The following is a 57,671-nucleotide window of genomic DNA, read 5'->3' on the forward strand; positions in this document are numbered from 1 at the left end:
GCTGATCGGCGGCTCCAACAATTCGATCTCGCTCCAGCCACTCAGCGTGCAAGGCCAGGTCGGACTCAACGTCGCCGCCGGCCTCGAGAGCCTGGAACTCCGTCCGGGCCGTTGAGCCTTCGGACAGCGAAGGCGTTGGCTCACCTCTCCCCGTCGGGGGAGAGGTGGAACATGGCGACGACCTGATCTCGTCAGACGTTAAGACCTAATCCAGCCGACGACGCACCGCAGCGAAGTTTGACGCTTGCCAAACTCCTGGGACGGGCAGAGCATCCGCGCTTGCCGACCCAATCATGGGCCGAGCTCCACACCAAGGAGGCGGCGAATGGGACAAGACGTCAGAAGTCCCCGAGGTCCACGGTGCATCGCGCTGGTGGGCCCTTTCCAAAGCGGTAAAACCACCCTTCTCGAAGCAATACTGGCGCGAACTGGCGCCATCCCACGCGCCGGCAGCGTCGATGCCGGAACTTCCGTCGGAGACGCCACGCCAGAGGCCCGCCATCACAAGATGACCGTCGGGCTCACTGCCGCCACCACGAGTTTCATGGGCGACAGCTACACCTTCCTCGATTGTCCCGGTTCCGTTGAGTTTGCCCACGACATGCGCGCCGCGCTGCCCGCGGTGGACGCCGCGATCGTGGTCTGCGAGGCCGACGAGAAGAAGCTGCCGCAGCTTCAGATCATCCTGCGCGAGCTGGAAGAGCTGAAGATCCCGCGTTTCCTGTTCCTCAACAAGATCGATCGCGCCAGCCAGCGCATCCGCGAGACGCTCGCAATGCTCCAGCCCGCCTCGCGCGTGCCGCTGGTGTTGCGCCAGATCCCGATCTGGAAGGACGAGCTGATCGAGGGCTTCGTCGATCTCGCGCTGGAGCGCGCCTTCGTCTATCGCGAGCACAAGGCCTCCGAAGTGGTCGCGCTCGAAGGCGGCAATCTCGATCGCGAGAAGGAAGCCCGCTTCTCGATGCTGGAGAAGCTCGCCGACCACGACGATGCGCTGATGGAACAACTGCTCGAAGACATCCAGCCGCCGCGTGATGCCGTGTTCGACGATCTCGCGCGCGAATTGCGCGAGGGACTGATCTGTCCCGTGCTGCTGGGCGCCGCCGCGCGCGAGAATGGCGTGCTGCGTCTGATGAAGGCGCTGCGTCACGAGGCGCCGGGCATTGCGGAGACCGCAAAACGTCTCGGCGCGCCCGAGACCAAGGATGCGCTTGGCTACGTCTTCAAGACGCTGCATTCGCAGCACGGCGGCAAGCTGTCGCTGACGCGGTTGCTCGCCGGCCATCTCGACGACGGTGCGACGCTGCAATCGGCGTCCGGAGGCTCGGGGCGCATCTCCGGCATCCTCGCCGTCAACGGCGCCTACGACACCAAGCGTGCCATGGCCGAGGCCGGCGACACGGTGGCGCTCGCCAAGCTCGATCCGTTCAAGACCGGTGACACGGTCTCGAGCGGCAAGACCCCGCCGTCGGGGTTGCTCGCCACGGAACCGACGCCGCCGGTGCTCGCGATCTCGGTCGCCGCCACCGATCGCAAGGACGACGTGAAGCTCGGCCAGGCGATGGCGCGGCTGCACGAGGAGGATCCCTCCCTGGTCGTCGTGCAGAACGCCCAGACCCACGACACCGTGTTATGGGGACAGGGCGAGATGCATCTGCGGGTCGCCGGCGAGCGGCTGCGCGACCGCTTCGGCGTCAAGGTCACCTCGCATCCGCCCGGCATCGGCTACCAGGAGACCATCCGCAAGCCGATCACCCAGCGCGGGCGGCACAAGAAGCAGTCCGGCGGTCACGGCCAGTTCGGTGACGTCGTGCTCGACATCAAGCCGCTGCCGCGCGGCGACGGCTTCAAATTCACCGAGAAGGTGGTGGGTGGCGCGGTGCCGCGGAACTACATCGGCGCGGTGGAAGAGGGCGTCGTCGACGGATTGACGCGCGGTCCGCTCGGCTTTCCCGTCACCGATCTGCAGGTGACGCTGACCGACGGCTCCTATCACAGCGTCGATTCCTCCGACCTCGCCTTCCGCACGGCGGCGCGGATCGGACTCAACGAAGGCCTGCCGCACTGCCAGCCGGTGCTGCTGGAGCCGATCCACGTGGTCGAGATCGTCTGCCCAACCGATGCCACCGCCAAGATCAACGCGATCCTGTCGGCGCGGCGCGGCCAGATCCTCGGCTTCGACACGCGTGACGGCTGGAGCGGCTGGGACTGCGTCCGCGCCATGATGCCGGAAGCCGAGATCGGCGAATTGATCGTCGAGCTGCGTTCGGCCACGGCCGGCGCCGGCAGCTTCACCCGCCAGTTCGACCACATGGCCGAAGTCACGGGTCGCGCCGCCGACCAGATCATCGCCGCGCATCAGCACGCGGCGTGAGTCAGCGTCTAGCGCAGTAAGAGACGCACAACTCTCTCACGCCCTCTCCCCGCTCTTCACGGGGGGAGGGTTGTGAGGGCTGTCTCGTCACACGTCATTGCGAGCGCAGTGAAGCAATCCAGAGTCTTTCCGCGGAGGGATTCTGGATTGCTTCGCTGCGCTCGCAGTGACGAAGAAGGCACTTGCGCTTGCCCGCAGATGATGTATTATACATCATTGTACATGTTAAAAATATCACTTATAATCTCTCATACGTGAGGCCGGTGTGATCACGTCGTTCCAGATGCGGGCAGCGCGCGCGCTGCTTGGCATTGACCAGAGAACCCTGGCCGAGCTGGCCGGCGTGTCGCTGCCCACCATCCAGCGGATGGAGGCCAGCACCGGCAACGTGCGTGGCGTGGTCGAGACCTTGATCAAGGTGGTCGAGGCGTTCGAGCGGGCCGGCGTCGAGCTGATCGGCGAACAGGTGCGCAGCGACAGCGGCGGACGTGGCGTTCGCCTGAAGGAGCCGGGGCCGCCGCGCCGCGTCGGAGCATGATCGGTTGATCGTGCTCGGGATCATGAGGGGCTAGCGCATCGTCGCGCACGCAGGTCGCGCGCGCCGGACGGTGCTTCGGAGCATCGTGGGGCAGCGGAGCATCCTGGGGATGAGCATCACAAGCGATCAGGCAGGCGGGCTGCAGCCGTTTCGCCGGCCGACCTTTACCGAACTGTATTTGCCAAAGCTCGTCACCGTCTGGCGCGAAGGCTACGGCCTTGCGGATTTCCGTGCCGACATCTTTGCGGGCCTCACCGTTGCGATCGTCGCGTTGCCGCTGTCGATGGCGATCGCGATCGCATCGGGCGTGACGCCGGACCGCGGCCTCTACACGGCGGTCATCGGCGGCTTCATCGCCTCGCTGCTCGGCGGCAGCCGGTTCCAGATCGGCGGTCCCGCGGGCGCGTTCATCGTATTGGTCGCGCTGACCGCGGAGCGGCATGGCGTCGACGGCGTCATCCTCGCCACCCTGATGGCGGGCCTGTTCCTGATCGCCGCGGGCCTGTTGCGGGTCGGCACCTACATCAAGTTCATTCCCTATCCGGTGACGGTCGGCTTCACCGCCGGCATCGCCGTGATCATCTTCGCGAGCCAGCTTCGCGATCTCGGCGGCATCACGCTTGCCGGGAAAGAACCGAGCGAATTCGTTCCGAAGCTGATGGCGCTGGCAGAAGGCCTGCACACCGTCAATCCGTCGGCGATTGCCGTCGCGGTCGTCAGCATTGCTATCATCGCCGGCTTGCGTCGCTGGCGGCCGTCCTGGCCGGGCATCCTGATCGCGGTCGTCTTCGCGGCGATCGCGACCTCCTTGCTGTCGTTGCCGGTCGAGACCATCGGGTCGCGCTTCGGCGGCATTCCGCGTGAACTGCCGTCGCCGGCCTTGCCCGCGTTCTCAATTGCGAAGGCAACCGCCGTGCTGCCGGATGCGATCGCGTTCGCGCTGCTGGCCGCGATCGAATCGCTGCTGTCGGCGGTGGTGGCCGACGGCATGACCGGGCGCCGTCACCGCTCCAATTGCGAACTGGTGGCACAAGGCGCCGCCAACATCGGCTCGGCGCTGTTCGGCGGCATCTGCGTCACCGGCCTGATCGCGCGCACCGCGACCAACATCCGCGCCGGCGCGCGCGGGCCGCTCGCGGGCATGCTGCACTCCGTGTTCCTGCTGGCGTTCATGCTGATCGCGGCGCCGCTCGCAAGCTACATTCCGCTCGCCGCGCTCGCCTCGGTGCTGGTCGTGGTGGCCTGGACCATGGCGGAGAAGCACGAATTCGCGACGCTGCTGCGCTCGTCATGGGGCGATGCCGTCGTGCTGCTGGCGACCTTCCTGCTCACGATCTTCCGCGATCTGACCGAGGGCATCCTGGTCGGTTTCGCGCTCGGCGCGGTGCTGTTCATCCATCGCATGGCGGAGATGACCGGCATCGAGGAGCGTTCGCCGCTGGTCGCCGCCGACCGTCCCGACGACGGCAACGGCGAGCGTGTGCCTTACGATCCCGCCCTCGCGATCGACCGCGACGTGCTGGTGTATCGCATCACCGGCGCGTTCTTCTTCGGCGCCGCCTCCGCCATCGGAGGCGTGCTCGACGAGGTCGCCGACAAGCGCAAGGCCTTCGTGGTCGATTTCGCCGCGGTGCCGTTCCTGGATTCGACGGCGGCCAACGTGCTCGGCCGCGTCGCCGCCAAGGCGCACCGCCAGGGCATCCGCCTGTTCATCACCGGCGCCTCGCCCGCGGTCCGGCGCGCGCTGCTCACCCATGGCGTGACGCCGCCGCGGGCGCGCTATCGCCAGAGTCTCGAGCGCGCGATCGCCGACATCAAGGGCCGAGCGGCCGCCGAGGCTGCGGCGGAATAGCGACGTCCGCACGCTTGACAGGCCCCACGGGACGCGAAATGGATCGCCTCGGAAACGACCCGAGGGAAAGATGACCGCGCCCAAAACTCCCGCAGCCTGTCTGATCGGATGGCCGGCCGCGCATTCGCGCTCGCCGCTGATCCATCATTACTGGCTGCGCACGCTCGGAATTGCCGGCGGCTACCTCATCGAGGCGGTTCCGCCCGAGGACCTGCGTGATTTCGTGCTGCGGCTGTCGCTGCGCGGCTTCGTCGGCGCCAACGTCACCATCCCGCACAAGGAAGAGGTGCTGGCGCTGTCCACCCCCGATGCGCGCGCCAAGGCCGTCGGTGCCGCCAACACGCTGTGGTTCGAGAACGGCGAGCTGCGCTCGACCAACACCGACGTCGAAGGCTTCATCGGCAATCTCGACGCCAGCGCGCCCGGCTGGGACAAGGCGGAGGAGGCGCTGGTGCTCGGGGCCGGCGGCTCCTCGCGCGCGGTCGTGTTCGGCCTGATCGAGCGTGGGATCAAGCGCATCCATCTCGCCAATCGCACCATCGCGCGGGCCGAGACGCTCGCAAGACAGTTCGGGCCGAACGTGCATCCTGTTACGTGGGACGGGATCAACGACGTGCTGCCGCGTGCAAAACTTCTCGTGAACACGACCTCGCTCGGCATGCACGGCCAGCCGCCTCTCGATGTCGAATTGGCAGGCTTGCCGCAAGCGGCCGTGGTCGCCGACCTCGTCTACGTCCCGCTGGTCACCCCGCTGCTCGCCGCAGCGAAGGCGCGCGGCCTCAACACCGCCGACGGGCTCGGCATGCTGCTGCATCAGGCGGTGCGCGGCTTCGAGCTGTGGTTCGGCCAGCGGCCGCAGGTCACGGCCGAGCTGCGGGCGCTGGTCGAGGCCGATCTCACAAAGACTTGAGAGAATAGGTGTGCCGTCTCCGGAGTTCTATCCCCCGTGGGGACAATCGGAGACCGTCATGTCTGTTCAACGTGCAACTTTCACACGTCCACTCATCGCCGTCGCGATGGTGGTCGCTTCCACCCTCTATGCCTATGCCCAAAAGGCGCCGGTGCCGACGCGCGTGCGCGGCACGATCGAGAGCGTCAATGGCGATACGATGCAGGTCAAGTCGCGCAGCGGCGAGGACGTCAAGCTGCGCATCGCCCCTGACCTGAACGTGTCGGGTATTACCAAAATTTCACTCGCCGACATCAAGGTCGGCTCCTTCGTCGGCGCCACCACCGTGCCGGGTCCGGACGGCGGCCAGAACGCGGTCGAGGTGCACGTGTTTCCGGAGAGCATGCGCGGCACCGGCGAGGGCTCGCGGCCCTATGACCTCAAGCCGAACTCCAGCATGACCAATGCCACGGTGTCGGAGAGCGTGGTCGGCAATGACGGCCATACGCTGCTGGTGAAGTACAAGGACGGCGAGAAGAAGGTGTTCGTCGCCGACAACACGCCGGTGGTGACCTTCGTGCCCGGCGACAAGTCCGACCTGAAGGCCGGCGCCAAGGTGATCGCCTTCATGAAGCAATTGCCGGACGGCTCGTTCGAGACCAACCGCGTCAGCGTCGGCCGCGACGGCCTGACGCCGCCGATGTGAGGGAGGACCGGATCATGCCGAATTCGACGATGAAATCCGGCCTGCTCGCGGCGGTCCTCGCCCTCGTATCGTTCGCCGCCTCGGCGCAGCAGGCGCCGACGGTCCGCATCCGCGGCGCCATCGAGAGCGTCGACGGCAACATGCTCGGCATCAAGACGCGCGAAGGCAGCGACGTGAAGGTGCGCATGACCGACAACGTCGCCGTGTTCGCCGTGGTGAAGACCGAGCTGTCCGAGATCAAGGAAGGCTCCTATATCGGTGTCACCGCCATGCCCGAGCCCGACGGCACCCAGAAGGCGATCGCCGTGCACATCTTCCCGGAGAACCAGCGCGGCGCCGCCGAAGGATTCCGTCCCTGGGATGCCCGCGCCAACTCGACCATGACCAATGCCACCGTGGCACAGACGGTGAGGGGCACCGACGGCCAGGACATCACGGTGAAATACAAGGACGGCGAGAAGAAAGTCGTGGTGCCGCCGGACACGCCCATCGTCACCTTCGTCGCCACCGACAAGTCGGACGTGAAGCCCGGCGCCAAGCTGATCATCTTCGGCGCGGCGAAGAAGGAGGACGGCTCGCTGGAGGCGAACCGGGTCAATGTCGGGCGGGATGGGGTCACGCCGCCGATGTGAGTGCGTGTGAGATATAAGACGCAGACTTGTAGGGTGGGTTAGGCGAAGCCGTAACCCACCATGCTTCTGCAAATGCGGACCGAAGTTGGTGGGTTACGCTCATCGGACTTGCGCTTTGCGCATCCGCCGAGCTAACCCACCTACGGCATCGCCGATACATTCTCGGTGTCGTCCCGGCGAAGGCCGGGACCCATACCGCGTGATCTGTCGATAGGCACAGGTATCAGTACCGTGCGAAGACCAGATAACTTCCGGTCTTCGTCAAACTTACCTTTGGGGTTATGGGTCCCGGCCTTCGCTGGGACGACACCGGTTATTGTTGTTGCACCCCGGCAGGCGCCTCACACCGCAATGACGTGATCGTCGATCTCGTCGATCCGGTTGACGCCGCACAGGCCCATGGTGGTGAGCAGCTCCTTCTGGATGATGTCGATCGCCTTGGCGACGCCGGCCTGGCCGCCGGCACCCAGGCCATAGGCGTAGGCACGGCCGAGCATGCAGGATTTTGCGCCGAGCGCGAGCGCGCGCATCACGTCCTGGCCGGAGCGGATGCCGCCGTCGAACATGATCTCCATCCTGTCGCCGACCGCGTCCGCGATCTCGGGCAGCACCTCGATCGAGGAGGGTGCGCCGTCGAGCTGACGGCCGCCATGGTTGGAGACGACGAGGGCCTGCGCGCCGGTCTTGGCGGCTTCCTCGGCGTCCTCGACGTCCAGGATGCCCTTGATGATGAGCTTGCCCGGCCAGATGCTGCGGACCCACTCGACGTCCTTCCAGTTCAGGGAGGTGTCGAACTGCGAGGCGGTCCATTCGGCGAGGCGGTTGAGGTCCTCGGTGTTCTTCACGTGGCCGGCGATGTTGCCGAAGGTGCGGCGCTTGCCCTGCAGCACGCCGGAGACCCAGGCCGGCTTGCTGGCGAAATCCAAAAGCTTCGACAGCGACCATTCCGGCGGCACGGTCATGCCGTTCTTGATGTCGGCATGGCGCTGGCCGATCACCTGCAGGTCGACGGTGAGCACCAGCGCGCTGCACTTGGCCGCGATCGCGCGCTGGATCAGATCCTTGATGAAGCCGCGGTCCTTCATGACGTAGAGCTGGAACCAGAACGGCTTCTCGACATTGGCGGCGATGTCCTCGATCGAGCAGATCGACATCGTCGATTGCGTGAACGGGATACCGGCGGCCTGCGCGGCGCGGCAGGCGTAGATCTCGCCGTCGCCGTGCTGCATGCCGAGCAGGCCGACGGGGGCCAGTATCAGCGGCATGGTCGAGGGCTCGCCGAGGATCGTGGTCGAGGTGTCGCGCTTGGAGACGTCGACCAGGATGCGCTGGCGGAACTTGATCGCCTGCATGTCCTCGCGGTTGGCGCGCAGCGTTTCCTCGGCATAGGAGCCGCGGTCGCAATAGTCGAAGAACGCCTTCGGCACACGGCGCTTATGCAGCGCGCGAAGATCGTCGATACAGGTGATGTGCTTCATGAACGTTTCCCCGGCCCGTCTTGTATCGGAGTCTTGCATCGGAAGATCGAGGGGTCATCTAGCATGGTTGGATGCACAGCCAAATCGTTTGAGAGGAGGGTGCCATGACGAGGCCGCACAAGGGGCCTTCGCCGGAAGAGATCAAGGAGAAGCGGGATCTCGAGGAGGCGCTGGAAGAAGGCCTGGAGGAGACCTTTCCGGGCTCCGATCCCGTCAACGTCACCCAGCCACCGCCGAGCCGCGAGGACGGCCATGTCAAGCGCAGCAAATAAGGGCCGGTTTCGCACCGGTCTGGTCTTCGCGCGGGAACTATAGTATTAACAAGACGTTGTCGGGGGCGCGGCGGCCCCGGTTCCGTAATGATTCATCATATTTTTTGAAGCCAAGTTAGCCGCGATGGCTTTATAAGACCTCAGCAAATCAGGGATGCGGGGCCCGTTCGGGCATCCCGTGGTTGTAGAGGGGGTCCCTGGTTGTTGCGTTGGGGGACGATATGAGCCGCAAATATTTCGGGACGGACGGGATTCGGGGCCGCGCCAACGGACTGATCACGCCGGAGCTCGCGCTCAAGGTCGGCCAGGCCGCAGGCCTTGCGTTTCAGCGCGGTGACCACCGCCACCGTGTCGTGATCGGCAAGGACACCCGCCTGTCCGGCTACATGATCGAATACGCGATGGTCGCGGGCTTCACCTCGGTCGGCATGGACGTGCTGCTGGTCGGCCCGATGCCGACGCCGGCGGTGGCGATGCTGACCAAGTCGATGCGCGCCGATCTCGGCGTGATGATCTCGGCCTCGCACAATCTGTTCGAGGACAACGGCATCAAGCTGTTCGGCCCGCAGGGCTTCAAGCTCTCCGACGACGTCGAGAAGCAGATCGAGCAGCTGCTCGACGAGCCCATCGACAAGAGGCTCGCACAAAGTGCGAGCTTGGGCCGCGCCCGCCGCATCGACGGCGTGCATGACCGCTACATCGAATTCGCCAAGCGGACGCTGCCGCGCGACCTGTCGCTCGACGGCCTGCGCGTCGTGATCGATTGCGCCAACGGCGCCGCCTACAAGGTGGTGCCCGAAGCGCTGTGGGAATTGGGCGCCGACGTGGTTCCGATCGGCGTCGAGCCGGACGGTTTCAACATCAACAAGGATTGCGGCTCGACCTCGCCGGAAGCGCTGTCGCGGAAGGTGCGCGAGATGCGCGCCGACATTGGCATCGCGCTGGACGGCGATGCCGACCGCGTCATCCTGGTCGACGAGCGCGGCCATGTCGTCGACGGCGACCAGCTGCTCGCGGTGATCGCGCAGAGCTGGAAGGAAGACGGCCGGCTGTCGCGTCCCGGCATCGTCGCCACCGTGATGTCCAATCTCGGCCTCGAGCGCTTCCTGAAAGGGCAGGGGCTCGATCTCGTGCGCACGCCGGTCGGCGATCGCTACGTGCTCGAGCAGATGCTGAGCGGCGGCTACAATCTCGGCGGCGAGCAGTCCGGCCACATCATCCTGTCCGACTACGCCACCACCGGCGACGGTTTCGTCGCCGCGCTGCAGGTGCTCGCCGTGGTGCAGAAGCTGCGCCGTCCCGTGTCGGAAGTCTGCCACCGCTTCGATCCGCTGCCGCAGATCCTGAAGAACGTCCGTCACAAGGGCGGCAAGCCGCTCGATAATTCCGACGTCAAGTCGGCGATCTCCGACGGCGAGAAGCGGCTCAACGGCCACGGTCGCCTGCTGATCCGCTCGTCCGGCACCGAGCCGGTGATCCGCGTGATGGGCGAGGGCGAAGACCGCATCCTGGTCGAGGACGTCGTCGACACCATCGTTTCGGCGCTGGGCCAGGCGGCGGCGTAAGTTTTCCCTTCTCCCCTTGTGGGAGAAGGTGGCGCGAAGCGCCGGATGAGGGGTTCTATCCCCGACCACAGCCGCTAGTTCGACTCGCGGAGAAATACCCCTCACCCGCCTCGCCGCTGCGCGGCGAGCCACCCTCTCCCACAAGGGGAGCGGGGAAGAGCGCATCCCAGCCATGGGCGATTGACGGTGGATCGGCCGGCGCTTGCATCGTAATCAGCAGGTCGCGGCAATCTGCCGCGTCGGGATCGCTGCATTGAACAAGCCCGTCGTCGTCTCAGAGGAAACGCTGACCGAGCCCGTCGTCGTCGACGTGGCGCCCGCTGCTGCGAAAGCCGCAGGGCCGGCCTATGTCGTGCTCGCCGGCATCAGCTTCTCGCATTTCCTCAACGACACCATGCAGTCGCTGATCGCCTCGGTGTACCCGATCCTGAAGGACACCTACGCGCTCGACTTCGCGCAGATCGGCATGATCACGCTGGCCTTCCAGTTCACGGCCTCGCTGCTCCAGCCGGTGGTCGGGCACTACACCGACAAGAAGGCGCAGCCTTATTCGCTGGCGATCGGCATGGCCTCGACCTTCTTCGGCCTGCTGCTGCTCAGCGCCGCGCACCAATATCTCGTCATCCTCGTCGCCGCCGCGCTGGTCGGCCTCGGCTCGGCGGTGTTTCATCCGGAATCGGCGCGCATCGCGCGGCTCGCCTCCGGCGGCCGCTACGGTTTTGCGCAATCGGTGTTTCAGCTCGGCGGCAGTTTCGGCACCTCGATGGGACCGGTGCTCGCCGCGCTGATCGTGGTGCCGTTCGGGCAGGGCAGCATCGCCTGGTTCTCCTCGATCGCGGGCCTCGCCATCGTCATCCTCTGGCGCATCGGCCGCTGGTACGAACCGCAGATCAAGGCCAAGAAGACGGTGGTGGTTCAGGTCCATCCCGACGCGCCGAGCTCGCGCCGTGTCGCGGTCGCGTTGCTCGTGCTGGTCGCGCTGCTGTTCTCAAAACAGCTCTACGTCTCGAGCCTGTCGAGCTACTACATCTTCTATCTGATCGACCGCTTCGGCGTGTCGACGCAGGCCGCGCAGATGTACCTCTTCATCTTCCTCGCGGCGAACGCGGTCGGCGCGTTTCTCGGTGGACCGTTAGGGGATCGCTTCGGCCGCAAGATCGTGATCTGGATCTCGATCCTCGGCGCACTGCCGTTCACGCTGGCGCTGCCCTTTGCCGGGCTCTATGCGAGCGCGGTGCTCAGCGTGTTCATCGGCCTGATCATCTCCTCGACGACGTCGTCGATCATCGTGTTCGCGCAGGAGCTGGTGCCGCACCGCTTCGGCATGATCTCGGGCGTGTTCTTCGGTGTCGCCTTCGGCATCGGAGGCCTCGGCGCCGCCGTGCTCGGCAAGCTCGCCGACCACACCTCGATCGAGTTCGTCTACCAGGTCTGCGCCTGGCTGCCCGCGATCGGGCTGCTTGCGGTGTTCCTGCCAAAACTGCCGCGGCACGCGCGTTAACAGATCCTGTTTCGCTGCATTGCGGCTTCACCAATCGTTAGTAATTGCGGCGCGCCAAGCGCTTCGGCTGCCGCATTTTTGCAACGCTCGCGCTGCATCCGCGTGTGTGGTCAGAAAAAATCAACCTTAAAAATTAGGGTTAAGTGGCGCTTAAACATTTGCTGCCATCGTCCGCCCGTGAGTTTCCAGAACGTGAGGCACCCGTATTTCGCCTCACCGGCCATAAGGACGAAGCCAATGCGTAGCGTTAAGTCTCTCCTTGCCGCGGGTGCGGCAACCCTGATCTCGTCGATGGCGTTCGCCGCCGACATGCCGATCGCGGCGCCCCCTCCGATGTTCGCGCCGCCGGCTCCGCCCGCCGATTTCGGCGGCTGGTATCTCCGTGGCGACGTCGGCATGACCAACCAGCGCGCCAAGAGCATCGAGGGCACCGTGGCGCCAGGGTTCACGAAGACGACGGAGGGCCTCGGCTTCGACTCGTCCCCGCTGTTCGACCTCGGTGTCGGCTATCGCTTCAACAACTGGTTTCGTGCGGACGTGATCGGCCAGTACCGGGGCAAAGCCAATCTGCACGGCAGCGACAACGTCATTGGACCCGGCTTCGTCGGCGCCAACAACTACACCGGCAGCAAGTCCGAGTGGGTCGTGATGGCCAACGCCTATGTCGACCTCGGCACCTGGTGGTGCATCACCCCGTTCATCGGCGCCGGTGTCGGCGGCTCCTACAACAAGATCAGCGGCTTCCGTGACGACGGCGTGTCGTACAGCGGTGGCGTGCTGTCCAACAGCGTCGCCTACTTCGCCGACAACGGAAAGTGGAACTTCGCCTGGGCCGCCCACGCCGGTCTCGCCTACAAGGTCAACCCCGGCTTCACCGTCGAACTGGCCTACAGCTACATGAACCTCGGCGACGCCGCGCCCGGCAACTACCGCCTGTTCGACAACAGCGCCTCCGGCCCGACCTCGATCAAGCTCAAGGAGCTCACCTCGCACGACCTCAAGCTCGGCGTGCGCTGGGATCTCAACAGCCCGCCGGCCTACGTGCCGCCGCCGCTCGTCACCAAGGGCTGATCGCCAAGCCGATCGGTTAGGACTTCTTAACGGCGCGGGATCATCCCGCGCCGTTTTGCTTTGCGTATTTTTCATGGCGAGCAGCGATGAAAGCGGCCGCCGCAAACCATTGGTTAAGGTTAACGAGCCATGATCACGAGCGAAAGTTCGAGTTCGATGGAGCGTTGCGATGCGTGGGCTTTTGTTGGCGGCGGCAATGTTTGGCACGGTGTCTGCTGCGCATGCGGCCGACATGCCGGATCTGCCGATCCTGCGCGGCAGCTTCACCGACGGTCTGACCAGGTCCAGCGTCAACTGGCAGGGCTCTTATATCGGGGCGCAGGTCGGCTACGGTTCGTCCGACGAGAACTTCAACGGCTCGACCAGCAACATGATGGCGGCCTTGCTGGCGGATACGTTGATCGAGAGCTCGATGGGCGTGTCTCAGTGGAATCTCGGACTGGGCAAGGCCTCGCAGCGTACCACCGGTTACGGCGCCTTCGTCGGATACAATGCGCAGTGGGACGACGTCGTGCTGGGCCTCGAAGTGAGCTGGCTGCATGGCAAGTTCGGAGGATCCTCGTCGGCCAGCGAAAGGCGCGTCAGCCCCACCGCACTGTCCGACGGTAACTTCCATGACGTCACCGCGACGTCGACGTCTTCGATCACCATCAACGACATGGGGACGTTCCGCGGCCGCGCCGCTTACGCATGGGGATGCTTCCTGCCCTACATGTTTGCGGGCCTTGCGCTCGGCAATGCCGACATCGTGCGCACTGCCAACGTGCAGGACCGCGTGAGCGCGACCCAGCTTGGGACCTACACGCCGCTGGTGCCGTTGACCTCGACCGATGCCCAGCACAATCACCTGATCTACGGCTACACCGCCGGTCTCGGTGTCGACGTCAACCTGGTCGGCGGCCTGTTCGTGCGCGCGGAGTACGAATACATCCGCTTCTCTTCCGCGGTTGACACCAGCATCAACACCGTTCGCGCCGGCGTCGGCTACAAGTTCTGACGCGTCGACGCCGCGCCGCGGTTGACAGCTCCTTGCCGTCCTGATGCTCTGTTGCCAAACGGAGCGGCGGCGATGAAGATCTACGGCGACAGCAATTCCGGCAATTGTCTCAAGGTGAAGTGGGTCTGCGACAAGCTCGCGCTGCCCTACCGGTGGATCGAGATCGACACAAGCAAGGGCGAGACGCGCACGCCGCAATTCCTGAAGATGAACGGCGCCGGCCAGGTGCCGACCATAGCCTTCGACGACGGCCGCACGCTGGCGCAGTCCAACGCCATCATCCGCTATCTCGCCCGCGACAGCGCACTCGTTCCGCGCGATGCCTTCACGGCTGCCAAGATGGACGAATGGCTGTTCTGGGAGCAGTACAGCCACGAGCCCTATATCGCGGTGTGCCGCTTCCAGATGGTCTATCTCGGCAAGGACGCCTCCGAGCTCGATCCTGAAAAGGTCAAGCGCGGTTATGCAGCGCTCGACCGCATGGAGCAGCATCTTTCCGGCAGCCGCTACTTCGCCGGCGAGGCGGCTTCGCTCGCCGACGTCTCGCTGCTCGCCTATACGCGCGTCGCGCATGAAGGCGGTTTCGATCTCGGCCGTCATGCGGCCGTTCGCCGCTGGATCGGCGAGACCGAGGCCTTTCTCGGCCTGCCGCCGGCGCGTTGAGACCCGGAGTTTCCCTCATGAACGATAAGCCCGTCTCGATCCGTCCCGCGCGCCGCGAGGACGTCGCCGCGATCGTTGCGATGCTCGCCGATGATCATCTCGGGCGCGGCCGCGAGCGCGTGGAGGATCCGCTGCCTGCGGCCTATTACGCTGCGTTCGAGCGGGTCGAGCGCGATCCAAATCTCACGCTCGTGGTCGCCGAGAGCGAGGGCAGGGTGGTCGGCTGCCTGCAACTCGCGGTGCTGTCAGGCCTCAGCTCGCAGGGCGGCGTGCGCGGTCTGCTCGAAGACGTTCGCGTTGCAGCTGATTGTCGCAGCCGCGGCATCGGTGAGCGATTGGTGCAATGGGCGGTCGAAGAAGCGAAAGCGCGCGGCTGCAATCTGGTCGAACTGCTGACGCATCAGACGCGAACGGATGCGCAGCGCTTCTACAAGCGGCTCGGATTCACTGCGAGTCATGTGGGCATGACTGTCCGCTTTTGAGGCAGCTCCTCGCGAGCGTTGCGCGATCAGTGAAATCGGATCGCGCGTTCGTTCATATTAAGAGCTGATAAACTACCCGTCCGTCGTTCACGTTGAACCGGGAACGAACGGTGCTAGTGCAGCGTCGGACACCGGGCTCGGTCGGTTCGGGGATTTCGATGACAAGCTATTCGATGATCAAGGTCGGCAACGATTACGTCGTGCAGGCCAACGACAAATGCATTTTGAAAGTCGGCAGCCGCCGCAAGGCCGCGCAATTGATCAGCGATGCCACGGACTTGCTGAATGCACTCGCCGTGGTTGAATCCCCGAAAATTGCTCCGGAGGAACCATCACTCCGTCGTGAGACGCCGGAACTTCCTTGACTGCACTTCCCGATTCCCGTATCAGCCGCGGCGGGACACCTCCCCCCAACGGGAGGCTTACTATCTGGAAGGGTAGATCATGACTGTAGCGAAGCCCGCTTCGCGGCCCAACGTGCCGCATTTCTCCTCCGGCCCCTGCGCCAAGCGCCCCGGCTGGAACGCCCAAAATCTCAAGGACGCAGCGCTCGGCCGTTCGCATCGCGCGAAGGTCGGCAAGACCAAGCTCAAGCTCGCGATCGATCTGACGCGCGAAGTGCTTGAGGTGCCCGCCGATTATCGCATCGGCATCGTGCCGGCCTCCGATACCGGCGCGGTCGAGATGGCGCTGTGGTCGCTGCTCGGCGCACGGCCCGTCACCACGCTCGCCTGGGAATCCTTCGGCGAGGGTTGGGTCAGCGACATCGTCAAGGAATTGAAGCTCAAGGACGTCACCAAGCTCAACGCGGGCTACGGCGAGATTCCCGATCTCTCCAAGGTCGATCCGAAGAGCGACGTCGTCTTCACCTGGAACGGAACCACCTCCGGCGTGCGCGTTCCGAACGCCGACTGGATCAGCGCGACCCGCGAAGGCCTGACCATCTGCGACGCGACCTCGGCCGCGTTCGCACAGCCGCTCGACTGGGCCAAGCTCGACGTCGTCACCTTCTCCTGGCAGAAGGCGCTCGGCGGCGAAGCCGCGCACGGCATGCTGATCCTTTCGCCCCGCGCGGTGGAACGGCTCGAGACCTACAAGCCGGCCTGGCCGCTGCCGAAGATCTTCCGCATGACCAAGGGCGGCAAGATCAACGAAGGCATCTTCGTCGGCGAGACCATCAACACGCCGTCGATGCTCTGCGTCGAGGACTATCTCGATGCGCTGAACTGGGCGAAGTCGATCGGCGGTCTCAAGGCGCTGATCGCGCGTGCCGACGCCAACACCAAGGTGCTCGCCGACTGGAAGGCGAAGACGCCGTGGATCGACTTCCTGGCCAAGGACGCCGCGATCCGCTCCAACACCTCGGTGTGCCTGAAGTTCACCGATCCTGCGCTCACCTCGCTCTCGGAGGACGCGCAGGCCGATTTCAGCAAGAAGCTGGTCGCGCTGGTCGAGAAGGAAGGCGCGGGCTACGACTTCGCGTATTACCGCGATGCGCCGGCCGGCCTGCGCATCTGGTGCGGCGCCACGGTGGAAGCAAAGGACGTCGAGCTGCTGACGCAGTGGATCGACTGGGCCTTCGCCGAGACCAAGGCGCAGCTCGCCAAGGCGGCGTAGTTCGCTCCAACTCACTCTCGTCATGGCCGGGCTTGCCCCGGCCATCCATCGCTCAAGGAGAGATGGACCCGCGGGTTAAGTCCGCGGGCGACGCTCCGTAAATGCAGCTCGCACCACGGATCATCCCATGACCAAGCCCAAAGTTCTCATTTCCGACGCGCTCTCGCCCGCCGCCGTTCAGATCTTCAAGGACCGCGGCGTCGAGGTCGACTTCCAGCCCAACCTCGGCAAGGACAAGGACAAGCTCGCCGAGATCATCGGCAATTACGACGGCCTTGCGATCCGCTCGGCGACCAAGGCGACCGCCAAGATCCTCGACAAGGCGACCAACCTCAAGGTGATCGGCCGCGCCGGCATCGGCGTCGACAACGTCGAGATTCCCGCCGCCACGGCCAAGGGCATCATCGTGATGAACACGCCGTTCGGCAATTCGATCACGACCGCCGAGCACGCCATCACCCTGATGCTGGCGCTGGCACGCGAGATCCCGCAGGCCGACGCCTCGACCCAGGCCGGCAAGTGGGAGAAGAACCGCTTCATGGGCGTCGAGATCACCGGCAAGGTGCTCGGCGTCGTCGGCTGCGGCAACATCGGCTCGATCGTCGCCGACCGCGCGCTCGGCCTGCGCATGAAGGTCGTCGCGTTCGACCCGTTCCTGTCGCCGGAGCGCGCCAAGGACATCGGCGTCGAGAAGGTCGATCTCGATGACCTGCTCAAGCGCGCCGACTTCATCACGCTGCACACGCCGCTGACCGAGAAGACCAAGAACATCATCGACGCGGCCGCGATCGCCAAGATGAAGAAGGGCGTGCGCCTGATCAACTGCGCCCGCGGCGGTCTCGTCGACGAGCAGGCGGTGGTCGATGCGCTCAACTCCAAGCACATCGCCGGCGCCGCGTTCGACGTCTTCGTCGAGGAGCCCGCGAACGCCAACGTGCTGTTCGGCCATCCCAACGTGATCTGCACGCCGCATCTCGGCGCCTCCACCACGGAAGCGCAGGAGAACGTCGCGCTCCAGGTCGCAGAGCAGATGTCGGATTACCTGCTCACCGGCGCGATCTCGAACGCGGTCAACTTCCCCTCGATCACCGCGGAAGAGGCGCCGAAGCTGAAGCCGTTCATCGCGCTCGCCGAGAAGCTCGGCTCGTTCGCCGGCCAGCTCACCGAGACCGGCATCCTCAAGGTCGAGATCACCTATGAGGGCCACGTCGCCGAGATGAAGATCAAGGCGATCACCTCGGCCGTGCTGTCGGGCCTGCTGCGGCCGATGCTGGGCGAGGTCAACGTCGTGTCCGCGCCCGTCGTCGCCAAGGAGCGGGGCATGGTGGTGGACGAGATCGTGCGCGCCGCCCAGAGCGACTATGAGAGCCTGATCACCGTGACGGTCGCGACCGAACGCCAGGAGCGCTCGGTCTCCGGCACCGTCTATCACGACGGCAAGCCGCGCCTGGTCGACATCAAGGGCATCCGCGTCGACGCCGAGTTCGGCAAGTCGATGATCTACGTCACCAACGAGGACAAGCCGGGCTTCATCGGCAGTTTCGCCGGCCTCCTGGGCGACGCCAAGATCAACATCGCGACCTTCCATCTCGGCCGCGTCGAGCAGGGCGGCGACGCCATCGCGCTGGTCGAGGTCGACGGCGCGGTGCCGGCGGACGTGCTCGCCAAGGTGCAGGCCCTGCCGCAGGTCAAGCAGGTCAAGGCGCTGACGTTCTGAGACGCTGACATATTCCGACCCGCGGAACAACGCCGCCTCCGTCACCGGAGGCGGCGTTTTTATTTTCCGCGCCTGCCAAACTTTGTGTACCAATGGCGCCAGGACAATCCGTTCAAAGAGCGCTCCGTTCAAAATCGCTCGACAAGGGAGAAAACAATGCGTGAAGCCGTCATCGTTTCCTATGCGCGCACGGGCCTCGCAAAATCCGGCCGCGGCGGGTTCAACATCACGCCGCCGATGTCGCTCGCAGCCCATGCCATCCAGCACGCTGTGAGCCGCGCCGGCGTCGACAAGGATTATGTCGAGGACTGCTATCTCGGCAATTGCGCCCATGGCGCGCCGAACATCGGCCGCCAGGCCGCGCTGCTTGCAGGGCTTCCCAAATCGACCGGCGGCGTCTCGGTGAACCGGTTCTGCTCGTCGGGCCTCCAGACCATTGCGATGGCCGCCAACTCGATCCGCTCGGACGGAGCCGATTGCATCGTCGCGGGCGGTGCCGAGAGCATCTCGATCCCGGGCGGCGGATCGCCGAAGGAATGGGTCGATCCGGAGCTGCTCAAGACCGCGCCTGATATCTTCATGGCGATGATCGACACCGCCGACATCGTCGCAGAGCGCTACAAGCTCAGCCGCGAATATCAGGACGAATATTCGCTGGAGTCGCAGCGCCGCATGGCCGCCGCCCAGCAGGCGAACAAGTTCAAGGACGAGATCGTCCCGATGAAGACCAGGATGAAGGTGGTCGACAAGCAGACCAAGGCCGAGAGCATCGTCGACTACGTCGTCGACCGCGACGAGTGCAACCGTCCCGAGACCACGCTGGAGGGGCTTGCCAAGCTCGAGCCGGTGAAGGGCCCGGGCAAGTTCGTCACCGCCGGCAACGCCAGCCAGCTGTCGGACGGCGCCGCCGCCGTGGTGCTGATGGAAGCCAAGGATGCGGAGAAGCGCGGCCTCAAGCCACTCGGTCGCTTCGTCGCCTGGGCGGCGGCCGGCTGCGAGCCGGACGAGATGGGCATCGGCCCGATCTTCGCCGTGCCGAAGCTGTTGAAGCGTCACGGCTTGAAGATCGATGACATCGATCTCTGGGAACTCAACGAGGCCTTCGCCAGCCAGTGCCTCTACTCGCGCGACAAGCTCGGCATCGATCCCGCCAAGTACAACGTCAACGGCGGCTCGATCGCGATCGGTCATCCCTTCGGCATGACCGGCGCACGTCTCACCGGCCACCTCCTGCAGGAAGGCGCGCGCCGCAAGGCCAAGTGGGGCGTGGTGACGATGTGCATCGGCGGCGGCCAGGGCGGCGCCGGCCTGTTCGAGATCTACAGCTGATCCAAGCGGCGTGAATGCGAAAGGCACGGCGCTGCAAGCGCCGTGCCTTTTTCGTTGCGCATCGATCGCCACGAATCTATACGTCTCTTGTCGGAAAAGGCAGACTTGGTCTGGTAAGCCCAAGTCCTTTCGTAACGAGGTCCTTTCGGTAACGAAAGCTCTGGTCTTTGGCCTTGTGCCGAGATCCCCGCGACGAACATCGGGCGCCCCGCAGGCGCTCAATCGTTCGTCCGTGTGATTCTCGAAGCTCAGGGAACGCTCCGGTCGAACATCGACTCGAGGAGCGTCTCATGCAAACCCAATCCACTGATATCTACGACGTTGTCATCGCCGGTGCCGGGCCCGTCGGTCTGTTTCTCGCCTGCGAGCTGCGGCTAGCCGGCCTCTCGGTGCTGGTGCTGGAGCAAGCGCAGGACCCGCATTCGGCGCTGAAGCAGCTGCCGTTCGGCCTGCGTGGCCTGTCGATCCCAACAACCGAGGCCTTTCACCGGCGTGACTTGCTGGACGAGATCCTGTCGGCGCAGCGCGCGAAGTCAGGCGCGACCAAAAGTGCTGCGCACTGGATGCAGCAGACGCGACGACCCGCTGGTCATTTCGCCGGCATCCAGTTCTATCAGGACGATGTCGATGCCGCGAAGTGGCCCTGGCGCCTGCCAACGCCGTCCGATGCCAGCGTCGCGGTCGACATGGAAACGCTTGAATCCGTCCTGGCCGCGCGCGCAAGCAGCATGGGTGTCGAGATCCGCCGTGGCTTTGGTGTGAATGTTATTGCGGCCTCGCAGGATGACGTGACGGTGCAGGCGGCCGGCGAGACTTTTCGGGGACGCTGGCTCGTCGGGTGCGACGGCGGCCGCAGCACGGTGCGAAAGTCCGGCGGATTCGACTTCGTCGGCACCGACCCCGAATTCACCGGCTATTCCGTCGATGTCGAGCTGGCGGATCCGGAGAAACTCAGCCCCGGCCGCAACTATACGCCGACGGGCATGTACACCTACGCGCCATCAGGCACGATCGCGATGGTCGATTTCGACGGCGGTGCGTTTCACCGGACCCAGCCGATCACGATCGAACACTTGCAGAGCGTCTTGCGCCGCGTCTCCTGCACGGACGTCACCGTCACGGCGCTTCGGCTCGCCGCAACCTGGACGGATCGAGCGCATCAGGCAACGACCTATCGCAAGGGGCGCGTGCTGCTCGCGGGCGATGCCGCTCACATTCATTCGCCGCTCGGCGGCCAGGGCCTCAATCTCGGTCTTGGCGATGCGATGAATCTCGGCTGGAAGCTGGCTGCGACGATCCGCGGACATGCACCGGCCGGTCTGCTCGATACCTATTCTTGCGAGCGGCACCCGGTCGGTGCGCAGGTCCTCGACTGGTCGCGCGCGCAGGTCGCGATCATGCGGCCGACGCCGGGCACGCGCGCGCTGCAGGCCATCATTCGCGATCTCATCGAGACCCGGGACGGTGCGACCTACTTCGCCGGGCGCGTGCGCGGCGTCTCGCTCCGCTACGATCTCGGCGGCCGCCATCCGCTAACGGGCCGGAGTGTTCCCGATTTCGAGTTGCCGGGCGGGGCCACGGTCGGAGGACGGCTCAGGACGGCGAAAGGGATCGTGCTGGACTTCGACGCCCGCGCGCCGCTGCAAGCACTTGCAAGCCGCTGGGGCGACCGGATCGATTATGTCGCTGGTGAGCCCAACGACCGGCTGGGCCTGAGCGCCGTGCTGGTGCGTCCCGATGGATTCGTTGCCTGGGCGTGTGACGGCGCGCCCGATGAGGAGGAGGCTGCGGAGGCCATGTCGCGCTGGTTCGGCGCGCGCGGCTGCGGCTGTGCGTCTCACCGTGCATAAGGCCCGGCATGACCCCGCCACTGGGATTCCCGTACCTCCCGTATGACGAGTATCGTGCATAAGCACGTATTCATACGTGCCCGTAAATTAACGGAAGTTTCCCCACTCTGACGTTTCATATTCGCATCAGCCACAACCAATTTTGAAACCAAGATGCGATTTCCCTCCCTTCGTCTCACGCACAAGATCACCGCAATCGGCGTCATCGGCGTCATCGGTGTTGTCCTGATCGGCGGCATCCATCTCTATGGCGAAAGGGCCATGGGCGTGTATCGCGACGCCGCCGAGAACGCCCGCACGATCCAGGAGCTGAACAGCAGGATCGCGGTCGAGCTGCTCGAGGGACGCCGCGCCGAAAAGGATTTCCTGCTGCGAAATGACGCCGGCAAGGCGCAGCGCCAGGTCGAGATCGGCAAGCAGATCGCCCTCGATATCGAGACGCTCCGCGGCCGGATTTCAGCTCTCGGCAAGCCCGAACTGGCCGCGCGGATCGACGCGATGACCGCATCGCTGACGACCTATCAGGCGCGCTTCGGCGCGGTGGTCGAGGAACGGCAGCGGCTCGGTCTCGACGAGAAGTCCGGTCTCGAAGGCCGCCTGCGCGCCTCGGTCCACGACATCGAGGACAAGGTCAACCAGCTCCAGGATGCCTCGCTCAAGGTCATCATGCTGATGATGCGTCGTCATGAGAAGGATTTCATGCTGCGCCGCGACGCCAGATATGGCGACGACATGAGGAAGCGCGCATCCGAATTCGTGGCCGGCGTCGACGCCGCCGCCATACCCGACACGACGAAGGCCGAGCTGCGTGCGAGGCTCGCCGACTATCAGCGCGACTTCTCCGCATGGATGGAGACCGCGCTGAAGCTGGCGACTGAGCTCAAGGCCATGTCGGAAGCCTTCTCGTCGGTCGAGCCCGTCATCGAGCAGGTGTCGAAATCGGTCGATACCATTCGCGCCGAAGCCGACCGGCTGAACGATGTCGAGCGCGACAGCATCCAATGGTGGATCGGCATTGCGATCGCGCTGATTGCATCCGGCGTGCTCGGCCTCGGCATCTTCATCGGCCGCTCGGTCTCAAAACCGCTGTCCGCGATGCGCGCGGCGATGATCGAGCTCGCCAACGGCAATTTCGCCATCGTGCTGCCCGGGCTCGGCCGTCCCGACGAGATCGGCGAGATCGCGCAGGCGGTCGAGACGTTCAAGATCAACGCCGAGCAGAAGGCGCGCGAGGAGGCGGAAGAGAAGATCAGGCAGGACAAGCTCGCCGCCGAGCGCCGCCGCGTCGACATGATCAGGATGGCGGACGATTTCGAGGGCGCGATCGGTGAGATCGTCGAGACGGTGTCGTCGGCCGCCACCGAGCTCGAGGCCTCGGCGACATCGCTGACCACCACCGCCGGCCGCTCGACCGAGCTTGCCACGCTGGTGGAGGCGGCGTCCGAAGAGGCCGCGACCAACGTGCAGTCGGTGGCGTCCGCAGCGGAAGAGCTGACCGCCTCCGTCAACGAGATCAGCCGCCAGGTGCAGGCCTCGGCGCGCATGGCCGGCGAGGCCGTCAGCCAGGCCGGGCAGACCAACGATCGCGTCAGCGAATTGTCGAAGGCGGCGGCGCGCATCGGCGACGTCGTCGAGCTCATCAACGCCATCGCGGGCCAGACCAACCTGCTGGCGCTGAACGCCACCATCGAGGCCGCGCGCGCCGGCGAAGCCGGGCGTGGATTTGCCGTGGTGGCGTCGGAAGTGAAGGCGCTGGCCGAGCAGACCGCGAAGGCGACCGGCGACATCGGTCAGCAGATTTCGAGCATCCAGTCCGCGACCGAGGATTCGGTCGGCGCGATCAAGACCATCGGCGGCACCATCGAGCGCCTGTCCGAGATATCGTCGACCATCGCAGCCGCGGTGGAAGAGCAGGGCGCCGCGACCAGCGAGATCTCACGCAACGTCCAGAATGCGGCGGCCGGCACCACGCAGGTCAGCGCCAACATCTCCAGCGTGCGCCAGGGCGCGACCGAGACCGGCTCGGCCTCCTCGCAGGTGCTGTCCGCGGCGCAATCGCTGTCGAACGACAGCAGCCGCCTCAAGCTCGAGGTCAGCAGGTTCTTGGATACGGTGCGCGCGGCGTAGCATCCGCGTAGCCCGCATGAGCGGAGCGATATGCGGGACCTTCCCGGGTGTCGCTTCGCTCACCCGGGCTACGCAGCGGGTCTGACCGCCTACGCCCGCGCCAGCGCCTGCGCGAACACCACTTCGATCAGCGTGCCGGAATGGCCTGCGCTCTTGATGTTGAAGCGGGCGCGGTTGGCTTCGACCAGCGCCTTGGTCAGCGACAGGCTCAGCGCCGAACTGTCCGAGGCATCGCCGGGCGGCGGGGTGCGGAACGGCTCCATCGCGGCGGCGACCTCGCGCTCGCTGAGGCCGTGGCCGGTGTCGCGGATGCGAAGTGCGACCTCGCCGCGGTCGGACAGCGCGGTCGAGACGATGACCTGGCCGCCGGCGCTGGCGAGCCGGATCGAGTTCGAGATCAAATTCATGGTGATCTGCCGCATCGCGCGCGCATCCACGCTCACCTGCGGCAGCGCATGCGCGAGCGAGGTGCGGATGATGATGCGCTCGCGGTTGGCCTGCGGCTGCATCACCACGACGCAGGCCTCGACGAGATCGTTGAGATTGAGGTTGGCGAAGGTGAGGTCGAGCTTGCCGGTCTCGATCCGCGACAGCTCCAGCAGATCGTCGATGATCGCGATGACGCGCTCGCCGGAGGCGCGGATGTCCTTCATGTACTCGCCGTAGCGCTCGTTGCCGAGCGTGCCGAAGCGTTCGGAGATCATCACCTCGGCAAAGCCGATGATGGCGTTGAGCGGCGTGCGAATCTCGTGGCTGATCCGCGCCAGCATGTCGGCCTTGGCGTTCGCCGCGCCGTCGACGAGACGGCGGGCCTGCGTCAGCTCGCTCTCGCCCTTCTTGCTCTGCGAGAGATCGCGGAACACGGCGAAGAAGTTCGGGCCGTCGGGCCGCGTGCGGCCCATGATCATGGCGAGGGGAAGGACGCCGCCCTTCTTCTCGCGCCCCAGCACCTCGCGGCCATGGTCGAGCAGGCTCGCGATGTCCTGGCTCTTCACGCTGTCGAGATAGTCGGCGACGATCTGCTGGCTCTCGGGCGCGAACAGCGTCACCAGGTTCTGCTCCAGCAGCGCATCGCCGTCATAGCCGAACAGCGCCTCGGCGCTGCGGTTGCAGGCGTGGATGTTGCCCTCGGCATCGAACATGACGATGCCCTCGGCGGTGGTGTCGAGGATCGCGGCGAGGTCCTCGGCGTCGGCATCGCCGGCTGCGGTCTCGAGCTCGGGCGCGTAGGGGAAGGATTCCGCGACGATGGGCTCGGCGATCGCTTGCTCCACAATGGCAGGCGCGACGACCTCAGGCGCAGCGGCGACGGCCTGCGGCAGCGCGCAGATCAGCGCATGCGCGCTCTCGCCGTCCCAGTCGATCGTGTGCAGATGCGCCTCGGTGGTCGCGAGCGGCGCTTCGCCATTGGCGAGCGTCGCGCTGATCGTGACGGGCGTGCCGGCTTGCGAAGTGCTGCTGGCCGAGGACACGCCCGGCTCGACATAGAGCGCATCCAGCCCGCCGGCCTTCTCCAGCGCGTTGATGTCGGCATGGCCCATGCGCGCGAGGAAGGCCGGGTTGGCATAGAGCAGCCGGTCGAGCCGGTAGATCAGGATGCCCGTCGGCAGGAGGTCGAGCAGCGTGCGGTCGCGCGCGCTGGCGCCGCGCGGCGGCGGCGCGGGCTCGCTCAGCCATTCGGCCGGCGCGTGCGGCGCCTCGGGCTCCGGTTCGGCGGCGATCTCGGCCGCCGGCGGCTCGGAGGTGCTGGCGGCGATCGTCTCGCGCTCGCGCTCGAGTCGCTCCGACAATTGCCGCGCGAGCTCGTTGAACGCGCTGTTCTCGACCGGCGTCAGCGTCGGCGGTCTGGTATCGCCGGGGCTGCGGAACGGCACGACATTGGGAGGCGTTTCCACTGGCGTTTCCGGATCGGTTGGGTGTGAAGTCACATCAAGTGCGGGTTCGGGCAGTTCAGCTTCGGGCTCGGGTGCAGGCTCGGGCTCGGGCGGCTCGACCGGCGGAGGCGGGGCCTCCGCGACGGCCTCGGGCTCATGCTCGACCTCGGGCTCCGGTTCGGGCGCGACCTCATCGGTGGTCGTGCTCTGCCGCGTGGGCGGCGCGACGAGCAGCTCGAAGCGCCTGAGCGCCTCGAGCCGGTTGAGGCCGTCGAGATCGCGGCAGACGCCGAAACCCTTGAAGCCGGCAAAGTTGCGCTCGCGGTCGTAGACCGGCAGGCCCGCAAGCTCGACCGGCAGATGCTCGCCGCCGTCGGCCGGCCAGTTCACGGTGATGCCGGCCCAGGTGTCGTGGCTTTCCAGCGCCCGCGCGACGCGGCCCTCGGGATCGAGCGCAAACGCCTCGGCGATCTCGCGCCAGGGGCGGCCGAAGCCTGAGGCCGTGTGCGCGCCCATCAGGCGGATGAACTCGTCGGAGAGAAGCACAAAGCGGCCCTCTGCATCCATCTGCCAGAGGAAGCGCAGCGGATGCTGACGCGGTGCGGGCGGCTCGTCATGGCCCGACGGCGGTTCGATCATGCCCGCAGTGATCGGCGCGGGCTGCGGCGAGACAATGGCTTCGGGGTGGTTTTCAACCGGAGTTTTGGTCGCGAGTTCGGCGGTCGCCTCGGGCGTGCCTTGCGCCGATGCGACCTCCGCGGCCGCCTCGCTCACTGCCGCCTCGGGCACGGGCGCGACCGTCTCGTTCGCTGCCGGCGTTTCGGCCGGCTCCGCGAAGGCGTCGAACAAGGCGATGCCGGCCGGCGCCTCGTGCGATGGCGGCGCGCTCGCCACTATCTGCTGCGCAGGTTCAGCCGGCGCTTCGGCTGCTGTGTCCGGCGTGCTCTCGGGCGGGGACGCAGCCGCGGCTTGCGCGGCGGCGGGCTCGATCAGCGCGACCAGGCCGATATCCGCGCCGGTGCCGACCCGTTGCAGCACCATCTGGCCGATGCCGATCGGCGTCGCGACGCGGCCATGGGCCAGCGCATCGCTGCGCGCCTGGTCGAGACCGGCCTCGGCGAGATCGCGGAAGCCGAGCAGGGAGCGGGCCGCTTCGCTGGCGCCGACGAACATGCCGTCCGGCGCGAACGCCGCCATCGGCGTCGTGGCGCCGTCGACCAGACGATGCAGCCGCTCGACCAGCGCCATGCTGCGCATTGTCGCGTCCATCGCGGTGACGAGCACGGCATGGCCGCCATCGGCAAACTCGAGCCGCGCGCAGGCGCAGGTCATCAGCGTGCCGAGCCGGGCGCCGAAGCCGCGCAGACGTTCGAGCCGCACGGCGCCGTTCGCCGGCAGCTGGCGGGCGAGCCGGGCGACCTGGCGGCGATGGCTGTCCGCCGGGCCGAACATCCTGCCCGCGAGGCTTGCGGCATTCGCCGCGCCGAACAGGCTGGCGCCGACCGGATTGGCCCACAGCACGCGCGCGCCGTCGATCGACCACAGCCAGGCGGGCAGTGGGGACGTCGCGTGCACGGCCAGCCGGGGATCGCCCACGCCTCGCAACTGGAAATCCGAACTCGTCATCCGACCGGCTTGCGTCTTTCTTGTTGGCGCCGGGCCGCCGGGAATGGCAGCCTTAAGAAAGGGTTAGTATTGCCCGCAGGCGCGGGCAGGTCCACGGCTCCGGTACAATAGGAGCCTCCCAAGCGGCGATAACCTTAATGTGGGCGAACCCGCAAGCCGCAGCCCCGCTGCATCCGCAGGATTCGTTGGGGTGGGGCCAACTTGGCCGAGGCACGCGCGGTGCCCACCCTCCCCTGGAGGGGTCCGGGACGAGCGTAGCTCGCCCGTGGGTCGATCGCGCGCAGCGCGAGCGGGGTGGGGTGATCTCTCCACTCGGGCGCTGTCGGACGTGGAGAGACCGTCACCCCACCCCGTCTCGCATTTCGCTCTGCTCCATGCGAGCCGACCCACGGGCGAGCTACGCTCGTCCCGGACCCCTCCAGGGGAGGGTAAGAGCCGCCCGCCACCTCCACCCAACCCCCCGGCATCCCCCTACCGCAACCACCGGTTCCCCCGCCGGGGAACCTCGCCCTAACCTAGATTAAATTTTCGCGGCGAACCCTGGATCACATTGCGTTGCACAATGTTGACATGTTAGGCAGCCACACTACTGGGCGCTGGACGAGCCATCTCGTTTGTTCTGCGTTTCCAGTCTTCGTACCCGCCAAGTCTTTGAGACGAGAGGTCTTTGAGACAAGACGTCTTTGAAACAAGACACGGCCCGGTCGGCCGGCGGGCGCGCCAGAAGGCTCACTCGATTTTTTCTTTAGCGTGAGGGACAACCATGACAGGTGCGACTGATCCGTTTTCTGCCTCGATCATCCCGTTCGAGGTCCCCGAGCAGATGCGTGCGTTCGCCGAAAAGGGCGTGTCGCAGGCCCGCGAGAGCTACGCCAAGTTCAAGGACGCGGCCGAGAGCCACAACGGCACCGTCGAGGCCGTGTTCACCTCCGCCAACAAGGGCGCGAGCGAGTACACCGCCAAGCTGGTGGAGTTCATGAAGGCCAACACCTCGGCCCATCTCGACTTCGCCCAGGAGCTGTTCGGCGTGAAGTCCCCCTCGGATGCGCTCGCGCTGTGGACCAACCACTCCCGCAAGCAGCTCGAGACCTTCCAGACCCAGGCCAAGGAGCTCTACGAGATCGGCCAGCGCGTCGCCGCCGCGACCGCCGAGCCGATCAAGGCCTCTGCCTCGAAGCTGTATCCGCCCGCCGCCTGATTTAGGCCGGGTTGGTTTGTGTTAAGAAACCCGGGCCGCAGGGCCCGGGTTTTGCTTTGGAAATAACGTCGCTTAGGGGACGATTTGGGGGTCTTGCGGCCTTGCCAAAAACGCCCGTTGCACCTAGTTTCCGCCCCGTCCAGCCCCCCTCGGTGACCGGCCAGTTCCAGGCGCCCAAGGCGGCTCGCAAGGATGCAGTTGTAGCTCAGTTGGTTAGAGCGCCTGTCTGTGGAACAGGAGGTCGGTGGTTCGAGCCCACCCAACTGTACCAAGGCTGCGGATAACTCCGCATTCTCAGCATCTTATTGATAGACCAGCAGGATTTGTGCCGCCTAAAATACAAAAGGCGCTACAAATGGCACTGCGTATGGTCGGTTTGAATAGAGCTTCTGATGGTCGGTGGTTTGCCCGCAAAGGCATCCCCGAGGACGTTCGCGAGGACTACCAAAGGCTCTACGGACCAAGCGTGAAGCTCATCTGAAACTCGCGGCCGACACGCCCCGGCATGAAGCGAAGGCTCGCCTTGGCGAGTGGGAAGCAGAGGTCGAAACCCGCATCGCGACCCTGCGAGCCCAGAGGAACGGCGAGGGGCAACCACTCACGAGGCTCAACGCAATCGCTCTCGCCGGTCGCTGGTACTTGTGGTTCGTGAAGCAGCATGAGGCGGACCCGGGCAAGCCGGGATATTGGAAGGGCCTCGGGGATATTATGGTTTGGGAGGTGATCCGTCCTCACGCGCCTGACAGCTATGAAGAAGACCCAAGGTCTGATCCCGATTGGAATTGGGCCAAAGAGCCAGAGGTACGCGAGGGGGTGAGGCCGCTGATTGCAGAAGAGGCGCGGGTAGCGACATTCCTTGCGAGCGAGGGGATAGCTTTGAACCCCACGGCCTACGCCCTGTTTGTAGACGCTGTCAGCGACAACCTATTGCCGGCCTTCTCGTTGCTGGAGAAGCGCGCGAACGGCGACTATTCACGTGACGAAACGCCCGACACGTTCCCCGTGTTCAACGCCGGTCCCGTGCGCGCCTCTGGCGTTGGATGCTGGGACCTTTTCGAGGCTTACGTTCACGCGGTGAAACCTGCGCCGACTACGGTCATGCGCTGGCGGTCTGTTTTCCTCGCCATGCAACAGCATTTCGCTGAGGTAGGGGCTGATGGAATTACAGAGGATGCTGCGAGGGCGTGGATACACAGCCTAATCTCTGAGGAGCGTCAGGCCAGCACCGTGCGCGAGGTGTGGTTGTCTGCGTCACGGACGGTATTTGCTTGGGCGCGCGTTCATAAGCGCATTCACCAGAATCCATTCAAGGAAGTGAAGGTCGATGTTCCTCGCAAGGTTCAGAAGCGAGAAGATGGCCGAAGCTTCACGAACGAAGAAGCGCTCACGATCCTCAAAGCGAGCCTCACCTATCAAGAGCCCGCAACGCCAACTGAGAGAACGCGCCGTTGGGTGCCGTGGCTGTGCGCGTACTCTGGCGCTCGGTCAGGCGAAATTACTCAGTTGCGAGGCGTAGACATCGAGAAGCGCGACGGATTCTACGTAATGAAGATTACGCCAGAGGCTGGCACTACGAAGACTGGTCAAGTGCGCGTCGTTCCGCTGCACGAACACCTAATTGCCCAAGGCTTCATCGAGATGGTCAAGCAGGTCGGGAAGGGCGCGCTTTTTTACAATGACAAGACACCACAAAAGATGAGTAGCGATCCGCTGAAGCCGTCGCGTCCACGTGCAGCCACCGCGCGCGCCCATCTCGGAACTTGGGTACGTGAACTCGGTGTTGATGATCCTGACATCAGCCCCAATCATTCGTGGCGTCACCTCTTCAAACGGATTGGTGACGAGGTTGGGATGTCCGAGAGGATCAACGATGCCATCACCGGGCATGCCCCGCCGACTGAAGGCCGGAAGTATGGGCCGCCGAAGGTTGCTTCGATGGCGGAGGCTTTGAAGAAGTTCCGGCGATACAAGCTGGATTGAGTGTTTGCCCAGAAGGCCATCACGTGGCAAGCCGCGACCGGCAGCCCCTCAGCGACACCGCGTTCGGTAGAGTGAATAAACGATGATTGATGACGACAATGAAGATGACCTCCTCGTTGAGTATCGCGGATGGGAACCAAAGACACCACGGGCCGAGCGTGGAGCGCTTCGCGATGCACCGCTGGCGACACTGACTGCGACACCTGCCACCGAGCAGGCACGTGCGCTTGTAGCGGAGTTGGTCAAGCGCTATCCCCGGCCGCAACCCGCGCAGGGCCGTATCTATGCACGCGACAAGACTTTGGCGTCTTATCAGACCGCAGCGGCTGCGTTCCTCGCTGACCTACTTGACGCAATCCGGCGCGGCCGCAGTGAAGGCTGGCTGAGATGTTCGCAGCGGAAGACTGATTACTCCGGCCAGATTGTCACTTGGCGTATGTTCGACGGTGTTCGGACATCGTGGCAGGAAGCGGGGTTGCTGGATCACAAGCCGGGTTATGACGGCAGTCGGGCCATGGGCAACCCTGGGCCGCCCCGAGGCATGCTCACGCGCTGCCGTGCGACACCAGCCCTGCAAGCGCTTTGTGCCGAGCACGGAGTGACGCCGCAGAGCATCCGGGAGCATTTCAAGTTCGTGCCCGTGATGCCCGCCGAGTTGGTGCAACTCACGAAGCCGCACCATAAGACACCTGAGACACCCACGGTCCACCGGCTCCGTGCAGATGTCGCTGCGCTGAATGCTTTCATGCAACAGCACACGCTCGCACATCCAACAGACGAGATCATCCATCTTGGCTGGGTTCGCAAGTTCCACAAGGCCGAGAGCCTTGCACGGTATCACTGGGACAAGGGTGGCCGTCTGTACTCGTACCCGCAAGATGCCGGATGCTATCAGCAGATTCAGGAGGACAAACGGGTCCAGATGCGGATCGACGGCGAAGCGGTGGCGGAGGTCGATATCTCATCGTCGTACCTCACCATCTTCTACGCTTGGATCGGTCAGCCGCTCGACACGGAGGCGGACGCCTACGGGGATATCCTTGGCCCTACCAAGGTGGACCGGGTGGTGACGAAATTCTTCATCAACTACCATTTCGGGAACGGTGACTTCCTTGCAGCGTGGCGCTCGGGTGTTGTTGCGGATATCAGGAAGATTTTGAAGAAGAAGGGCATTGCACCTGAAGAGTTCAACCCGAAGCGCTACAATCTTCGCGACGTGAAGAGGCGTGTTCTTGAACACCATCCGCTGCTTGAGCGCTGGGGTCACCCCATCGGTGGCCGTGCTCGGGATTGGAGCGACCTGATGTTTGCAGAGAGTGAGGTCGTGATCGGCAGTATGAAGGAACTGATGGCGCAGGGCGTGCCAAGCCTGCCAGTTCATGACAGCCTGATCGTACCAGCTTCACATCAGGCCTTAGCTGTGAAGACGATCACCCGTCAGTTCCAGACCCGTCTCGGGGTCTGTCCCAGCTTAGATGTCACCCACCTATGGGACTTCTAACGGTGGAGGATCTGGGGTGTCTCCCTAAGTATATGAAATATATAATATAATAGGTATTATTACATAGGGGGAGGGTGATGGCTATTCACCCCCAAGTACCTCGGAGGGTAACCCTACCATAACGTGGAACGAATGTTTGGACCGACCCGTTTAGTTTATGACAGGATGGGGGGAGGCGAATAGTAAGTGACCGGCTGGGGTACGTCACGCTCCTCTGGCCCAGCGACATAGCCACAGGGATTCCTGCGGCGCCGCTGGATTCGCTTCGGCGCTCGGGGGCCACCAGACAGCAGGGAAGCGAATGGCCTCTGGATGGACTCCTTATTGAATCCTCGGGGCATGTCGGCTGGGTTGGGGCCGCAGGCGGTGCATCGGCCTATATTGTTTCACTCAAGGTGGGTGATGGGGCTGACGTCGCTGGTCTTAGGCGGCTTGAGCGGCTTGAACCCAAGTAGACTTGAAGTGCCGTGTGGGCAGCGCGCCACAATAGGGTCCAGTTGAGCAGGAGGGACCCATTCGGTAGTCGCGTGCGCCAAGGACACCGAGGTACACCCCGGGTCCCCGCGAGCACCTCGGTCCGCTGTGAGACCAAGCAGATGTCGGCAAGGTTAGCTATGGGCTCAAGGTTAACAGCGGAAGTCAGCGTCGGCTAAGAGGGTGCCAACTCATGCGGCATTACTCACTCGGCGGCGGCGTATCGTTTAGCAATTGAGACACAGCCGTGACGACCTGCGCCGGCGCGAATGGTTTGGTCAGAAGAACGCTGTTGGGAACGCCACGCGACGTCCACTCATCAGCAGCTGCGCCGGTCATGTAAACCACTGGAAGGTCGGCGAATAATTCTCTCGCGCGTGTTGCCACCTGCCAGCCCGTGCGTTCGTCCTGCAAGTTGATGTCTGTCACAAGCGCGCGGTATTTATGGTCGTCATCAAGCAGCGATAGCGCCTCCTGGCCGGAGGCCACTACCTCCGTCTCGAAGCCTCCCTCTGCCAGCGCTTCCCTGACCATTTCCGCAATGAGGTAATCGTCCTCGACAACCAATATCCGCAATGGACTTTGCACGGCCCGCCCTCCGGCCCACGTCATTGTGGCTGCGTGCTAAGTACAAAAGTGCACACAACGTTCCAATCCCTATTGGGACACCCTAACCCCGGTGAGGCCTCTGGGAGAGTTAGCCTTTTTGACGAGCGCTCAGGACCCGGTTCCAAGTTACCAGATCATCCATCCTGACATAGAGAAGGGGTCACTCGGCAGTGGTTAAGGGGGCAGCCAATGGCATCGGTGTTTTTGGTGGAGGATGAAGTACTCATCCGCATGATGGTGGCCGAGATGGTGACGGAGCTTGGCCATACCGTTGCGGCCGAAGCTGGTGATTTGCCTTCGGCGTTGGAGCTCGCAAGTAAAGCTGCGTTTGACTTGGCCGTGCTCGATGTCCGGCTGGGCCGCGATAGCATCGCGCCTGTGGCGAAGGTTCTCGCGCATCGCAGTATCCCGTTCGCGTTCGCAACCGGTTATGGAGCGGACGGAGTACCAGAAGAATTTAGCGGACGACCATGGCTGCAAAAGCCGTTTGCGATAGAACAGCTTGAACGCTGCTTCGCTCAATTGTTGCCATAAACGGCAAGCAGGCGACATTGAAACAGACCGCCAACTGAGGCGGCATTACTCACTCGCCTTGTTCTCCTTCCAATGCAGTGTGGCCCTCTCTGTATCAAGGTCCTTGACCACTTCAGCCATCAGGGCCAGCGCCAGCTGATCGTCTATCAGGGGCCGGAGACGTTTGAGGGCGCCAAGCTCTTTGTCGATGCTGATGCACCTATCGCACATCAGCAGGTCGATCTGCCTCAGACAATTGCCGCTCCAACCAATCGGCAATGACTTTGTACTCCCTTTGCATCTTCTTTAATTCCTCTCTCGTTTCTAAGTGCTCTGTAAGCGCGGCCTGCACCCGGCAATCCCGCTCTAACGCACGGTACATACGATGAGGCATTGTGACTTCCCCGTCACATAGGATGCCGTGAGCAAACACCTTGTTCCTGATTCGGGAACTTACCTATGTGAATCATTCGGGAATTTTACGAGCGGCCATTTGGGTCTCTTGCGGGAAAGGTTCTTGTGTTTTCCTTCCGAGGAACGTGTCGGGCACAGGAAATTGCAACAGGATGTCTCGGGCTTGCCTGACAAGCTCTCGTAACATTTCTATTTCGTCGATTTCGCGTTGGGACGGACGACAGATTCCGCGCCGTAATAACATGGCTGCGCTCCCTGATTGTGCAGGCGGGAGCGCGGATCGGTCTCTCAGCCATCGGCGCCTACGGACAGAGCCGGTTGCCAATGATGTTTCACTATGCGCCTTTCTGGCAAAGTTTGCTACGGAATCCCGAACGACACCAGAGTACTCGCCGCGCGCGACACTATCGATCAGTTCGTAAAGAAGCATGTGTGATGATTACCTCGCCCCTGCGTTACCCGGGCGGAAAGGCAAAGCTCTTTCCATATTTTGTTGATTTGATCCGCGAGAATAAGCTGTTCGGAGCGGAGTATTGCGAACCCTACGCCGGGGGTGCGGGCTTGGCGCTTCGGCTCTTGACCAACGGGTTTGTGGACCGTGTCTCGATAAACGACATCGATCAGTCGATTTATGCGTTTTGGGTGTCCGCGCTGTACGATACCGATCGGTTCTGTCGGCTCATCGAGAAGACCCCAATAAACATCGAGCAGTGGCATCGGCAGCAAGAGGTTTGGGAAGCTTCAGACTTTGATAACAAGTTGAAGCTGGGCTTTTCAGCATATTTCCTCAACCGCACGAACCGTTCAGGCATCATTGAAGGTGCGGGACCCATTGGGGGTTATGGTCAGAAGGGCAATTGGAAGATTGACGTAAGGCTGATCAAATACAAAATGCTGATACAAAACGATCAGGGCAGAGCGCAAATTCTGTAGCTTTATCAATGCTGTTGGTGCCAGTTCGCGGTTCCCACCCAACTGTACCAGCGAAGGTAATCCCTAAGCAGACATCACTGGAAAGCGGCGGGGTCGGCGCCTCGGCTTAACCGAGGCTCAAGCGAGATTTGGGATGGTGCGCCATGCTCTGGCGCAGGATCTTCTTAGGCATCATCGGACTGGTGGTTGCGTTCAGTGCCGGCGGCGATCTCCAGCTCTGGATCGATGAAGGCAAAGTCTGGCACCGACCGAGGAGAAGCTTAGACGGTTTTCCGCGGTTGCTGTCGTATGACCAGGCGCCATTCGAATATGTCCTTCAATTGGGCTTCTGCGCTTTCCTTGTGCTGGTGGGACTGGCCCTCGTTTGGCTGGCCCTCGGCGGCCGGATTGGGAAAAGGTCGCCTTGATCGAAATGACCGCTCGGTCAGCACCAATCGCTGACCGATCCCGATAGGGAGCTCCCGCGCTTTGTTTGACTGAATCTCGGCCAAATCGAAATCTTGGTAGGGAAGCCTGCGTCGGAGTTTCAAAAATTTCGTTCTCCGAGATAGTAATTCGCCATGGACACTCTTACTCCCGCGCGGCGAGGGCCCTATCCGCAACGCTGCTCAAAACCAATTTTATGCGCCGTCACCGTAGCTCCTCGGTTCGCTATGCAATATCGGTAGCGAGCCAAAGACGTTCATGGGCAAGCAAGCCAGGCGGGAAAGATCGTGAGTTTCTTCGAGCGTCTCAAGACAGAAGCATCCGTTGAGTGGCGGGCCTACACCGAACATCCCTTCACGAACGGATTGGCAGATGGCTCGCTCCCCGAAGCGGCGTTTCGTCACTACCTCGTTCAGGACTACTTGTTCCTCATCGAGTTTGCTCGCGCCTACGCGCTCGCGGTCTACAAGTCGCCCAGGCTTGCCGACATGCGTGAAGCAGCGGCCGGCCTGTCGGCCATTCTCGATGTCGAGATGGACCTGCATGTGAAGCTCTGCGCCGGTTGGGGTCTGTCCCCGGCCGATCTTGAACAAGCCCCTCCGGCGGCCGAGATGCTGGCCTATACACGCTACGTGCTCGACGCGGGAATGCGCGGCGATCTGCTGGCACTCAAGGTGGCGCTTGCCCCCTGCGTGATCGGGTACGCGGAGATCGCAACGCGGCTCGCCTCGCGCCCCGGTGCTGACGCTGCGACGAACCCTTATCGCGTTTGGATCGCCGAGTACGCCGGGGTGCCGTACCAGGAGGTCGCGGCAAAAGCGCGGGCGCATATGGAACATCTCGCCCATCTCTACGCCACGCCGGCCCGCGAGGCAGAGCTGATCGCGATCTTCAAAGAAGCCACTCGACTCGAGGCAGACTTCTGGGAGATGGGCTGGCGCGCGGGCCAGCGTGTTGAATAGCCCTCCCGGCGATCAAAGGAATTGCACGCCTTTGTCTAGGAAATCGGTCAGAACATCAGCTCGGGACCGAGCAGGATGGATTACGGTGACAGTGCACAAAACTCCCGATGCTGCACGGCGCGATGCTGCGCGGCGCGCGCCGCCGGCATCGCCGGCATTGAGCGCGCACATCACAAAGATTCCGAGCTTCTCGCCCTGCTCAGCGCGAGGACTCCTCAACCCAGCCTCATCCCGCCTCAGGATATCATCGCCTTGATCTGCGCCGTGTCCGCAAACTCGATCAGCTCGACGATCTTGCCATCCTCAAATGTGAACAGGTCCAGCATCTCGGCGCTGAAGCTTTTTCCGGTCGGATGATATCGGACGTCCACGCGGGAATGGACGGCGACGCGATTCCCGTCGACCAGCTCGGCCAGAATTTCGCGGCTTTCGAAGCCGAAGGCGGCGGTGAATTGACCGAACGCCTCACGCAGCGTGGGGTGCCCCTTCATGCTTCCCGTCAGTTCGAGCGCACTCTTGTCGCCCGACAGGGTGAACTGGCCGTGGGGGTGAAAAGCGGCCACCAGGCCTTCGACGTCACCGTCGCGGCGCGCGGCGTAAGCGCGCCTGATCACGTCGAGCATCTCTTCGCGATGTCCCATATTGCCCCTCCTGCAACACGTGTCCTGGCAGGATAGCGACCTTTGCGTGCAAAGGCAAAATCGCGATTGCCGCCGACAATCGGAATGCGTCATCCGAAAGAATGACCGGAAAGCCGGAGCCCCGCCATGCTCTGCCACCGGGCGAGAACCTGCGTGTCAATTCTGCAACGCCACCGAAGATTGCAGCGGCCTCCTGCGTTCGCATGACGCGCGTCGCGTGATTTTTCGGCTTTCTCTCAGCGCCTCGGATGAAAGCTTGAAGTCCAGGCATCGGCGACGAGAGCCAAACATGTGTCTGGGAGACTGATGATGAGAAACACTTTCGCGGCTGCGGTCGCGCTGTTGCTGGCAGCCACGGCGGCGAGCTCCGCGGCCGATATCGGCGCTATCAGATACAAGGCTGCGCCGGCTGCCGTGTATAGCTGGACGGGCTTCTACATCGGCGGCAATGTCGGCGGTGGCATGGCTTCAACCCATTTCGACGATCCCTGCTTCTACTGCTCATCCGCGACCGCCACGGCGGGCTTTTTCACCGGCGGCGCGCAGGTCGGTTACAACTATCAGTTCGGTCACGGCCTCATCGGCATCGAAGCCGACATCAACGGCAACAGCGGCTTCAAGGGCTCTCTGATCGGCGGTGATGACTCCAGAGCCATGAACGTTGGTCTCAAGGCGGATACCAGCGGCACGATCCGCGCGCGCGCAGGCCTCGTCGTCGACAACGTCCTGGCTTATGTGACGGGTGGTGCAGCCTGGGCCGATGTCAGGCAGACCGGGACGGAGATCGACAATTTGGTCGCAAACGCGACTTTTGGAAAACCCACGGGAATCACGGCCAATGGCAGTGGCGTTGTCTGGGGTGGCGTGGTCGGCATAGGCGTCGAATATGCGCTGGATTCGAACTGGATCGTCGGCGGCGAATTCCTGCATACGATGTATCAGGATAGCGAGGCGACCATTCGCCGTGCCGACGGCACCGGGGCCTGCCTGGGCAGGCCCGATGCCAATTGCACCATCCGCACCCAGCTCACGACCGACGTTGCGCGGGTGAGGTTCAGCTACAAGTTTCAGTAGTCGCCGCCATCCTCCAAATCATCGGACGGGGGTGACTACCTCGCCCCCGCCACCACCATCACCATCACCACCACCGGCAGCGTCACCGCCGCCAGCAGCGTGCCCAGCGCCACCGCGCCCGACACCGGGTTCACCAGCCGCTGATACTGGACCGCGAAGATGTAGGCGTTCGCGCCGGTCGGCATCGCCGCGAACAGCACGACGATGTCAGTCGCGATCGGCGGTAGATTCAATAGTGTTGCCAGCACGAACGTGACCGTCGGCATCGTCAAATAATTTGAACTCACGGAGACGGTGGATGAACGAATCCGCGCGTGTGTCTAATCCTGTTGCGTTGGTTCGAGGTTCCTGCCTGCGGCCCGACATGATGGTCGAGCTGTCCCGCTAGACCAAATTCCCCATTTGGCGTACCCTTTCCGCACAGCAACATGTCAGCGGAGGTCCTCCGTGGAACATCGCGGCGTCAGCTTTTCCATCGTTGAAATGAGCTACCCCTATGGTTGGAAGTGGACCGTGGGGAAGGGCCGGACAGTGTCGGTCGGTGTCTGTGTCACCAGGCTGGACGCGATCCGCCAGGCCCAGACTTTCATTGACGCGATCATGGACTGGGCTGCCTAAAGCATGATCCGGAAAAGTCCGCAGCGGTTTTCCGAAAAGATCATGCTCAAACAATAACCTAAAGCGCGATGACGATTCATCCTGATCTCATCGCGCTTTAGGCCTGCTCCCCGCCGTGCGGCGACTCATTCCACCACCTTCGCAGCGGTCGCCAGCAGTGTTTCCGGCACCGTGAGCCCGAGTGCCTTGGCCGCTTTGAGGTTGATGGACAGATCGAATTTCGAGACCTGGTAGAACGGGATCTCGGCGGGATTGGCGCCGCGCAGGATCGCGTCGATCTCGCCGGCCATATGCTTGGTCAGCTCCTTCAGGTCGAAGGCGTAAGCCATCAGGCCGCCACCCTCGACGGACTCGGTGAAGCACTGGATTGATGGGATGCGCGCCTCGGCGATGGCTTCATTGATTGCGACGCGGTTGGCTAATGCATCCGGACTATCCACCATCATGATCGCGTCCGATCCGTTGCGGGCGGCCTGCATAATGGCGTTGCGATAGGTCGTTGCGCTGCCGGGAAGATCAACCGGAAAATTGGTGACGGAAATCCCCGCCGCGCCCGTGGCGGCGCGCACAGGCTCGCCCACGGTGTTTTCCCATGCGCCTGCCGGGGAGACGCAACCCAGCTTCGACATCGCCGGAAACATTTCGCGCAGCAATGCGATGCGTTTGCCGTGAATGGACGGGCCGGGGTTGACGCTGACACCGGTAAAGTTGCCTCCGGGGTGGGCCATGCTCTGAGCCAGACCAATCGCGACGGGATCGTACGATATCGTGACGATCGGGATTGTCGTTGTCTTTGGTTTGAAAACAATGGCGGGTGGATCGAGGATGTTGATGACATCCGGATTGCTGCGGACGACCTCTTCGGCCAACGCGTCTCGGTCCTGGTGGTACTGCTCCTTTCCGTAGCGCTCGACGGTCAGGTTTTGTCCTTCAATGCGGCCGAGGCGCCGAAGCTCGCCAAAAAGCACACGGTAATAGTTATTGTTGTCCTCGCGCATGTTTGCTGTCGGCGTGGATATGTTGACGATGGCCAACCGCGAGCTGCCGCCGGCAGGCGCTGCCGCGATGCGCGTTGTGGCGGCAAGCGAGGCCGCCCCGACCATGAAATCCCGCCGCCTCATGTCGGCCCCACCAAATGTCTACCGAAAATTGCGGTGACCGTGCTGTCGCGGCAATCTCGGGTTTAATAGATTTGCGAAAAATGCGGCCGCGGCATCGCCCGCGGCTCGGTCGTATACCTCAATGTATCCAAATCTCGTTTGATGGATACATCCAAGTATTCGCGCCGAGCGGACAATCTCTGCGGGCGCGCGTCGCGAGTAGCTACCTCGCCCCCCGCCACCACCATCACCACCACCGGCAACGTCACCGCCGCCAGCAGCGTGCCCAGCGCCACCGCGCCCGACACCGGGTTCACCAGCCGCTGATACTGAACCGCGAAGATGTAGGCGTTGGCGCCGGTCGGCATCGCCGCGAACAGCACGATCACGCCGGCGGCGACCGGCGGCAGGCCGAGCAGCTTTGCCAGCACGAAGGCTGCCGCCGGCATCGCCAGCAGCTTGAGCGCGCACATCACGAGAATGCTCAGCTTCTCGCCCTTCACCTCGAAGCGGAGCAGGTTGATGCCGAGCGCGATCAGCGCCGTCGGTGAACCCGCCTGCGCGAGCAGCTCGATGGTCTTGTCGACGACGGGGGTGAGGCCGAGGCCCGTAAGACGCCAGACCACGCCAAAACCGATTGCCAGCATCAGCGGATTGCGGGAGAGATCCGCGAGCACGGGAGAGATCACCGACAGCGCCGAGCCGCTTCGCTTGCGGTTGACCAATTCCATCTGGAGGATTCCGCAGAGCCAGAGCAGCGGCGTGTTCACCGACAGGATCAGCGCCATCGGCCCCGCGGCCTCATTGCCGAGCGCCGAGAGCACAAGCGGTATGCCGAGCATCACGATGTTGCCGTAGACCGAGCCGATCGCGAACACGACGCCGTCCTCGCGGTCCTCGCGCCGCGCGCGCAGCAGGGCCGAGAGGATCAGCGCCGCGATCCAGGTGAGCGCGAGCGCGCCGTAATAGGTCCCCCACATGCGCCAGGGGCTGACGTCGGGGAATTCCGAGACGACGATGGTGCGGAACAGCAAAGCGGGGATCGCGATGCTGAAGGCGAATTCGGAGATGCCCTTGTGCGCGGTCTCGGAGACGAAGCGAAACAGCACCGCGGCATAGCCGGCCGCGATCAGCGCAAAAACCGGCGCGACGATCAACAATGTGGCCATGCGCCCCTCACCCCACGGGGAGACAGCCGACCACCCCCACACGTTTTCCGATGATGCCATCATGCCCCTGATTTGCCCGACGTGTCAAATCGATTTCGTAAAATCCGCAGAGGCTGCCGGGGCCTGGCTACTGTGCATGGGGTTGTTTTCGCGGTTTTTGTTCGGGGGGTGGTGGAGGGCGGGCAGGGCGCGATCTTGCGAGCACCGCCAGAGGGTTAGCCGCGCCTTGCCCTCACACACCCCTGTCATCCCCCGCCCCAGTGCGCAATTGCGCACAAGGCGGGGGATGACCACGATGTGTGAGAATGACTTGCCTCCGCGCCACCCGCCCTGTTGCCAAGACCGCACACGTCCAGCCTTTCGCGTCCCCCCTCGGTTGCCAACGAACCGGCGTTCACCCACTATTCCCTCCTGTTCGACATTTGGGGGGATCGATGCCGGTGCTTCACTTCAGAAAATCCTTGGTCGCAGCAAGCCTCTCGCTTGCCTTGGCCGTCCTGGTCCAGCCGGGCGCCGGCTTTGCCTACACGCCGGAGCAGCAGCAGGCCTGCACGCCGGATGCGATGCGGCTGTGCGGCGAGTTCGTTCCGAACGTCGACGCCATCACCGCCTGCATGATCCAGAAGAAGGCGCAGCTCTCGCCGCAGTGCCGGCCGTTCTTCCGCCAGGGCCCGGAGCCGGGCGAGATGCGCGCCGGCAAGCCGACCAGCATCGCGCCCAAGACGGCGAACAAGTCGGCGAGCAAGACGGCGAAGAAGAGCACCAAGCCGGCGCCGAAGACGGCCAAGAAGAAGAATTCCAGCGAGGGCTGAGCGCGGGACGGCCGCGTTCCTTCCCTGAAACCCATGCCCGGGCAAAAGCGCGACGCGTCTTGGCCCGGGCATTCGCATTTTCCGGCGTCAGCCACGCGACAGCCACCGGACTCCTTTTGTTCGCGCGAGCCCGCGCGCATGCTTGCGGCAATTACGAGCGCCCCACGGAAAAGAGTCGCGGAAAGCGTTTGCGCGGCAAGGTTGCATTCCGCTTCGTCCCGTGCCCCTGCTCAAAAACCGCAGGAATGCCCGTGCGAAAGGCGTTCATTGCAGTTCGTGTCCGTCGTCGCACGAAGCAGTGTGACTCAAAAGCCAACACGTCTTGTTATTTCGTGGCGGCGGGGCAACTCTCGGTAAATTTTTCTTTCCCGAATCAGCGCGGTGATTCATTTTCGCAGCCTGGGGTCAATCTGGAGGCCGAAGGTATGAACGTTATTGTTTTTGCATCGCGTAAAGGCGGCTCGGGCAAGAGTACCCTGGCTGCACATCTCGCCGCGCAGATCAAGGCGACCAAGCCCATTCTGCTCGTCGATGCGGATCCGCAAGGCTCGCTCACGCTGTGGCACAAGCTGCGTGGCACCAACGAACCGCCGATCAAGGCCGCCGTGAACTCCGTCAGCGGCATCGTCTCCGCTGCCAAGCGCGACGGTTATGAATGGGTGTTGATCGACACGCCGCCGAACCTGTCGGCCGTCGTCGACGACGCGATCCGCAATGCCACCATGGTGGTGATCCCGGCCCGTCCCGGCGTGTTCGACGTCAACGCGGTGCAGGAAACCATCCAGATGTGCCGTGCGGCGCGCAAGCCCTACGCAGTCGTGCTCAACGGTGCGCCGGCGCGCCGCGACGAATCCGAGAGCCCGATCGTCACCATCGCACGCGAGGCGCTGGCGAAATTCCGCGCACCGGTGTGGGGCGGACAGATCACCAACCGCTCGGATCTGCTGATGGCGCTGAGCCACGGCGAAGGCGCGCGGGAATACCAGGCCGAGAGCCGTGCGGCTCAGGAAATCGCACGGCTGTGGGCGGCGATCGAGCGTTCAGTGAAAGCTATTCGCGGCACGGCGTCGGCATCCGGCGCAATGCACAAGCAGGCGGCGTAATTTTCATTAATCATTCCCCGGACGGAAAACGCGCGGAAGTTCGCGCGTTTTGCGTTTCTGGGTGCTGATGAAGCCTACGCGACCATCAGCATGTAGAACACGATGACCGGCGACAGGGTGAGGATCACCGACCAGATGCCGGCGGCCCAGAGAATGTCTTCGGTGGTAAAGCTCTGCTGGCCGGCGTCGTAATGCGACGCCGCTTCATTATGACTATTCACAAAACGCCCCCGCGATTTCTTCGCTTATGGGCGTCGACGCTACGCGGGATGATTTAAGATTCCGGGTCGCCGTATCCTGTGCTTTCGGACACAGGCACTACCACGGATTAACCATTCCCGTGCGCCGCGGCGTCAGCCGACCAGCCAGATGCGAAACACCAGCACCGGCATCAGGCCGAGCATTACCGCCCAGAACCCGAACGACGACACGACGAGAATTCCCTGCAAGAGATCGGCGGGCGCGAATTGGCTCGCGGCCGTAGGCCGGGTGCGATGCCCCATGTTCATTCCCCCTTTGAAAGCTTCTGGAGCAAACGATAGGCCCCATTGCGTAAACGAGGCGTGGATGCGCCATGCGGCGACCGCGAAGGCCGTTCGTGCACGGTTAACCATGGGCGCGCGTCTTACCCTCGCCTGGAGGGGGAAGGTAAGAGCGCCATGCGCGATCGTTAAACCCATGCGCTGTACTTCCTCCTGATCTCGTCAACGCGCTCCAAGCGCGATTTCACGTCGTCCTCCGTCAGGCCGATATCGCGGCGCAGCCAGTCGGATAACGTGCTCGTGCATGAAGCGCCGCCCCATGCAGCCTTCAGGGCCTCGAGCCATTGACGGATTCCCATACGTCGATCTTTCCGGATTGAAGTCTGCGCGTTGAGCGCGAATGGATTGTTGGAGCGAACAGGACACGACGAGGCTTTCCCTCTCCCCTTGTGGGAGAGGGTGGCTCGCTGGTCAGCAGCGAGACGGGTGAGGGGTTGTCTCCGCGAATTCAGCTGCCGTGATGCGCGCGGATAGAACCCCTCATCCGGCGCTTCGCGCCACCTTCTCCCGCAAGGGGAGAAGGGACGGCAGCGTGCGTGTGGAGAGAGGAAGAACTACGCCGCGACTTTCATCCGCCGCTCGATCTCGCGATCGATCGTGGCCGCGAGCTCGCTGCTCACTTCCACCATCGGCAGCCGCACTTCGGGGCTGTCGATGAGGCCACTGCGCCACAGCCAGTACTTCGCCGGCGCAGGGCTCGGCTCAGTGAACAGCAGGCGCGTGAGCTCTGCGACCTCGTGCCAGCGCGCCAGCGCCACATCGTGGTTGCCGCGCATCAGCTCGGTGCGAATGGCGGCAAACGTCGCGGTCTCCACATGCGCCGACAGCACGATGCCGCCGTCGGCGCCGTCGACAAGCGCCTCGAAGTAATTCGCGTCCTCGCCTGTGAGCACGCGAAAATCCTTTGGCCTGTCGCGCAGCAGCGCGATGGATTGCTCGCGGCTCGCGCCGCAATCCTTCAGCCCGACGATGTTCGGATGCTCGGCGAGACGCAGCAGCGTCTGGTTGGTGATGTTGACCGAGGTGCGATAGGGAATGTTGTAGAGCGCGATCGGCCAGGCGGCGTGATCGGCGAGGGCCTCGAAATGCGCCAGCAGCCCGCGCTGCGAGGGCCGCACGTAATAGGGGCTCGCGATCAGATAACCGTCGATCGGCCAGTCCGCGGTTTCATCGAGGCGATCCTTCAGCCGCGAAGTGTCGGCGCCCGACAATCCGAGGCAGACCGGCAAGGTGCGGCGGCTTGCTGCCATCTCGTCGCGCACGATGGCGACGAGGCGTTCGTATTCGTTGTCGCGCAGCGTCATGCCTTCGCCGGAGGTCGCCCCCAGGATGAAGCCGTCGACAGCGTGGCCGGCATAGTGCCGCGTCAGCCGCCGCAGCGACCGCTCGTCGAGCGCGCCATCGCGAAACGGCGTCACCAGCGGCAGCCAGAGCCCGTGCAACTGTTCTTGTAGTCCGGTCATGTTCCATCTCCTTCTCGGGAAAAACCTGAGACGGAGGGCGCATGAAAAAACCCCGTCCAGGCGGCGGGGTTTTCGGGATTTGTTCGCGATGACGAAGTCAGCCTAGCGCGCGCAACATTCCGAGGTCCCGGGATGGGGGCCTTTTTTCGAAACGAGTGCGCACGACTTCGTGATCATTCGCAAATGATGCGGGGTAGGCGTGGAACTGTCAATACACGCGGAAGGCGAAAGCCGTTTTGAGGCAGAAAAAAAGCCGGACCCGAAGGCCCGGCTTAGGTATTGGCCACGTGAGGCCGACACAATCACCTTCCAAGAGGGATTACTGAACTCCCGCGCCACTGGAGGAGGGGGACAAATGCGCAACGCGAAGGCTCAGCGTGCAAGGAGTATGAGCTTGACGAGCGCCATGCAGCAACAGCCGAGGCCGCATGTCAGACATGCGGAAATCAGGACGGCCAGCGCTGCGCCTTGCTCACCACGAAGTCGCGGAACACCTGCACGCGCGCGACCGTCTTCAACTCCTCGGGATAGACGAAATACGTGTCGAGCTGGATCGAATCCGATTCGCCGAACAGTTGCACGAGCTTGCTCTGTTCCTCGACGAGGTAGTCGGGCAGCGCGGCGATGCCGAGGCCCTGCTGGCAGGCGCGCACGAGGCCGAGGATGTTGTTCACTCTGAAATAGGCTTCGCGCGGACCGGAGCCGTTGCGTCCGGCTTCGACCAGCCAGTTGCGGTTCTGCAGGTGCGGCGCGAAGTTGCCGTCCGAGAGCGTGATGATGCGGTGGGAGTCGAGCTCCTCGAGCGTGCGCGGCGTGCCGAAGCGCTTGATGTATTCCGGCGAGCAATAGGCGTGGAAGCCCATCGCGAACAGCTTGCGCTGGATGAGATCCGGCTGGGTCGGCTTGCGGGTGCGGATGGCAACGTCGGCCTCGCGCATCGACAGGTCGAGCTCCTCGTCGGTGACGATCAGCGAGATCCGGATCTCCGGATAGAGCGCGGTGAATTCGCCGAGGCGCGGGATCAGCCAGTTGATGCCGACGCCGGGCGTGGTGGTGATCTTGAGATCGCCGCTCGGTCGCTCGCGGCTGTCGGTCAGTTTCGCGCGCGCCGCCTGCAGCTGCATGAACACGTCATGCGCGGTGCGGAACAAGAGGTCGCCCTGTTCGGTGAGGATCAGGCCGCGGGCGTGGCGGTGGAACAGCGAGACCGAGAGCTCCTGCTCCAGCGCCGAAACCTGGCGCGAGACCGCCGATTGCGACAGGCCGAGCTGCTCGCCCGCATGCGTGAAGCTGCCCGCTTCCGCCGCCGCGTGAAACACCTTCAGCTTGTCCCAGTCCATATCCGTAAATCCGTCGCGTGTTCGAGGCATGATCTTTATTCCGCTGCCGCGCGCTCGCTGGCGCGCAGGGCCAAGAAACGTTCGGCTTCGAGAGCTGCCATGCAGCCGAGGCCGGCGGCCGTCACGGCCTGCCGATAGGTCTCGTCGGCGACGTCGCCGGCGGCGAACAGGCCGGGCACCGAGGTGGCGGTCGAGTTCGGGGCGACCTCGACATAGCCCGACGGTTTCAGCTTGATCTGGCCCTTGACGAGCTCGGTCGCCGGCGCATGGCCGATGGCGATGAACACGCCGTCGGTCTTCACGTCCGTATGGGCACCGGTCTTGACGTTCTTCAGGCGCACATGGGTGACCTTGTTCGGGTTCTCGGTGCCGCAGATCTCGTCGACGGCGGAGTCCCAGACCACCTTGATCTTGGGGTGCTTGAACAGACGCTCCTGAAGGATGCGCTCGGCGCGGAAGTGATCGCGACGATGCACGATGGTGACCTGCGAGGCATGGTTGGTGAGGTACAGCGCTTCCTCGACCGCGGTATTGCCGCCGCCGACCACCACGACGTCCTTGTTGCGGTAGAAGAAGCCGTCGCAGGTGGCGCAGGCCGACACGCCGCCGCCCTGGAACTTCACTTCGGACGGCAACCCGAGCCAGCGCGCCTGCGCGCCTGTGGCGAGGATCACGGAATCGGCGAGATAGACGTCGCCGCTGTCGCAGGTGAGGCGGAACGGCCGCTGCGTGGTCTCCAGCTTGGTGACGAGGTCGGTGACGATCTGGGTGCCGACGTGGACCGCCTGCTTCTCCATCTGCTCCATCAGCCAGGGGCCCTGGATCACGTCGGCGAAGCCCGGATAATTCTCGACGTCGGTGGTGATGGTGAGCTGGCCGCCCGGCTGGATGCCCTGGATCAGGATCGGCTCGAGCATCGCGCGCGCCGCGTAGATCGCCGCGGTGTAACCGGCGGGGCCGGAGCCAATAATGACGACCTTTGCATGAACAGGAGCGGACATTTCGATGGACGCCTTTCACGGGGGATTTGCAGCGCGGGCGCGGAACGTGCCGGGAGGCCTCGCGGAGGCGCTGAAATATCAGAGCTAATCTAAGCCTTCTGGTGAGCTATGCAAGAATTGCATTCCCTCTCGGCGGATTTTTCCAACAAGGAACAAAAGTCGATTGCGCTGCACGCGCAATAAAATTGCGCTAACGGTGCGGACTGGGCTATGAGGATTGCGGCAAACCCACCAATACCGCCGCAAAGGCGAGGAGTTCCAATCACGTGTCGCGGAGCCTGGACGAGATCGACCTGAAAATTCTCACCGAGATTCAGGCCGACGGTCGAATCACCAATGTCGAACTGGCCAAGCGCGTCGGCATCTCGCCGCCGCCCTGCCTGCGCCGCGTCCGGGCGCTGGAGGAGGAGGGCTACATCCACGGCTATCGCGGCCTGCTCGACGCCCGCAAGCTCGGCTTCGACGTCACCGTGTTCGCCTCCGTGCACCTCTCGAGCCAGGCCGAGGCGGACTTGCGCGCCTTCGAGGAGTTCGTCCGGGCCGAGCCCCTGGTACGGGAGTGCTGGATGCTGTCGGGCGAGGTCGATTTCATCCTCAAATGCGTCGCCCCCGACATGGCGACCTTCCAGGATTTCGTGACGCACCTGACCGCCGCGCCCCACGTGCGGAACGTGCGCACGTCGCTGGTGCTGCATAACTCGAAGTACGAGGCGGCCGTGCCGCTGGACGTGAAGGGGAGACGGTAGGGCGCTCTCGTGCCCCGGACGCAGCGCAGCGCTTCTTCAGCGGTGCGCTGCAGAGCCGGGCCCATGTAACAGCGGTGCGTGCGGCAAGCCGGGTCCCGGCTCTGCGCCGCAACGCTGAAGCGTTGCAGCTTGTCCGGGACACGAGACAGAGGGCGAGCGTCTGCATCACGCTTCAAAGCAAACCGTGGAAACAAAAAGGCCGCGCATCGCGCGGCCTTTTCAAAACCTCGTCACGCGCAGCGGCAAATCCTTACCGCCACTCCACCTTGGTGATCTCATACGCCTTGGCGCCGCCGGGTGCATTGACCTCGACGGTCGAACCCTTCTTCTTGCCGATCAGCGCGCGGGCGAGCGGCGAAGTGATGGAGATGCGGCCCTTCTTGGCGTCGGCCTCGACCTCGCCGACGATCTGCCACACCGTCTTCTTCTCGGTGTCCTCGTCGACCAGCGTCACGGTGGCGCCGAACTTGATGGTGTCGCCGGAGAGCTTCGAGATGTCGATGATGTCGGCGCGCGCGAGCTTGTCCTCGAGCTCGGCGATGCGGCCTTCATTGTGGGACTGCTCTTCCTTCGCGGCATGATATTCCGCGTTCTCCGACAGGTCTCCGTGCGAGCGCGCTTCCGCGATATGCTCGATGATCCGCGGACGGTCCTCCGACTGGCGCTTCTTCAATTCTTCCCCAAGCGCGACAAAGCCGGCCTGGGTCATCGGAACCTTTTCCATCTCTTCTCTCGTCCTTCAGCTGCGCGCCCCACGAAAACGGAGGGCGCGGCAACCTTGATTCGTCGATATTCCCGGGGCCGAACACGCGCCCACCGGGAATGCTATGTGGGTCTGGCGCCGGAACAGAACAACCACAACGACCGGACAGTTCCTCCGGCCATTGTGGCTTCATTGCCAATCACTTAGCGGAAGCGTCGCTCCCGCTAGCGATCAGGTTTCCGAAAAGTAGCTCTGCAGGGTACGAACCTCAAGGTCCCCGCCAAGATAGGCGCGGATGCCCTGCGCGGCCGCCACGGCCCCGGAAAGAGTGGTGTAATACGGCACTTTATGCAAGAGGGCCGCGCGCCGCAGCGAACGGCTGTCGGCGAGCGCCTGCGGGCCTTCGGTGGTGTTGAGGACGAGCTGGACATCGCCATTGGTGATGGCATCGACGATGTGCGGCCGCCCTTCCAGCACCTTGTTCACCTTCTCGGTCGGGATGCCCTGGTCGGTCAGGAAGCGCGCCGTGCCCGAGGTCGCCAGCACCTTGAAGCCGAGCGAGTGCAATTCGCGAACGGCCTCGGCGATCCGCGTCTTGTCGCTCTCGCGCACCGAGACGAACACGGTGCCCTTGCGCGGCACCCTGGTGCCGCCGCCGAGCTGGCTCTTGGCGAAGGCCACCGCGAAAGAGCGGTCGATGCCCATGACCTCGCCGGTCGAGCGCATCTCGGGGCCGAGCACCGTGTCGACGCCGGGGAAGCGCGCGAACGGGAATACCGATTCCTTGACGCCGACGTGCTTGAGCTCCGCCTTCTTCAAGTTGAAGTCGGCAAGCTTCTCGCCGGCCATGATGCGCGCGGCGATCTTCGCAACCGGCGTGCCGACCACCTTGGCGACGAAGGGCACGGTGCGCGAGGCGCGCGGGTTGACCTCGAGCACGTAGATGTCGCCGTCCTTGATGGCGTATTGCACGTTCATCAGGCCGACGACGTCGAGGCCGAGCGCGAGCTCACGCGTCTGCCGCTCCAGCTCCCCGATCATTTTCGCATCGAGCGAGTGCGGCGGCAGCGAGCAGGCGCTATCGCCGGAATGGATGCCGGCTTCCTCGATGTGCTCCATGATGCCGACGATGAAGGTGTCCTTGCCGTCACAGAGGCAGTCGACGTCGATCTCGGTGGCATCAGACAAATAGCGGTCGAACAGCAGCGGGTTCTTGCCGAGCACGGTGTTGATCTGGCCGGTCTTGTCGTTCGGATAGCGCGCCTTGACGTCGGCGGGCACCAGCTCCGGCAGCGTGCCGAGCAGGTAGTCGTTGAGCTGGTTCTCCTCGCGGATGATTTGCATCGCGCGGCCGCCGAGCACGTAGGACGGGCGCACCACCAGCGGCAGGCCGAGATCGGTCGCGACCAGGCGCGCTTGCTCGACCGAATAGGCGATGCCGTTCTTGGGCTGCTTCAGCCGCAGCTTGTCGAGCACGCGCTTGAAGCGGTCGCGGTCTTCCGCAAGGTCGATGGCGTCCGGCGAGGTGCCGAGGATCGGCACTTCGGCGGCCTCCAGCCCGTGCGCGAGCTTCAGCGGGGTCTGGCCGCCGAACTGCACGATCACGCCGTGCAGCGTACCGTTGCTGCGTTCCTTCGCGATGATCTCCAGCACGTCCTCGGCGGTGAGCGGCTCGAAATAGAGCCGGTCGGCGGTGTCGTAGTCGGTCGACACGGTCTCGGGGTTGCAGTTGACCATGATGGATTCGTAGCCGGCGTCATGCAGCGCGAAGCAGGCGTGACAGCAGCAATAGTCGAACTCGATGCCCTGGCCGATGCGGTTGGGCCCGCCGCCGAGAATGATGACCTTCTTCTTGTCCGAGGGCGCGCTCTCATCGGCCGGAGCGCCCGCGAACAGCGCCTCATAGGTCGAATACATGTAGGCGGTCGGCGAGGCGAATTCAGCCGCGCAGGTGTCGATGCGCTTGTAGACGGGGCGAACGTCGAGCGCGTGACGCTTGGCGGTAACCTCGGCCTCCGTCGTCTCGGCGAGCACCGCGAGCCGCGCGTCGGAGAAGCCCATGGCCTTGAGCGTGCGCATGCCGAAGGCGTTGCCCGGCAGGCCGTTCTTGCGAACCTTCTCCTCCATGTCGACGATGCCGCGCATCTCGCTGAGGAACCACGGGTCGATCTTGCAGGAATTGAAGATCTCCTCGTTCGACCAGCCGAGCCGCATGGCCTGGGCGACCTGAAGCAGCCGGTTCGGCGTCGGCGTGCCGAGCGCGGCACGGATCGCGTTCTTGTCGTCGCCGCGGCCGAGACCTTCGATCTCGATCTCGTCGAGGCCGGTCAGCCCGGTCTCGAGGCCGCGCAGCGCCTTCTGGAGGCTTTCCTGGAAGGTGCGGCCGATCGCCATGACTTCGCCGACCGACTTCATCGACGTCGTCAGCGTGGTGGAGGCGCCGGGGAATTTCTCGAACGCGAAGCGCGGCACTTTCGTGACGACATAGTCGATGGTCGGTTCGAACGAGGCCGGCGTGGCGCCGCCGGTGATGTCGTTGGCGATCTCGTCGAGCGTGTAGCCGACTGCGAGCTTGGCGGCGACCTTCGCGATCGGAAAGCCGGTGGCTTTCGAAGCCAGGGCGGAGGAGCGCGACACGCGCGGGTTCATCTCGATGACGACCATGCGGCCGTCTTCGGGATTGACGCCGAACTGCACGTTGGAGCCGCCGGTCTCGACGCCGATCTCGCGCAGCACCGCCAGCGAGGCGTCGCGCATGATCTGGTATTCCTTGTCGGTCAGCGTCAGCGCCGGCGCCACCGTGATGGAATCGCCGGTGTGCACGCCCATCGGATCGAGGTTCTCGATCGAGCAGACGATGATGCAGTTGTCCTTCTTGTCGCGCACCACCTCCATCTCGTACTCTTTCCAGCCGAGCACGGATTCTTCGATCAGGACTTCGTTGGTGGGGGACGCATCGAGGCCGCGCTCGATGATGTCGAGGAACTCTTCCTTGTTGTAGGCAATGCCGCCGCCGGTGCCGCCCATCGTGAAGGACGGGCGGATGATCGCAGGCAGGCCGATCTCGGACAGCGCCATCAGCGCCTGGCCGAGCGCGTATTCCTGATAGCGCTTGCGGCGGTCGCCTTCGCCGAGCGTCCACTGCCGATCGTGCTCTTCGCGGGCCGCGCCCGAGAGCTTCTCGCGTTCGGCCTGGCGTTTGTCGCGGAAGGACTTCTTCAGGGCGGAGGCGTTGGCGAGCCGCGACTTCGGCGTCTCAAGCCCGATCTTGGTCATGGCCTCGCGGAACAGCTGGCGGTCCTCGGCCTTGTCGATCGCGTCCGCGGTGGCGCCGATCATCTCGACGTCGAACTTTTCCAGTGTGCCTTGCTGGCGCAGCGACAGCGCGCAGTTCAGCGCGGTCTGGCCGCCCATGGTCGGCAGCAGCGCGAAGCCGCCGGGAATGACGTGACGTTCCTTCTCGATGATCTTGGCGACGATCTCGGGCGTGATCGGCTCGATATAGGTCGCATCGGCCAATTCCGGGTCCGTCATGATCGTGGCCGGGTTGGAATTGACGAGGACGATGCGATAGCCCTCTTCCTTCAGCGTCTTCACCGCCTGGGTGCCCGAATAATCGAACTCGCAGGCCTGGCCGATCACGATGGGACCGGCGCCGATGATCAGGATGGTGGTGATGTCTGTACGTTTGGGCATCAACTCTCGCCGGACTGGAATTTGGGCACAAAAAAAGGGCGCGCTACTGCGCGTCCCTTTGGCCGAGAGCGCGGTGGTCTCCCTCGCGCGCGGGTGGGTCTTAGACCAGATTCCGGGGCGGCGAAACCCCGAATAACGCCCATCAACCGGCAATTTTGACGGGTTTTGCCCGCGCCTGCCAGCCGCGGGCGAGGTGCACCAGAAGCGAGGCCGCCACGCTCGATCCGCCGATCCAGCCGAGGTCGGTCGGCGAGAGGGTGGCCAGCACCGCACCACCCAGCGCCCCGCCGATGGCGAAGCCGAGATACATCGAAGAGGCGTTGAGCGAGAGCGCGATCATCGAGGCCTGCGGCTCGATCCGGATGATGCTGGCGATCTGGGCCGGATAGAACGCCCAGCCCGAAATGCCCCAGAGGAATATCGCGCCCAGCACCGCATAATGTGCCTGTCCGGGCATCAGCTTCATGACCAGCGAATGCAGGATCAGCGCGGCCGCCATGCCGGCGAGCCCGAGGCCCGCGGTGGCCAGCGTGCCCAGCCGGTCGGCGAGGACGCCGCCGAGCATGTTGCCGATCGCGGCCGCGCCGCCAAATACCAGCAGCGCCAGGCTGATCTGCGAGGCGTCGAAACCAAGACCGTGCAGCGGAACCGCGAAATACGTGAATACGGTGAAGCCGCCGAGCGCCCATAAAATCGTGATCAGGAGCGCGACCAGGACATTGCCGTGACGCGCCACCGCGAACCGTTCGCTGAGCGAGGCGGTGTTGCGCGGCAAGCCACGGGGCAGGCCGAGCAGAAGGCCCGCGAGCGCAATGGCGCCGATCACGGCCACCATGGCGAAGGTCGCGCGCCAGCCGAGCAGGCTGCCGACGACGTTTCCGAGAGGAACGCCGATGACGGTCGCGACCGTGAGGCCCGAGGTGACCAGCGCGACCGCGCGGCCGCGCCTTTCGGGCGAGGCGACTGCGACCGACACGGCGAGCGCCGTCGGCATGCACAGTCCGGAGCCCAGGGCCATCAGCATTCGCGAGGCCAGCAGCAGGGCGTAGCTGGAAGCCACCATCGCGGCGAGATTTCCGGCGATGAAGGTCGTCAGCGCCAGGGCCAGCACGGTCCGGCGATCGATGTTGTTCAGCGCCACGGCCATGATCGGCGAGCCCACGGCATAGGTGAGAGCGTAGGCGGTGACCAATTGGCCGGCGGCCGAGACCGAAATTGACAGGTCACTGGCGATCGCCGGCAAAAGTCCTGCAATCACAAAGCCTTCGGTGCCGATCGCAAAGGCCGCAAGGGCCAGCCAGAACACGCTCATTGGACAATATCCCTATACTCAACGTTTATTGAACTATTGAATGTGAAGGTGGGAGGAGTCAATTGGTTCAAGAACTATTGAACATTAGGGCCGTTTCGCTATGATTCCCTGGTCATGAGCCGCACACCGCTTCACCCGACCCGCGAGCAGATCGAGCTGCCGATGGTTCTGGATTGCCTCAGCGATCCGATCCGGCTCGCCATCGTCTACCAGCTTGCCCAGCAAGAACGTGTCAGCAGCGAATTATGCTGCGGCGATTTCAGCGGGCTCGCGGGTAAGTCCAACCTCGCCTACCACTTCGCCAAGCTGCGTGAATGCGGCCTGATGCTGACGCGCGTGGCCGGGACCAACCGGTTCATGCGGCTGCGCCGCGAGGATCTCGACGCGCGCTTCCCCGGCCTGCTCGACGCCGTGCTCAGCTCTGCAGCGAAGGATGCGGAGCGGCTTCAGCTGGTCGTGGGGTGTGAAGTGGTTGGGGCGGATTGAGCCGCCGATACAGTCCGTCTTCGCTTTCGCTTCGCTCCAGCTACGCCGGACACGCTTTGCCGCTTCGGGTCTAGCGTGCCCGTCTTCGCCCTTCGGGCTTCGCCGAGGCAGCCTTCGCTACGATAGAGGCTTGCCCAGCCGAAGCTGGCGAAGCCAGCGAAGGCTGGAGACCCGGCCTGGACTTGAACCAGGATGAAGAGCGATGCACCGCCCTCGCGTAGACTCTTCCGCCACCGGGCCGGCGCGATCATTACCGATTGCAGTGCGGCAAGCCACAACGGCTAATTGTTATGCTTAACGAACTAGCGGCGACCGTGCGATGAAGGTCATGCGCCAGCGATTGTGGCCGATATTGCTGTGGGCACGCTGGACCGCGAAGCCGGCCGCCTTCAGCTTGGCGGTGATCTCGTCCTCGCTGTAGCGCTGGAGCCCGACCCGCGTGCGCAGATGACGGTAATCCGACAGTGCGGTGCTGATCAGCCCGATCAGGGCGTCCTTCAGGAAGCCGTGGCGCAGGCCGAAGCTGAGCAGCGCCATGACATCCCTGAACATGCCGACATGGGGCTGGAGGATGTCGCCAAGCACCAGCTTGCCGGAGGGCTTCAGGATGCGGCGGATATTGAGGAGCGCGGCATCGAGCTCGTCCGGCGTCATGTATTGCGCGACCGAGTTCATCACCACGAGGTCGATCGACTGGTCCTGCATCTTGCGGACATCGTCGAGCGAGCGGACGCGGATCCTGGTGTTCGGGGCAAACCGCGCGATCAACCGGCCGCGCACGCCCGGTGCGGGCTCGGCGAGGATCAGCTTGCCGCAGGCCGCCGCCACCTGGGTCGCCGACAGTGCCTCGCCGCAGGCATAGTCCAGCACCGTCGCCTCGGGCGACGAGATGTAGCCGATGATGTCCCGCGCGATGATCTGGAAGTGCAAGTCGCGATGCAGCTTGCTGACATAGATCGTGTGCGTGGAGTCGTAATAATCGATCCAATCGTCCATGGCGTCTCGAAGGTCCCAACGGTTCCTGGGCAGGAACCGGCGCTGCCCGCCTTGCGTTAGGGGGGCGACGGTGCGCCGTCAATGTCCGCGTCCTAACAGGAAGGTTTCCCGTGAGCAAAACCAACAACAAGGTCTCGCCCGATCTCGATACCCCCACCGATCTGCCGCCCGACGGGGTCAGGAAGGTCTCGGAGGCGCTCAACGTGCTTCTGGCCGACGCGTTCGCGCTGTATCTGAAGACCAAGAATTTTCACTGGCACATCAGCGGCCGGCATTTCCGCGACTATCATCTGCTGCTCGACGAACAGTCGGACCAGATCTTCGCCACCACCGACCAGCTCGCCGAGCGCGTCCGCAAGATCGGCGGCACCACGCTGAAGTCGATCGGCCAGGTCGCAAAACTCCAGACCATCAAGGACAACAACGAGGACTACGTCCCGCCGCGCGAGATGCTGCGCGAATTGATGCAGGACAACAAGCACGTCGCCGGCGCCATGCGCAAGGCGCACGAGGTCTGCGACGACGCCGGCGACGTCGCCAGCGCCAGCATCCTCGAAGTCTTCATCGACGAGACCGAGCGCCGGACATGGTTTTTGTTCGAGGCGACGCGGCAGGAAGGCAGCAACGCGGCGTAAGCCGAGCTGCCGTAGGGTGGGCAAAGCGAAGCGTGCCCACCAATTGGACTTTACGGATGGAGGGTGGGCACGGCGCGTAAGAGCGCGCCTTTGCCCACCCTACGGCACCGTCCTTGTGGCTACCGCCACAGCCGCATCAACGCTCCGTCCTTGCCGGTGACGGGATCGGCCGGCGGCAGCGCGACGTTTGGAATCGTCTTCAACGCTTTCGCGTGGTTCTCCGGCGTTGGCCGCGTGATCTCCATCTTCGCGCCCGGCGGATAGGCGCCGATCACGCAGAAATCGTCGCCCGCCTCGATGCATTGATGCCCCGTGCCGGCGGGCAGGATCGCGACGTCGCCGGCCTTGATCTGAAGCTCCTGGCCATGGTCGCCGCCGAAGCGGACCCGCGCGCTCCCGCGCGCAACGCCAAGCACCTCGTGCACGGTTGCGTGGTAGTGCAGATAGTCGAAGACGCAGTTGCGCCACGTGCCGCCCCAGCCGTTCGCTCCGAACAGGTCTTCGATGGTTTCTTCGGGCTGCTTCGGATCAAGCGTCACCGCACCCTGGTAAACCAGGAACGGAAGGATGTTGTTCGGCACGAGCCCGTCATCCTCGAAGACGATGGCGAGTGGCTCGGCCTTGTCGCGGACGACGGGCATGGCTGGGCTCCCGGGAATAATCGACAGGGATCAAGACGGCGCGGGCGCCCTTGTTCCTGGCCGCAGTCCATACGCCGGCTTGACGGAGATCAAGGCGCAGGCGGCGATTCAGGGGCACGCCACTCCTAGCATAAGGGATGGAACGCCATGTACGCCTCCGACGTCGCACAGCGCCATTTTTCAGCGGCCGTCGACGAGGCGGACACGGCCGGCCTCGGGCACGAAGCCGTCTGCCGCGCCTTGCTCAGTCTCGTGATCTCGAAATATCTGGAGACGAGGTCCGTCGCCGACATCCAGGCGGAGCTGCGCTTCATCGCCGAGAACTGTGACCCCGACACGGACTTCATGTTCATGCGTCCGTGACGGCGCCATAGCCGGCGGAGTCGTCCGCCGGCGTTCTTAGCCTTACGCGCTCTTCTTCTGCCGCATCAAATCGGCAAAGCGCTGGAACAGATAGTGCGAGTCGCGCGGGCCGGGCGAGGCTTCGGGGTGGTACTGCACCGAGAACACCGGCTTGCCGTCGAGCTGGATGCCGCAATTGGATCCGTCGAACAGCGAGATGTGGGTCTGCGTCGCGCCCTTCGGCAGCGTGGTCTCGTCCACCGCAAAGCCGTGGTTCATCGAGGTGATCTCGACCTTGCCGGTGGTCTCGTCCTTGACGGGATGATTGGCGCCGTGATGGCCCTGATGCATCTTCTTGGTCTTGGCGCCGACGGCGAGGCCGAGCATCTGGTGACCGAGACAAATCCCGAATGTCGGCGTGCCCGACTTGATCACCTCCCGGATGACAGGCACGGCGTATTTGCCGGTCGCGGCCGGATCGCCCGGGCCGTTCGACAGGAACACGCCGTCCGGCTTCATCGCGAGGATGTCCTCGGACGAGGTCGTCGCCGGCACCACCGTCACCTTGCAGCCGACGCCGGCGAGCAGGCGCAAAATGTTGCGCTTGATGCCGTAGTCGATGGCGACGACGTTGAACTCGGGCTTGTCCTGCCGGCCAAAACCCTTGTCCCACAGCCAGGGCGTCTCGTCCCAGGTGAAGCGCTGGCCGGAGGTGACCATCGGCACGAGGTCCATGCCCTCGAGGCCGGGCCATTCGCGCGCTTCTTCCTTCAGGCCATGCAGGTCGAACTCGCCGTTTTTGGCGTGCGCGATCACGGCATTGGGCATGCCCTTGCTGCGGATCAGCGCGGTCAGCGCGCGGGTGTCGATGCCGGAGAGGCCGATGATGCCGCGGGCCTTCAGCCATGCGTCGAGATGCTTGGTGGCGCGGTAGTTCGAGGGATCGGTGATCGCGGTGCGCAGGATCACGCCGCGCGCCCCGGGGGTCGCGGCCATGTTCACCGTCTCGATGTCGTCCTCGTTGGTGCCGACATTGCCGATATGCGGGAAGGTGAAGGTGATGAGCTGGCCGGCATAGGAG

General features: G+C 64.0%; 53 protein-coding genes and 1 tRNA gene (2 of these 54 only partly in view). 36 read left to right on the plus strand and 18 right to left on the minus strand.

Annotated features, from left to right (window positions below):
• From RAD15_RS18780 to RAD15_RS18810, 7 genes are all read left to right on the plus strand, one after another.
• A protein-coding gene (locus tag RAD15_RS18780; RefSeq protein ID WP_458179616.1) for a DUF992 domain-containing protein crosses the window boundary here: on the plus strand, positions 1-115 show its 3' portion. Its footprint begins 365 nt before the window's first position; the window shows 115 of its 480 coding nt (coding positions 366-480); its start codon lies off the left edge, out of view; its stop codon occupies positions 113-115.
• A gap of 210 nt (positions 116-325) precedes the next feature.
• Positions 326-2,374: an elongation factor G gene (locus tag RAD15_RS18785; protein WP_458179617.1), complete on the plus strand. Its 2,049-nt coding sequence runs from the start codon at positions 326-328 to the stop codon at positions 2,372-2,374.
• 265 nt (positions 2,375-2,639) lie between these two features.
• A complete protein-coding gene (locus RAD15_RS18790) occupies positions 2,640-2,912 on the plus strand; it encodes a helix-turn-helix domain-containing protein (protein WP_458179618.1) in 273 nt (90 codons plus the stop codon).
• A 109-nt stretch (positions 2,913-3,021) separates the two neighbouring features.
• Positions 3,022-4,764: a SulP family inorganic anion transporter gene (locus RAD15_RS18795; RefSeq protein ID WP_458179619.1), complete on the plus strand. Its 1,743-nt coding sequence runs from the start codon at positions 3,022-3,024 to the stop codon at positions 4,762-4,764.
• Positions 4,765-4,834: 70 nt separating this feature from the next.
• Positions 4,835-5,674: a shikimate dehydrogenase gene (locus RAD15_RS18800; RefSeq protein ID WP_458179620.1), complete on the plus strand. Its 840-nt coding sequence runs from the start codon at positions 4,835-4,837 to the stop codon at positions 5,672-5,674.
• 58 nt (positions 5,675-5,732) lie between these two features.
• Positions 5,733-6,359, plus strand: coding sequence for a hypothetical protein (locus RAD15_RS18805; RefSeq protein ID WP_458179621.1), 627 nt, complete (start codon positions 5,733-5,735; stop codon positions 6,357-6,359).
• A gap of 14 nt (positions 6,360-6,373) precedes the next feature.
• Positions 6,374-6,991, plus strand: a complete 618-nt coding sequence (locus tag RAD15_RS18810) for a hypothetical protein (RefSeq protein ID WP_458179622.1) — start codon at positions 6,374-6,376, stop codon at positions 6,989-6,991.
• Positions 6,992-7,332: 341 nt separating this feature from the next.
• Here RAD15_RS18810 and RAD15_RS18815 read toward each other — a convergent pair whose 3' ends face one another.
• Positions 7,333-8,469, minus strand: coding sequence for an alpha-hydroxy acid oxidase (locus tag RAD15_RS18815; protein ID WP_458179623.1), 1,137 nt, complete (start codon positions 8,467-8,469; stop codon positions 7,333-7,335).
• Between the two features lie 104 nt (positions 8,470-8,573).
• Between RAD15_RS18815 and RAD15_RS18820 the strand changes: the two genes are divergently transcribed.
• The 13 genes from RAD15_RS18820 (at position 8,574) to RAD15_RS18880 (ending at position 23,660) form a co-directional block, all read left to right on the plus strand.
• Complete coding sequence (locus tag RAD15_RS18820; protein WP_458179624.1) at positions 8,574-8,741, plus strand: hypothetical protein; 168 nt, start codon at positions 8,574-8,576, stop codon at positions 8,739-8,741.
• 221 nt (positions 8,742-8,962) lie between these two features.
• A complete protein-coding gene (glmM, locus tag RAD15_RS18825) occupies positions 8,963-10,306 on the plus strand; it encodes a phosphoglucosamine mutase (RefSeq protein WP_458179625.1) in 1,344 nt (447 codons plus the stop codon).
• A gap of 253 nt (positions 10,307-10,559) precedes the next feature.
• A complete protein-coding gene (locus RAD15_RS18830) occupies positions 10,560-11,807 on the plus strand; it encodes an MFS transporter (RefSeq protein ID WP_458179626.1) in 1,248 nt (415 codons plus the stop codon).
• A 237-nt stretch (positions 11,808-12,044) separates the two neighbouring features.
• Complete coding sequence (locus tag RAD15_RS18835) at positions 12,045-12,878, plus strand: outer membrane protein (protein ID WP_458179627.1); 834 nt, start codon at positions 12,045-12,047, stop codon at positions 12,876-12,878.
• A 169-nt stretch (positions 12,879-13,047) separates the two neighbouring features.
• Entirely contained in the window at positions 13,048-13,875 is an 828-nt protein-coding gene (locus tag RAD15_RS18840) for an outer membrane protein (protein ID WP_458179628.1), read from the plus strand.
• Positions 13,876-13,947: 72 nt separating this feature from the next.
• Positions 13,948-14,538, plus strand: a complete 591-nt coding sequence (locus RAD15_RS18845; protein ID WP_458179629.1) for a glutathione S-transferase family protein — start codon at positions 13,948-13,950, stop codon at positions 14,536-14,538.
• Between the two features lie 17 nt (positions 14,539-14,555).
• Positions 14,556-15,020, plus strand: coding sequence for an N-acetyltransferase family protein (locus RAD15_RS18850; protein WP_458179630.1), 465 nt, complete (start codon positions 14,556-14,558; stop codon positions 15,018-15,020).
• 158 nt (positions 15,021-15,178) lie between these two features.
• The gene (locus RAD15_RS18855; RefSeq protein WP_458179631.1) at positions 15,179-15,385 is read left to right on the plus strand and encodes a hypothetical protein; all 207 of its coding nucleotides are present in this window, start codon (positions 15,179-15,181) and stop codon (positions 15,383-15,385) included.
• Positions 15,386-15,464: 79 nt separating this feature from the next.
• A complete protein-coding gene (locus tag RAD15_RS18860) occupies positions 15,465-16,637 on the plus strand; it encodes a phosphoserine transaminase (protein WP_458179632.1) in 1,173 nt (390 codons plus the stop codon).
• 127 nt (positions 16,638-16,764) lie between these two features.
• On the plus strand, positions 16,765-18,354 hold the full coding sequence (gene serA / locus RAD15_RS18865) for a phosphoglycerate dehydrogenase (protein WP_458179633.1): 1,590 nt from the start codon (positions 16,765-16,767) through the stop codon (positions 18,352-18,354).
• Between the two features lie 156 nt (positions 18,355-18,510).
• Positions 18,511-19,683 (plus strand): thiolase family protein, encoded by a 1,173-nt coding sequence (locus RAD15_RS18870; RefSeq protein WP_458179634.1) that lies wholly within the window; start codon positions 18,511-18,513, stop codon positions 19,681-19,683.
• Between the two features lie 290 nt (positions 19,684-19,973).
• Positions 19,974-21,533 (plus strand): FAD-dependent oxidoreductase, encoded by a 1,560-nt coding sequence (locus RAD15_RS18875; RefSeq protein WP_458179635.1) that lies wholly within the window; start codon positions 19,974-19,976, stop codon positions 21,531-21,533.
• A 153-nt stretch (positions 21,534-21,686) separates the two neighbouring features.
• On the plus strand, positions 21,687-23,660 hold the full coding sequence (locus tag RAD15_RS18880) for a methyl-accepting chemotaxis protein (RefSeq protein WP_458179636.1): 1,974 nt from the start codon (positions 21,687-21,689) through the stop codon (positions 23,658-23,660).
• Between the two features lie 89 nt (positions 23,661-23,749).
• Here the strand turns inward: RAD15_RS18880 and RAD15_RS18885 are convergent, their stop codons facing one another.
• Positions 23,750-27,160: a PAS domain-containing protein gene (locus RAD15_RS18885; protein WP_458179637.1), complete on the minus strand. Its 3,411-nt coding sequence runs from the start codon at positions 27,158-27,160 to the stop codon at positions 23,750-23,752.
• Between the two features lie 763 nt (positions 27,161-27,923).
• On the opposite strand from RAD15_RS18885, the gene RAD15_RS18890 reads away from it, so the two are divergent.
• From RAD15_RS18890 to RAD15_RS18905, 4 genes are all read left to right on the plus strand, one after another.
• Positions 27,924-28,358 carry a phasin gene (locus RAD15_RS18890; RefSeq protein ID WP_458179638.1) on the plus strand — a complete coding sequence of 145 codons (435 nt, stop codon included), beginning with the start codon at positions 27,924-27,926 and terminating at the stop codon, positions 28,356-28,358.
• Positions 28,359-28,552: 194 nt separating this feature from the next.
• Positions 28,553-28,629 (plus strand) — tRNA-His (locus tag RAD15_RS18895).
• A 377-nt stretch (positions 28,630-29,006) separates the two neighbouring features.
• On the plus strand, positions 29,007-30,338 hold the full coding sequence (locus RAD15_RS18900; RefSeq protein WP_458179639.1) for a hypothetical protein: 1,332 nt from the start codon (positions 29,007-29,009) through the stop codon (positions 30,336-30,338).
• Between the two features lie 82 nt (positions 30,339-30,420).
• The gene (locus RAD15_RS18905; RefSeq protein ID WP_458179640.1) at positions 30,421-31,839 is read left to right on the plus strand and encodes a hypothetical protein; all 1,419 of its coding nucleotides are present in this window, start codon (positions 30,421-30,423) and stop codon (positions 31,837-31,839) included.
• Between the two features lie 675 nt (positions 31,840-32,514).
• Here RAD15_RS18905 and RAD15_RS18910 read toward each other — a convergent pair.
• Positions 32,515-32,901, minus strand: coding sequence for a response regulator (locus RAD15_RS18910; protein WP_458179641.1), 387 nt, complete (start codon positions 32,899-32,901; stop codon positions 32,515-32,517).
• Positions 32,902-33,111: 210 nt separating this feature from the next.
• Between RAD15_RS18910 and RAD15_RS18915 the strand changes: the two genes are divergently transcribed.
• The 4 genes from RAD15_RS18915 to tenA all read left to right on the plus strand — a co-directional run bounded on the left by RAD15_RS18915 (position 33,112) and on the right by tenA (position 36,170).
• Positions 33,112-33,456: a response regulator gene (locus RAD15_RS18915; protein WP_458179642.1), complete on the plus strand. Its 345-nt coding sequence runs from the start codon at positions 33,112-33,114 to the stop codon at positions 33,454-33,456.
• Between the two features lie 828 nt (positions 33,457-34,284).
• A complete protein-coding gene (locus RAD15_RS18920) occupies positions 34,285-34,782 on the plus strand; it encodes a DNA adenine methylase (RefSeq protein ID WP_458179643.1) in 498 nt (165 codons plus the stop codon).
• Positions 34,783-34,925: 143 nt separating this feature from the next.
• Positions 34,926-35,189: a hypothetical protein gene (locus RAD15_RS18925; RefSeq protein ID WP_458179644.1), complete on the plus strand. Its 264-nt coding sequence runs from the start codon at positions 34,926-34,928 to the stop codon at positions 35,187-35,189.
• A gap of 306 nt (positions 35,190-35,495) precedes the next feature.
• Positions 35,496-36,170, plus strand: coding sequence for a thiaminase II (tenA, locus tag RAD15_RS18930; RefSeq protein WP_458179645.1), 675 nt, complete (start codon positions 35,496-35,498; stop codon positions 36,168-36,170).
• Between the two features lie 236 nt (positions 36,171-36,406).
• Here tenA and RAD15_RS18935 read toward each other — a convergent pair whose 3' ends face one another.
• Positions 36,407-36,793 carry a nuclear transport factor 2 family protein gene (locus tag RAD15_RS18935; protein WP_458179646.1) on the minus strand — a complete coding sequence of 129 codons (387 nt, stop codon included), beginning with the start codon at positions 36,791-36,793 and terminating at the stop codon, positions 36,407-36,409.
• A 327-nt stretch (positions 36,794-37,120) separates the two neighbouring features.
• On the opposite strand from RAD15_RS18935, the gene RAD15_RS18940 reads away from it, so the two are divergent.
• Positions 37,121-37,885, plus strand: coding sequence for an outer membrane protein (locus RAD15_RS18940; RefSeq protein WP_458179647.1), 765 nt, complete (start codon positions 37,121-37,123; stop codon positions 37,883-37,885).
• Between the two features lie 35 nt (positions 37,886-37,920).
• Here the strand turns inward: RAD15_RS18940 and RAD15_RS18945 are convergent, their stop codons facing one another.
• Positions 37,921-38,193 (minus strand): AEC family transporter, encoded by a 273-nt coding sequence (locus tag RAD15_RS18945; RefSeq protein ID WP_458179675.1) that lies wholly within the window; start codon positions 38,191-38,193, stop codon positions 37,921-37,923.
• 139 nt (positions 38,194-38,332) lie between these two features.
• Between RAD15_RS18945 and RAD15_RS18950 the strand changes: the two genes are divergently transcribed.
• Positions 38,333-38,503 (plus strand): hypothetical protein, encoded by a 171-nt coding sequence (locus tag RAD15_RS18950; protein WP_458179648.1) that lies wholly within the window; start codon positions 38,333-38,335, stop codon positions 38,501-38,503.
• 125 nt (positions 38,504-38,628) lie between these two features.
• Here the strand turns inward: RAD15_RS18950 and RAD15_RS18955 are convergent, their stop codons facing one another.
• Together RAD15_RS18955 and RAD15_RS18960 are read right to left on the minus strand one after the other, a co-directional pair.
• Positions 38,629-39,606: an ABC transporter substrate-binding protein gene (locus tag RAD15_RS18955; RefSeq protein ID WP_458179649.1), complete on the minus strand. Its 978-nt coding sequence runs from the start codon at positions 39,604-39,606 to the stop codon at positions 38,629-38,631.
• A gap of 80 nt (positions 39,607-39,686) precedes the next feature.
• Entirely contained in the window at positions 39,687-40,772 is a 1,086-nt protein-coding gene (locus RAD15_RS18960; protein WP_458179650.1) for an AEC family transporter, read from the minus strand.
• 434 nt (positions 40,773-41,206) lie between these two features.
• On the opposite strand from RAD15_RS18960, the gene RAD15_RS18965 reads away from it, so the two are divergent.
• Together RAD15_RS18965 and RAD15_RS18970 are read left to right on the plus strand one after the other, a co-directional pair.
• Entirely contained in the window at positions 41,207-41,584 is a 378-nt protein-coding gene (locus tag RAD15_RS18965) for a hypothetical protein (RefSeq protein ID WP_458179651.1), read from the plus strand.
• A 425-nt stretch (positions 41,585-42,009) separates the two neighbouring features.
• Positions 42,010-42,687, plus strand: coding sequence for a ParA family protein (locus tag RAD15_RS18970; RefSeq protein WP_211381568.1), 678 nt, complete (start codon positions 42,010-42,012; stop codon positions 42,685-42,687).
• 74 nt (positions 42,688-42,761) lie between these two features.
• Here the strand turns inward: RAD15_RS18970 and RAD15_RS18975 are convergent, their stop codons facing one another.
• The 5 genes from RAD15_RS18975 to trxB all read right to left on the minus strand — a co-directional run bounded on the left by RAD15_RS18975 (position 42,762) and on the right by trxB (position 47,033).
• The gene (locus RAD15_RS18975) at positions 42,762-42,908 is read right to left on the minus strand and encodes a hypothetical protein (protein WP_458179652.1); all 147 of its coding nucleotides are present in this window, start codon (positions 42,906-42,908) and stop codon (positions 42,762-42,764) included.
• A gap of 132 nt (positions 42,909-43,040) precedes the next feature.
• Entirely contained in the window at positions 43,041-43,190 is a 150-nt protein-coding gene (locus RAD15_RS18980; RefSeq protein ID WP_458179653.1) for a hypothetical protein, read from the minus strand.
• A 593-nt stretch (positions 43,191-43,783) separates the two neighbouring features.
• Positions 43,784-44,692: a 4-hydroxy-tetrahydrodipicolinate synthase family protein gene (locus tag RAD15_RS18985; protein WP_458179654.1), complete on the minus strand. Its 909-nt coding sequence runs from the start codon at positions 44,690-44,692 to the stop codon at positions 43,784-43,786.
• Positions 44,693-45,138: 446 nt separating this feature from the next.
• Complete coding sequence (locus RAD15_RS18990; RefSeq protein WP_026201990.1) at positions 45,139-46,062, minus strand: LysR family transcriptional regulator; 924 nt, start codon at positions 46,060-46,062, stop codon at positions 45,139-45,141.
• Between the two features lie 5 nt (positions 46,063-46,067).
• Entirely contained in the window at positions 46,068-47,033 is a 966-nt protein-coding gene (gene trxB, locus RAD15_RS18995) for a thioredoxin-disulfide reductase (protein WP_458179655.1), read from the minus strand.
• Between the two features lie 266 nt (positions 47,034-47,299).
• Here trxB and RAD15_RS19000 point away from each other — a divergent pair, with 266 nt between their 5' ends.
• The gene (locus RAD15_RS19000; protein ID WP_458179656.1) at positions 47,300-47,779 is read left to right on the plus strand and encodes an Lrp/AsnC family transcriptional regulator; all 480 of its coding nucleotides are present in this window, start codon (positions 47,300-47,302) and stop codon (positions 47,777-47,779) included.
• A gap of 250 nt (positions 47,780-48,029) precedes the next feature.
• Here the strand turns inward: RAD15_RS19000 and greA are convergent, their stop codons facing one another.
• The 3 genes from greA to RAD15_RS19015 all read right to left on the minus strand — a co-directional run bounded on the left by greA (position 48,030) and on the right by RAD15_RS19015 (position 53,490).
• Positions 48,030-48,503 (minus strand): transcription elongation factor GreA, encoded by a 474-nt coding sequence (gene greA / locus RAD15_RS19005; protein WP_018643807.1) that lies wholly within the window; start codon positions 48,501-48,503, stop codon positions 48,030-48,032.
• Positions 48,504-48,713: 210 nt separating this feature from the next.
• On the minus strand, positions 48,714-52,178 hold the full coding sequence (carB, locus tag RAD15_RS19010; RefSeq protein ID WP_458179657.1) for a carbamoyl-phosphate synthase large subunit: 3,465 nt from the start codon (positions 52,176-52,178) through the stop codon (positions 48,714-48,716).
• A gap of 142 nt (positions 52,179-52,320) precedes the next feature.
• Complete coding sequence (locus tag RAD15_RS19015; protein ID WP_458179658.1) at positions 52,321-53,490, minus strand: MFS transporter; 1,170 nt, start codon at positions 53,488-53,490, stop codon at positions 52,321-52,323.
• Between the two features lie 114 nt (positions 53,491-53,604).
• Here RAD15_RS19015 and RAD15_RS19020 point away from each other — a divergent pair, with 114 nt between their 5' ends.
• A complete protein-coding gene (locus tag RAD15_RS19020) occupies positions 53,605-53,976 on the plus strand; it encodes an ArsR/SmtB family transcription factor (protein ID WP_458179659.1) in 372 nt (123 codons plus the stop codon).
• A gap of 294 nt (positions 53,977-54,270) precedes the next feature.
• Here RAD15_RS19020 and RAD15_RS19025 read toward each other — a convergent pair whose 3' ends face one another.
• A complete protein-coding gene (locus RAD15_RS19025; protein WP_458179660.1) occupies positions 54,271-54,972 on the minus strand; it encodes a class I SAM-dependent methyltransferase in 702 nt (233 codons plus the stop codon).
• Between the two features lie 110 nt (positions 54,973-55,082).
• Here RAD15_RS19025 and RAD15_RS19030 point away from each other — a divergent pair, with 110 nt between their 5' ends.
• Positions 55,083-55,607, plus strand: a complete 525-nt coding sequence (locus tag RAD15_RS19030) for a Dps family protein (protein ID WP_458179661.1) — start codon at positions 55,083-55,085, stop codon at positions 55,605-55,607.
• A gap of 119 nt (positions 55,608-55,726) precedes the next feature.
• Here RAD15_RS19030 and RAD15_RS19035 read toward each other — a convergent pair whose 3' ends face one another.
• The gene (locus RAD15_RS19035) at positions 55,727-56,248 is read right to left on the minus strand and encodes a hypothetical protein (RefSeq protein ID WP_458179662.1); all 522 of its coding nucleotides are present in this window, start codon (positions 56,246-56,248) and stop codon (positions 55,727-55,729) included.
• 147 nt (positions 56,249-56,395) lie between these two features.
• On the opposite strand from RAD15_RS19035, the gene RAD15_RS19040 reads away from it, so the two are divergent.
• Positions 56,396-56,611, plus strand: a complete 216-nt coding sequence (locus RAD15_RS19040) for a hypothetical protein (protein WP_458179663.1) — start codon at positions 56,396-56,398, stop codon at positions 56,609-56,611.
• A gap of 42 nt (positions 56,612-56,653) precedes the next feature.
• Here the strand turns inward: RAD15_RS19040 and carA are convergent, their stop codons facing one another.
• A protein-coding gene (gene carA, locus RAD15_RS19045) for a glutamine-hydrolyzing carbamoyl-phosphate synthase small subunit (RefSeq protein ID WP_458179664.1) crosses the window boundary here: on the minus strand, positions 56,654-57,671 show its 3' portion. Its footprint extends 173 nt past the window's final position; the window shows 1,018 of its 1,191 coding nt (coding positions 174-1,191); its start codon lies off the right edge, out of view — the gene reads right to left on this strand; the stop codon is at positions 56,654-56,656.

Source organism: Bradyrhizobium sp. 14AA (genome assembly GCF_054185205.1).

Coding starts and splice junctions, on each gene's coding strand:
- RAD15_RS18785 (WP_458179617.1), top strand. CDS start 326: ATGGGACAAGACGTCAGAAGTCCCCGAGGTCCACGGTGCATCGCGCTG.
- RAD15_RS18795 (WP_458179619.1), top strand. CDS start 3,022: ATGAGCATCACAAGCGATCAGGCAGGCGGGCTGCAGCCGTTTCGCCGG.
- RAD15_RS18800 (WP_458179620.1), top strand. CDS start 4,835: ATGACCGCGCCCAAAACTCCCGCAGCCTGTCTGATCGGATGGCCGGCC.
- RAD15_RS18805 (WP_458179621.1), top strand. CDS start 5,733: ATGTCTGTTCAACGTGCAACTTTCACACGTCCACTCATCGCCGTCGCG.
- RAD15_RS18810 (WP_458179622.1), top strand. CDS start 6,374: ATGCCGAATTCGACGATGAAATCCGGCCTGCTCGCGGCGGTCCTCGCC.
- RAD15_RS18815 (WP_458179623.1), bottom strand. CDS start 8,469: ATGAAGCACATCACCTGTATCGACGATCTTCGCGCGCTGCATAAGCGC.
- RAD15_RS18820 (WP_458179624.1), top strand. CDS start 8,574: ATGACGAGGCCGCACAAGGGGCCTTCGCCGGAAGAGATCAAGGAGAAG.
- glmM (WP_458179625.1), top strand. CDS start 8,963: ATGAGCCGCAAATATTTCGGGACGGACGGGATTCGGGGCCGCGCCAAC.
- RAD15_RS18835 (WP_458179627.1), top strand. CDS start 12,045: ATGCGTAGCGTTAAGTCTCTCCTTGCCGCGGGTGCGGCAACCCTGATC.
- RAD15_RS18840 (WP_458179628.1), top strand. CDS start 13,048: ATGCGTGGGCTTTTGTTGGCGGCGGCAATGTTTGGCACGGTGTCTGCT.
- RAD15_RS18845 (WP_458179629.1), top strand. CDS start 13,948: ATGAAGATCTACGGCGACAGCAATTCCGGCAATTGTCTCAAGGTGAAG.
- RAD15_RS18850 (WP_458179630.1), top strand. CDS start 14,556: ATGAACGATAAGCCCGTCTCGATCCGTCCCGCGCGCCGCGAGGACGTC.
- RAD15_RS18855 (WP_458179631.1), top strand. CDS start 15,179: ATGACAAGCTATTCGATGATCAAGGTCGGCAACGATTACGTCGTGCAG.
- RAD15_RS18860 (WP_458179632.1), top strand. CDS start 15,465: ATGACTGTAGCGAAGCCCGCTTCGCGGCCCAACGTGCCGCATTTCTCC.
- serA (WP_458179633.1), top strand. CDS start 16,765: ATGACCAAGCCCAAAGTTCTCATTTCCGACGCGCTCTCGCCCGCCGCC.
- RAD15_RS18870 (WP_458179634.1), top strand. CDS start 18,511: ATGCGTGAAGCCGTCATCGTTTCCTATGCGCGCACGGGCCTCGCAAAA.
- RAD15_RS18875 (WP_458179635.1), top strand. CDS start 19,974: ATGCAAACCCAATCCACTGATATCTACGACGTTGTCATCGCCGGTGCC.
- RAD15_RS18880 (WP_458179636.1), top strand. CDS start 21,687: ATGCGATTTCCCTCCCTTCGTCTCACGCACAAGATCACCGCAATCGGC.
- RAD15_RS18885 (WP_458179637.1), bottom strand. CDS start 27,160: ATGACGAGTTCGGATTTCCAGTTGCGAGGCGTGGGCGATCCCCGGCTG.
- RAD15_RS18890 (WP_458179638.1), top strand. CDS start 27,924: ATGACAGGTGCGACTGATCCGTTTTCTGCCTCGATCATCCCGTTCGAG.
- RAD15_RS18905 (WP_458179640.1), top strand. CDS start 30,421: ATGATTGATGACGACAATGAAGATGACCTCCTCGTTGAGTATCGCGGA.
- RAD15_RS18915 (WP_458179642.1), top strand. CDS start 33,112: ATGGCATCGGTGTTTTTGGTGGAGGATGAAGTACTCATCCGCATGATG.
- RAD15_RS18920 (WP_458179643.1), top strand. CDS start 34,285: ATGATTACCTCGCCCCTGCGTTACCCGGGCGGAAAGGCAAAGCTCTTT.
- RAD15_RS18925 (WP_458179644.1), top strand. CDS start 34,926: ATGCTCTGGCGCAGGATCTTCTTAGGCATCATCGGACTGGTGGTTGCG.
- RAD15_RS18935 (WP_458179646.1), bottom strand. CDS start 36,793: ATGCTCGACGTGATCAGGCGCGCTTACGCCGCGCGCCGCGACGGTGAC.
- RAD15_RS18940 (WP_458179647.1), top strand. CDS start 37,121: ATGAGAAACACTTTCGCGGCTGCGGTCGCGCTGTTGCTGGCAGCCACG.
- RAD15_RS18955 (WP_458179649.1), bottom strand. CDS start 39,606: ATGGTCGGGGCGGCCTCGCTTGCCGCCACAACGCGCATCGCGGCAGCG.
- RAD15_RS18960 (WP_458179650.1), bottom strand. CDS start 40,772: ATGGCCACATTGTTGATCGTCGCGCCGGTTTTTGCGCTGATCGCGGCC.
- RAD15_RS18965 (WP_458179651.1), top strand. CDS start 41,207: ATGCCGGTGCTTCACTTCAGAAAATCCTTGGTCGCAGCAAGCCTCTCG.
- RAD15_RS18970 (WP_211381568.1), top strand. CDS start 42,010: ATGAACGTTATTGTTTTTGCATCGCGTAAAGGCGGCTCGGGCAAGAGT.
- RAD15_RS18980 (WP_458179653.1), bottom strand. CDS start 43,190: ATGGGGCATCGCACCCGGCCTACGGCCGCGAGCCAATTCGCGCCCGCC.
- RAD15_RS18985 (WP_458179654.1), bottom strand. CDS start 44,692: ATGACCGGACTACAAGAACAGTTGCACGGGCTCTGGCTGCCGCTGGTG.
- RAD15_RS18990 (WP_026201990.1), bottom strand. CDS start 46,062: ATGCCTCGAACACGCGACGGATTTACGGATATGGACTGGGACAAGCTG.
- trxB (WP_458179655.1), bottom strand. CDS start 47,033: ATGTCCGCTCCTGTTCATGCAAAGGTCGTCATTATTGGCTCCGGCCCC.
- greA (WP_018643807.1), bottom strand. CDS start 48,503: ATGGAAAAGGTTCCGATGACCCAGGCCGGCTTTGTCGCGCTTGGGGAA.
- carB (WP_458179657.1), bottom strand. CDS start 52,178: ATGCCCAAACGTACAGACATCACCACCATCCTGATCATCGGCGCCGGT.
- RAD15_RS19015 (WP_458179658.1), bottom strand. CDS start 53,490: ATGAGCGTGTTCTGGCTGGCCCTTGCGGCCTTTGCGATCGGCACCGAA.
- RAD15_RS19020 (WP_458179659.1), top strand. CDS start 53,605: ATGAGCCGCACACCGCTTCACCCGACCCGCGAGCAGATCGAGCTGCCG.
- RAD15_RS19025 (WP_458179660.1), bottom strand. CDS start 54,972: ATGGACGATTGGATCGATTATTACGACTCCACGCACACGATCTATGTC.
- RAD15_RS19035 (WP_458179662.1), bottom strand. CDS start 56,248: ATGCCCGTCGTCCGCGACAAGGCCGAGCCACTCGCCATCGTCTTCGAG.
- RAD15_RS19040 (WP_458179663.1), top strand. CDS start 56,396: ATGTACGCCTCCGACGTCGCACAGCGCCATTTTTCAGCGGCCGTCGAC.